At 64.3% G+C, this 57,671-nt stretch carries 49 protein-coding genes and 2 pseudogenes (1 of these 51 running past the window's edge); 31 read left to right on the top strand and 20 right to left on the bottom strand.

Annotation, left to right across the window (positions count from 1 at the left end):
* Nucleotides 1-312, bottom strand: partial view of a helix-turn-helix domain-containing protein gene (locus tag HAP54_RS45475; protein ID WP_094194089.1) — the 5' portion only. The gene continues 84 nt to the left of window position 1, outside the view; 312 of the gene's 396 nt are visible here — the first part of the coding sequence; the start codon lies at nt 310-312; its stop codon lies beyond the left edge, outside the window.
* Nucleotides 313-894: 582 nt separating this feature from the next.
* On the opposite strand from HAP54_RS45475, the gene HAP54_RS45470 reads away from it, so the two are divergent.
* Nucleotides 895-1,206, top strand: coding sequence for a hypothetical protein (locus tag HAP54_RS45470; protein ID WP_224496676.1), 312 nt, complete (start codon nt 895-897; stop codon nt 1,204-1,206).
* A gap of 52 nt (nt 1,207-1,258) precedes the next feature.
* Here the strand turns inward: HAP54_RS45470 and HAP54_RS45465 are convergent, their stop codons facing one another.
* From HAP54_RS45465 to HAP54_RS45455, 3 genes are all read right to left on the bottom strand, one after another.
* The gene (locus tag HAP54_RS45465) at nt 1,259-2,578 is read right to left on the bottom strand and encodes a dicarboxylate/amino acid:cation symporter (RefSeq protein ID WP_166297896.1); all 1,320 of its coding nucleotides are present in this window, start codon (nt 2,576-2,578) and stop codon (nt 1,259-1,261) included.
* Between the two features lie 89 nt (nt 2,579-2,667).
* Nucleotides 2,668-4,176: a sensor histidine kinase gene (locus HAP54_RS45460; RefSeq protein ID WP_166297895.1), complete on the bottom strand. Its 1,509-nt coding sequence runs from the start codon at nt 4,174-4,176 to the stop codon at nt 2,668-2,670.
* 182 nt (nt 4,177-4,358) lie between these two features.
* Nucleotides 4,359-5,633, bottom strand: a complete 1,275-nt coding sequence (locus HAP54_RS45455; RefSeq protein WP_166297894.1) for a serine hydrolase domain-containing protein — start codon at nt 5,631-5,633, stop codon at nt 4,359-4,361.
* A gap of 144 nt (nt 5,634-5,777) precedes the next feature.
* Here HAP54_RS45455 and HAP54_RS45450 point away from each other — a divergent pair, with 144 nt between their 5' ends.
* The 6 genes from HAP54_RS45450 (at nt 5,778) to HAP54_RS45425 (ending at nt 11,781) form a co-directional block, all read left to right on the top strand.
* Nucleotides 5,778-6,692: a dioxygenase gene (locus tag HAP54_RS45450; RefSeq protein ID WP_166297893.1), complete on the top strand. Its 915-nt coding sequence runs from the start codon at nt 5,778-5,780 to the stop codon at nt 6,690-6,692.
* A gap of 345 nt (nt 6,693-7,037) precedes the next feature.
* Entirely contained in the window at nt 7,038-8,354 is a 1,317-nt protein-coding gene (locus HAP54_RS45445) for a CmpA/NrtA family ABC transporter substrate-binding protein (protein WP_166297892.1), read from the top strand.
* 64 nt (nt 8,355-8,418) lie between these two features.
* A complete protein-coding gene (gene ntrB, locus HAP54_RS45440) occupies nt 8,419-9,321 on the top strand; it encodes a nitrate ABC transporter permease (RefSeq protein WP_166297891.1) in 903 nt (300 codons plus the stop codon).
* 11 nt (nt 9,322-9,332) lie between these two features.
* On the top strand, nt 9,333-10,127 hold the full coding sequence (locus HAP54_RS45435) for an ABC transporter ATP-binding protein (RefSeq protein ID WP_166297890.1): 795 nt from the start codon (nt 9,333-9,335) through the stop codon (nt 10,125-10,127).
* 102 nt (nt 10,128-10,229) lie between these two features.
* Nucleotides 10,230-10,652: a globin family protein gene (locus HAP54_RS45430; protein WP_166297889.1), complete on the top strand. Its 423-nt coding sequence runs from the start codon at nt 10,230-10,232 to the stop codon at nt 10,650-10,652.
* A 229-nt stretch (nt 10,653-10,881) separates the two neighbouring features.
* On the top strand, nt 10,882-11,781 hold the full coding sequence (locus HAP54_RS45425) for an SMP-30/gluconolactonase/LRE family protein (protein WP_175619323.1): 900 nt from the start codon (nt 10,882-10,884) through the stop codon (nt 11,779-11,781).
* 23 nt (nt 11,782-11,804) lie between these two features.
* On the opposite strand, the gene HAP54_RS45420 is transcribed toward HAP54_RS45425, so the two are convergent.
* Nucleotides 11,805-13,004, bottom strand: coding sequence for a 3-hydroxybenzoate 6-monooxygenase (locus tag HAP54_RS45420; RefSeq protein WP_166297888.1), 1,200 nt, complete (start codon nt 13,002-13,004; stop codon nt 11,805-11,807).
* A 21-nt stretch (nt 13,005-13,025) separates the two neighbouring features.
* Nucleotides 13,026-13,577 (bottom strand): MarR family winged helix-turn-helix transcriptional regulator, encoded by a 552-nt coding sequence (locus HAP54_RS45415; RefSeq protein WP_166297887.1) that lies wholly within the window; start codon nt 13,575-13,577, stop codon nt 13,026-13,028.
* Nucleotides 13,578-13,761: 184 nt separating this feature from the next.
* On the opposite strand from HAP54_RS45415, the gene HAP54_RS45410 reads away from it, so the two are divergent.
* Genes HAP54_RS45410 through HAP54_RS45400 form a run of 3 tightly spaced genes read left to right on the top strand, consistent with a single transcriptional unit; the run spans nt 13,762 to nt 16,662 of the window.
* Complete coding sequence (locus HAP54_RS45410; RefSeq protein WP_166297886.1) at nt 13,762-14,736, top strand: amidohydrolase family protein; 975 nt, start codon at nt 13,762-13,764, stop codon at nt 14,734-14,736.
* 58 nt (nt 14,737-14,794) lie between these two features.
* Complete coding sequence (locus HAP54_RS45405; protein ID WP_166297885.1) at nt 14,795-16,153, top strand: MFS transporter; 1,359 nt, start codon at nt 14,795-14,797, stop codon at nt 16,151-16,153.
* Between the two features lie 56 nt (nt 16,154-16,209).
* Nucleotides 16,210-16,662 carry a DoxX family protein gene (locus HAP54_RS45400; RefSeq protein WP_166297884.1) on the top strand — a complete coding sequence of 151 codons (453 nt, stop codon included), beginning with the start codon at nt 16,210-16,212 and terminating at the stop codon, nt 16,660-16,662.
* A 60-nt stretch (nt 16,663-16,722) separates the two neighbouring features.
* Here the strand turns inward: HAP54_RS45400 and HAP54_RS45395 are convergent, their stop codons facing one another.
* A complete protein-coding gene (locus HAP54_RS45395) occupies nt 16,723-17,808 on the bottom strand; it encodes a substrate-binding domain-containing protein (protein ID WP_166307101.1) in 1,086 nt (361 codons plus the stop codon).
* A 117-nt stretch (nt 17,809-17,925) separates the two neighbouring features.
* On the opposite strand from HAP54_RS45395, the gene HAP54_RS45390 reads away from it, so the two are divergent.
* From HAP54_RS45390 to HAP54_RS45350, 9 genes and pseudogenes are all read left to right on the top strand, one after another.
* On the top strand, nt 17,926-19,410 hold the full coding sequence (locus tag HAP54_RS45390) for an aldehyde dehydrogenase family protein (RefSeq protein ID WP_166297883.1): 1,485 nt from the start codon (nt 17,926-17,928) through the stop codon (nt 19,408-19,410).
* Between the two features lie 273 nt (nt 19,411-19,683).
* Nucleotides 19,684-20,523: an aldo/keto reductase gene (locus HAP54_RS45385; RefSeq protein ID WP_166297882.1), complete on the top strand. Its 840-nt coding sequence runs from the start codon at nt 19,684-19,686 to the stop codon at nt 20,521-20,523.
* Nucleotides 20,524-20,778: 255 nt separating this feature from the next.
* The gene (locus HAP54_RS45380; protein WP_166307098.1) at nt 20,779-21,732 is read left to right on the top strand and encodes a DMT family transporter; all 954 of its coding nucleotides are present in this window, start codon (nt 20,779-20,781) and stop codon (nt 21,730-21,732) included.
* Between the two features lie 203 nt (nt 21,733-21,935).
* Nucleotides 21,936-25,754: an autotransporter domain-containing protein gene (locus HAP54_RS45375; RefSeq protein ID WP_248114351.1), complete on the top strand. Its 3,819-nt coding sequence runs from the start codon at nt 21,936-21,938 to the stop codon at nt 25,752-25,754.
* 90 nt (nt 25,755-25,844) lie between these two features.
* The gene (locus tag HAP54_RS45370; protein ID WP_166297881.1) at nt 25,845-26,927 is read left to right on the top strand and encodes a zinc-binding dehydrogenase; all 1,083 of its coding nucleotides are present in this window, start codon (nt 25,845-25,847) and stop codon (nt 26,925-26,927) included.
* A gap of 92 nt (nt 26,928-27,019) precedes the next feature.
* On the top strand, nt 27,020-27,778 hold the full coding sequence (locus HAP54_RS45365) for an SDR family NAD(P)-dependent oxidoreductase (RefSeq protein ID WP_166297880.1): 759 nt from the start codon (nt 27,020-27,022) through the stop codon (nt 27,776-27,778).
* 4 nt (nt 27,779-27,782) lie between these two features.
* The gene (locus HAP54_RS45360; protein WP_166297879.1) at nt 27,783-29,042 is read left to right on the top strand and encodes an NAD(P)/FAD-dependent oxidoreductase; all 1,260 of its coding nucleotides are present in this window, start codon (nt 27,783-27,785) and stop codon (nt 29,040-29,042) included.
* Between the two features lie 111 nt (nt 29,043-29,153).
* Nucleotides 29,154-29,822 carry an amino acid ABC transporter permease gene (locus tag HAP54_RS45355; protein WP_166297878.1) on the top strand — a complete coding sequence of 223 codons (669 nt, stop codon included), beginning with the start codon at nt 29,154-29,156 and terminating at the stop codon, nt 29,820-29,822.
* 250 nt (nt 29,823-30,072) lie between these two features.
* Nucleotides 30,073-31,235: pseudogene (locus HAP54_RS45350) on the top strand (IS4 family transposase).
* A gap of 62 nt (nt 31,236-31,297) precedes the next feature.
* On the opposite strand, the gene HAP54_RS45345 reads toward HAP54_RS45350, so the two are convergent.
* The 3 genes from HAP54_RS45345 to ppk2 form a co-directional block, all read right to left on the bottom strand.
* Nucleotides 31,298-32,176: a transporter substrate-binding domain-containing protein gene (locus HAP54_RS45345; RefSeq protein WP_166297877.1), complete on the bottom strand. Its 879-nt coding sequence runs from the start codon at nt 32,174-32,176 to the stop codon at nt 31,298-31,300.
* Between the two features lie 173 nt (nt 32,177-32,349).
* A complete protein-coding gene (locus HAP54_RS45340) occupies nt 32,350-32,772 on the bottom strand; it encodes a DUF6294 family protein (protein WP_166297876.1) in 423 nt (140 codons plus the stop codon).
* A gap of 147 nt (nt 32,773-32,919) precedes the next feature.
* On the bottom strand, nt 32,920-33,867 hold the full coding sequence (ppk2, locus tag HAP54_RS45335; RefSeq protein ID WP_414646170.1) for a polyphosphate kinase 2: 948 nt from the start codon (nt 33,865-33,867) through the stop codon (nt 32,920-32,922).
* 142 nt (nt 33,868-34,009) lie between these two features.
* Here ppk2 and HAP54_RS45330 point away from each other — a divergent pair, with 142 nt between their 5' ends.
* The 3 genes from HAP54_RS45330 to HAP54_RS45320 all read left to right on the top strand — a co-directional run bounded on the left by HAP54_RS45330 (nt 34,010) and on the right by HAP54_RS45320 (nt 36,865).
* Nucleotides 34,010-35,182, top strand: coding sequence for a fumarylacetoacetate hydrolase family protein (locus tag HAP54_RS45330; protein WP_166297875.1), 1,173 nt, complete (start codon nt 34,010-34,012; stop codon nt 35,180-35,182).
* Nucleotides 35,183-35,290: 108 nt separating this feature from the next.
* Nucleotides 35,291-35,623, top strand: coding sequence for a hypothetical protein (locus HAP54_RS45325; RefSeq protein ID WP_248114353.1), 333 nt, complete (start codon nt 35,291-35,293; stop codon nt 35,621-35,623).
* A gap of 177 nt (nt 35,624-35,800) precedes the next feature.
* Nucleotides 35,801-36,865: an IS630 family transposase gene (locus HAP54_RS45320; RefSeq protein ID WP_166204319.1), complete on the top strand. Its 1,065-nt coding sequence runs from the start codon at nt 35,801-35,803 to the stop codon at nt 36,863-36,865.
* Nucleotides 36,866-36,896: 31 nt separating this feature from the next.
* Here HAP54_RS45320 and HAP54_RS45315 read toward each other — a convergent pair whose 3' ends face one another.
* Genes HAP54_RS45315 through HAP54_RS45305 form a run of 3 tightly spaced genes read right to left on the bottom strand, consistent with a single transcriptional unit; the run spans nt 36,897 to nt 38,417 of the window.
* Nucleotides 36,897-37,205, bottom strand: a complete 309-nt coding sequence (locus HAP54_RS45315; RefSeq protein ID WP_166297874.1) for a putative quinol monooxygenase — start codon at nt 37,203-37,205, stop codon at nt 36,897-36,899.
* A gap of 25 nt (nt 37,206-37,230) precedes the next feature.
* The gene (locus HAP54_RS45310) at nt 37,231-37,989 is read right to left on the bottom strand and encodes an SDR family NAD(P)-dependent oxidoreductase (RefSeq protein ID WP_166307086.1); all 759 of its coding nucleotides are present in this window, start codon (nt 37,987-37,989) and stop codon (nt 37,231-37,233) included.
* A 32-nt stretch (nt 37,990-38,021) separates the two neighbouring features.
* Nucleotides 38,022-38,417: a (R)-mandelonitrile lyase gene (locus HAP54_RS45305; protein WP_166297873.1), complete on the bottom strand. Its 396-nt coding sequence runs from the start codon at nt 38,415-38,417 to the stop codon at nt 38,022-38,024.
* 283 nt (nt 38,418-38,700) lie between these two features.
* On the opposite strand from HAP54_RS45305, the pseudogene HAP54_RS45300 reads away from it, so the two are divergent.
* Nucleotides 38,701-39,595: pseudogene (locus HAP54_RS45300) on the top strand (LysR family transcriptional regulator).
* A gap of 69 nt (nt 39,596-39,664) precedes the next feature.
* Here HAP54_RS45300 and HAP54_RS45295 read toward each other — a convergent pair.
* The 3 genes from HAP54_RS45295 to HAP54_RS45285 form a co-directional block, all read right to left on the bottom strand.
* On the bottom strand, nt 39,665-40,426 hold the full coding sequence (locus tag HAP54_RS45295; RefSeq protein ID WP_166297872.1) for a glucose 1-dehydrogenase: 762 nt from the start codon (nt 40,424-40,426) through the stop codon (nt 39,665-39,667).
* A gap of 17 nt (nt 40,427-40,443) precedes the next feature.
* Nucleotides 40,444-41,184: a carboxymuconolactone decarboxylase family protein gene (locus HAP54_RS45290; RefSeq protein WP_166307083.1), complete on the bottom strand. Its 741-nt coding sequence runs from the start codon at nt 41,182-41,184 to the stop codon at nt 40,444-40,446.
* 1,138 nt (nt 41,185-42,322) lie between these two features.
* Nucleotides 42,323-42,784, bottom strand: a complete 462-nt coding sequence (locus HAP54_RS45285; RefSeq protein ID WP_029078130.1) for an Lrp/AsnC family transcriptional regulator — start codon at nt 42,782-42,784, stop codon at nt 42,323-42,325.
* 142 nt (nt 42,785-42,926) lie between these two features.
* Between HAP54_RS45285 and HAP54_RS45280 the strand changes: the two genes are divergently transcribed.
* Nucleotides 42,927-45,293, top strand: a complete 2,367-nt coding sequence (locus HAP54_RS45280; protein WP_166297871.1) for a transketolase — start codon at nt 42,927-42,929, stop codon at nt 45,291-45,293.
* Nucleotides 45,294-45,594: 301 nt separating this feature from the next.
* Nucleotides 45,595-47,028: an aldehyde dehydrogenase family protein gene (locus tag HAP54_RS45275; protein ID WP_166297870.1), complete on the top strand. Its 1,434-nt coding sequence runs from the start codon at nt 45,595-45,597 to the stop codon at nt 47,026-47,028.
* 229 nt (nt 47,029-47,257) lie between these two features.
* Here the strand turns inward: HAP54_RS45275 and HAP54_RS45270 are convergent, their stop codons facing one another.
* On the bottom strand, nt 47,258-48,220 hold the full coding sequence (locus HAP54_RS45270; protein ID WP_166297869.1) for an SMP-30/gluconolactonase/LRE family protein: 963 nt from the start codon (nt 48,218-48,220) through the stop codon (nt 47,258-47,260).
* A 124-nt stretch (nt 48,221-48,344) separates the two neighbouring features.
* Between HAP54_RS45270 and HAP54_RS45265 the strand changes: the two genes are divergently transcribed.
* A complete protein-coding gene (locus tag HAP54_RS45265; RefSeq protein ID WP_166297868.1) occupies nt 48,345-49,166 on the top strand; it encodes an NAD-dependent epimerase/dehydratase family protein in 822 nt (273 codons plus the stop codon).
* Here HAP54_RS45265 and HAP54_RS45260 read toward each other — a convergent pair whose 3' ends face one another.
* Nucleotides 49,167-49,736, bottom strand: coding sequence for an invasion associated locus B family protein (locus tag HAP54_RS45260; protein WP_166297867.1), 570 nt, complete (start codon nt 49,734-49,736; stop codon nt 49,167-49,169).
* A gap of 34 nt (nt 49,737-49,770) precedes the next feature.
* A complete protein-coding gene (locus HAP54_RS45255) occupies nt 49,771-50,463 on the bottom strand; it encodes a GntR family transcriptional regulator (RefSeq protein ID WP_166297866.1) in 693 nt (230 codons plus the stop codon).
* Between the two features lie 171 nt (nt 50,464-50,634).
* On the opposite strand from HAP54_RS45255, the gene HAP54_RS45250 reads away from it, so the two are divergent.
* From HAP54_RS45250 to HAP54_RS45230, 5 genes are all read left to right on the top strand, one after another.
* Complete coding sequence (locus HAP54_RS45250) at nt 50,635-52,338, top strand: IlvD/Edd family dehydratase (protein ID WP_166297865.1); 1,704 nt, start codon at nt 50,635-50,637, stop codon at nt 52,336-52,338.
* A 164-nt stretch (nt 52,339-52,502) separates the two neighbouring features.
* Complete coding sequence (locus tag HAP54_RS45245; RefSeq protein ID WP_166307080.1) at nt 52,503-53,504, top strand: TRAP transporter substrate-binding protein; 1,002 nt, start codon at nt 52,503-52,505, stop codon at nt 53,502-53,504.
* 227 nt (nt 53,505-53,731) lie between these two features.
* A protein-coding gene (locus tag HAP54_RS45240; protein WP_166293531.1) for an IS630 family transposase occupies nt 53,732-54,678 on the top strand; the annotation gives its coding sequence in 2 pieces (ribosomal slippage) (nt 53,732-54,071 and nt 54,071-54,678; 948 coding nt in all).
* 42 nt (nt 54,679-54,720) lie between these two features.
* Nucleotides 54,721-55,305, top strand: coding sequence for a TRAP transporter small permease (locus HAP54_RS45235; protein ID WP_166297864.1), 585 nt, complete (start codon nt 54,721-54,723; stop codon nt 55,303-55,305).
* Nucleotides 55,302-56,642 (top strand): TRAP transporter large permease, encoded by a 1,341-nt coding sequence (locus HAP54_RS45230; protein ID WP_166203448.1) that lies wholly within the window; start codon nt 55,302-55,304, stop codon nt 56,640-56,642. Before HAP54_RS45235 ends, HAP54_RS45230 begins: the two co-directional genes overlap by 4 nt.
* A 7-nt stretch (nt 56,643-56,649) precedes the next feature.
* Here the strand turns inward: HAP54_RS45230 and HAP54_RS45225 are convergent, their stop codons facing one another.
* Complete coding sequence (locus HAP54_RS45225; protein ID WP_166307077.1) at nt 56,650-57,441, bottom strand: enoyl-CoA hydratase/isomerase family protein; 792 nt, start codon at nt 57,439-57,441, stop codon at nt 56,650-56,652.
* Nucleotides 57,442-57,671 lie beyond the last annotated feature (230 nt).

The following is a 57,671-nucleotide window of genomic DNA, read 5'->3' as shown; positions in this document are numbered from 1 at the left end:
CAGCAACCGGAGGCTGAACGCGCTGTCGAGGAACAGCAGGCTCTCGACTTCGCGGGCCTTGTTGTCGCCGTCGTAGAAGAAGGTGACCGGCACGTCCAGCGCGCTCGCGATCTGCTGAAGACGGGCGGCGCCGACGCGGTTGACGCCCTTCTCGTACTTCTGGACCTGCTGGAAGCTGACGCCGAGCTTGTCGCCGAGTTCAGCCTGCGAGATCTTCTGCTCGACACGGCGCAGGCGGATCCGCTTGCCCAACTCGATGTCCGGCTTGCCGGCACTGCGCTGCTTCATCTTCTTTGCTGCTGATCTGTTCATTCTTGTGACCCGTCCTTCAATCGGGAATCCCTGGCCCGGCTGGGTCAGGGACACGTTCATGATGTACCGCGTTAAGCTCGAGTGGATCGTCAGTTCGTCGTGAACCACGAAAATCCAAGAAGATCGCGGGATGGTATCCAAACGCACATCCTTGTTGGAAGCATGCGTATTGGAAGCACCCTTACCGACACAGCCAACTACCTGAAGTCGACCGCGCCTAGGTGTCTCTCGACACCCCGCCCTCTACATTTGGCAAAATATTGACCAAACCACAACTAGCGCGAGTTTGATCGCCACAGATTTTGCACGCATGCTTACCGGGCGGCCGTGCACTGCGCCCGTAGTTCTACGGGCAACTATATTGTACGGGCGTCTTTGCGTGGATGCAACCCCAGCTGGTGCATCCTGAGGTCGCGCAGACGCGTCGGCGGTTGCTTGACGGAGCGGCCCGCTAGGCGAAAAGTTTGACCTAAGTCCAAGTCGGGCTTTCGGAATGTTGCTGGACAATTGCCTGAAAGTTCTCGATCATCGGGAACCAATGTGCGCCTACGACAAGCCGGCGAACTCTGGCGGGAGAGGCCAATGAAGCGGAAGAGGGGAACGCCTCGACTCTACCTCGCGGCTTCGGGAGTGGAAGATATGCCGGTCGCAAATACGGAAGAACGGTTGCTGGCGCTGCTCGCAACCCTGGAAGAGTGTCAGGCCTTCCTGACCGACCGGACCAATACGGAGACGGCGCGGCTTTTGTCCCTTGCCATCCTCGAACTCCGGATGGAGCTCCACAAGGTGACCGATTCCGAGTTGAAGGCCCTGTGTGACATGATCGCGTCGGACGGGCCGGCGCCGGAACCGGCGACCCGGCAGTTGCCGCCGTATCTGAGGCTGGTCAAATAGGTCAGCGCCCCGCGCCACGCGCGGGACGCTGCCGGTCCTGTGCCGTGCCGCTTCAGCCGGCGGTGACGTCGACTGCCTCTGCGCCTTCAAGCACGCGACGGGCCTTGTCACGGTCGAGGTCACCTTCCCATGCCGCGACCACGACGGTGGCGACGCAGTTGCCGATCAAATTGCCGACCGCGCGCGCCATGCCGATGAACCAGTCGACCGAGAGCACCAGCACGAGGCCGATCGCCGGGATGCTCGGCACCGCATTGAGCGTCGCCGCCAGGATAACAATCGCCGAGCCCGGCACGCCATGCGCGCCCTTCGAGGTGATCAGCGACACGCCGAGCACCAGCAGCAGGTCGCCGAACGACAGCGGCGTGTTGGTCGCCTGCGCGATGAACACCACCGCAAGCGTCAGATAGATCGAGAACGCATCGAGGTTGAAGGAATAGCCGGTCGGGATCACGAGGCCGACCACAGAGTCCTTGACGCCGAGGCGCTCCAGTTTGCGCATGATCTGCGGCAGCACCGCGTCGGAGGATGCGGTGGCGACCACGATCGTCAGCTCCTCGCGCAGGTAGCCGAGGAATTTGAGGATGTTGATCCCGGCGAGCGCCATCACGCCGCCGAGCACGCCGAGCACGAAGATCGCGACCGAGACGTAGAACAGCGCCACCAGCGACAGCAGCTGCTTCAGCGAGCCGACGCCGTATTTGCCGACCGTGTAGGCGACGGCGCCAAGCACGCCGATCGGCGCGATGCGCACGATCAGGCCCATGGCGCGGAACAGCACGGTCGAGACCGCGTCGATGAGAGAGGAGATCTTCTCGCCCTTCTCGCCGCCGACCAGCGCCAGGCTGACGCCGAAGATGATGGCGAAGAACAGGACCTGCAGCACGTCGTTGCGCGACAGCGCGTCGAACGAGGTGGTCGGGATGATGTTGAGCAGGAAGCTGCCGACGCCTTCGCCCTTCAGCTTCTGCGCGTTACTGGCATAGTTGCCGAGCGCCTTGGGATCCAGCGTCGAGGTGTCGATGTTCATGCCGTGACCGGGCCCGAACAGGTAGGCCAGGATCAACCCGACCACCAGCGCGACCGTCGTCATCACCTCGAAATAGACCAGCGCCTTGACGCCGACGCGGCCGACCTTCTTGAGGTCGCCGGCGCCCGCGATGCCGTGCACCACCACGCAGAACACGATCGGCGCCACGATCATCGAGATCAGCTTCAGGAAGGCATCGCTGAAGATCTTCAACCCGATCGCGAAATCGGGCGCGGCCATGCCGATGATGATGCCGAGCAACAGCGCGACGAGCACCTGCACGAACAGTGACGTGTAAAGCGGCTTTCGTGCCACACTGGCTTCCGCTGCGATGGTCGACATGAACTTCCCCCTGTTTCTGGCCGGCCGAACCCACCTTATCTTAGCAACTTGCGTGCCAAGATGTCGCAGGTTCGGCCGCCATTATCAGGTCAATCGCCGGGTTCGAGGGAGCTGGTCACGGTGTAGACGACGCCCTGGGGCAGGAAATCCACCGTGGCTTCGCCGCCGAGCTGGTCGCGGGCGCTGCGCTCGATCAGCCGGGAGCCGAAGCCGCGCTGCACCGGCGCGGTGACCGGCGGACCGCCGGCCTCGGTCCAGATCATCCGGAGCTTCGGTCCGGCGCCTTCCTCCAGGATCTCCCAGTCCAGCGTCACCGTGCCGGTGTCGTTGGACAGCGCGCCATATTTGGCAGCGTTGGTCGCCATTTCGTGCAGCAGCATCGACAGCACCAGGGCAAGCCGCGGCGACAGCGGCACGCGCGGTCCGAACATCTTGACCCGCTCGGAGGCGTTGAGCAGATAGGGCCGCAACACCCGGCTGACCACGTCCTGCAGGTCGGAGCCCTGCCATTTGTCGGTGGAGAGCAGGTTGTGCGCCTCGGCAAGCGCGCCGAGCCGCCCCTCGAACTTGTCGCGCTCGGCGCGGCTCGCGGTGCGAAAGGTCTGCGTGGCGATCGATTGCAGGATCGCCAGCGTGTTCTTGACGCGGTGGTTGAGCTCCTCGATCAGGAGGTCGTGCAGCATCTCGGCGCGCGCGATCGTGGTCGCCATCCGTACCGCGAAGCCGAGGCCGACCAGCAGCAGCACGCCGCCGATCACGCTGGTGATCGCAAGCGAGCGCCACAGCGGCGCTACAAGCGAGTTCTCGGCGATTCCCGCAGCGACGGTCCAGCCGGTGACGCGCGACCGCGTGAAGCCGGTGATCAGCGCCACGCCTTCGAGCGAGACGGTCGGCAGCGTCGCCTCGCTGCGGCGGAACATCTCGGCGAACAGCGACGGCGCGGCGCGCTGCCCGATGGTCGCCTGCGGATTTGGCACGCGGGCCAGGTTGACGCCGTCGCTGTCGAAGATCGAGATGGTCCAGTCCTGATTGAGGCGCTGCTTCTCGATGATGGCCTGGAAGACCTCGATCGGCGGGCTGAACGAGATGTCGTAGAGCACCTCGCCGTCGCGCATCACCGGCACCTCGACGGTGATGATCAGGCGTTGCTTCACCGCGCCGAAGAACAGGTTGGAATATTGCGGCTGCCTGGTCGCAAACACCTTGCCGAGGATCTCGAGATTGTTGCGCGGCGGCAGGCTCGCCGTATCCGCCGTCAGCGAGGAGAACACCTGGCGTCCGCTGCGGTCGGCCACCAGCACCACGCCGTCCTTGCCGTACTGGTCGATGAAGCCGGCCGCGACGCGGCGGAAATTGTCGAAGTCGCTGTTGCGCAGCGAATTGGTCAGCGCCAGCACCTGCAACCCGCCGGTCATGCGCTGCATTTCCGCATCGAGCAGCAGGCGGATGTTGCGCGCGGTCTCGAGCACGCGCTGCGTGGCGGCCTGGCGGTCCTGCTGGTAATTGTGGAACACTATGCCGACCGCGAAAACGATCAGCGGCAACATCGTTCCCGCGACCAGGAGCGCGAGACGCACTGGCAATGTCAGTTTCGGCACGAAATCCCCGGGTCGGTGCCCATCTGCTGGGAGCTTAGGGGAAGCGGGAAAAGTCCGCCAAACGAAATAGCTGGTGATTGGAAAGGTTCCGCGGCGCTTAGAGCATGATCCGGAAAGTGTGAAGCGGTTTTCCGAAAGGATCATGCTCAAACGAGGGGTGTGCGCCGCGGAATGGCGTCGTGTCAGAGATTGCTCTCGGTGATCGCGGCGTAGACCATGGTGCGCAGCTCGCGCCGCAGCGGATAGGCGCTCGATGGCAGCACCTGGGTCATGAAGATCGTGATCAGCTCCTCGGCCGGGTCGATGAAGAACGACGTCGTCGCGGCGCCGCCCCAGTTGAATTCGCCCGGGCTGCCCGCGATCAGCGTCTGCGCCGGATGCATCGTGACGGCGAAGCCGAGGCCGAAGCCGATGCCGTTATAGGCGGCTTCGGAGAACAGCGAGCGCGACATCGCCGGCAGGTCGACGCCGCCGGGCAGATGGTTGGAGGCCATCAGCTTCAGCGTCTTCGGGCCGAGCAGCCTGACGCCGCCGAGCTCGCCGCCGTTGAGCAGGGCGCGGCAGAAGGTGAGGTAGTCTGAGGCGGTCGAGCACAGACCGCCGCCGCCCGAGATCAGCGAGGGCGGTGACAGGAACGAGCTGGTCGTCGGGTCGTCCTGCAGCGTCAGCGTGCCCTTGCGCTCGGTGGCGAGCGGGTTGAAGCCGCCCTGCGGGTCGGCCGAGTAGCAGGCGGCGAAGCGATGCACCTTGTCGGCCGGCACGAAGAAGTCGGTGTCGTTCATGTCGAGCGGCTTAAGGATGCGCTCCTTCAGGAACTGCTCGAACGGCATCCCTGAGATCTTGCCGATGAGATAGCCGAGCACGTCGGTGGCGACCGAGTAATTCCAGGCTTCACCCGGCGAGAACTCCAGCGGGATTTTCGCCAGATCCTCGATCATGCTGTCGAGCGTTCCGGCCTTGATGACCTCGCCGATCTTCTTCTCGCGATAGGCTGCGTCCACATTGGAGCGCTGCTGGAAGCCGTAGGTGAGGCCCGAGGTGTGCCGCAACAGGTCGACGATCAGCATCGGCCGGCTCGGTGGGCGGGTCAGGAAGGCGGGCGCGGTGCCGGCGACGAACACGCCGAGGTTCTTCCACTCCGGAATGTATTTGGCGACCGGCTCGTCGAGCGCGACCTTGCCTTCTTCGACCAGCATCATGAAGGCGACCGACGTGATCGGCTTGGTCATCGAATAGATGCGGAAGATGGTGTCGTCCTTGACCGGCACCTTGCGCTCGAGATCGGCAAAGCCCTGCACCGTGGAATGCACGATCTTGCCGCGCCGGTAGATCAGGAGCTGGGTGCCGGGAAAGCGGCCGCCGTCGATGTAGCGGGCCTTCAGATGCGCTTCGAGGCGGTTGAGGGCAGTGGTCGACATTCCCGCGGATTCGGGCGAGGCAGGCGTGGGGGCTAACATCGGGCGTTTCTCCGGCTGGCAAGGCCGTCTTGATAGCCGAAAAGTGTCCGCTGCACCAAGTGGCTGGCGCTTACCGGCAACGGGCCGGTGGTGTACGGTCGCCGTTGCAATCGCGCCCTTCAGGGGCTCCAGGGAAACGCCGAGATGACCCAGTTCAACGAGACCGAGCTCACCACCGCCGTGATCCGCAGCTTCGACCAGACACCCGATCCGCGGGCCAAGTTCCTGTTGCAGGAATTGGTGAAGTCGCTGCACGATTATGTGCGCAGGACCGATCTCACCTTCGAGGAGTGGGACCACGCGATCGGCTTCCTGACCTGCACCGGGCAGAAGTGCACCGATATCCGCCAGGAGTTCATCCTGCTCTCAGACGTGCTCGGCGTGTCGATGCTGGTCGATGCGGTCAACCACCGCGATCGCGACGGCGCGACCGAGACCACCGTGCTCGGCCCGTTCTATGTCGGCGAGCACAAGGTGACGCCGCACGGCACCGACATCTCGGCAAGCCTGCCCGGCGAGCGCATGTTCGTGCAGAGTCGCGTCACCGATCTCACGGGCAAGCCGTTGGCCAATGTGCCGGTCGATGTCTGGCACGCGGACGACGACGGATTCTACGACTCTCAGAAGCCGAGCTATGCCACCGAAGGCCCGTCGTCGCGGGCGCGCTTCGTCACCGATGCCGACGGCCGCTTCTTCTTCCGCACCATCGTGCCGTGCAGCTATCCGATTCCGACCGACGGTCCGGTCGGGCAGATGATCACGCAGACCAACCGTCACCCGATGCGGCCGGCGCATGTGCACTTCCTGGTCAATGCCAAGGGCCATGAGCCGCTGATCACGCACGTCTTCATGGAAGGCGACAAATATATCTACTCCGACGTCGTGTTCGGCGTGAAGGACGAGCTGATCGCCAAGGTTGAACGGCGTACCGATCCTGACATGCCCGATGGCCAGCGCTCGGATGGTCCGTGGCATCTGATGAGCTACGAATTCCATGTGAAACCCGGCGGCGGAATGGCGCCCGCGCCGCTCGGCACCAAGGTCGCCGAGGACGCCTGATCGCTATCGTCGAAGTCGCCTGCTCAATTCTTGTGCGCCGCACAAGAATTGAGCGAATCGCAAATTTTGGGAGCGCGCGGAAAGTTTGCGCGCGCTGCGACATGTTGCGCAAGACTTTGCAACAAAATCAATTTTTGCACTGCGGTAGCTTGGCACAAGGCTTGAATAGTCAGGTGCCGACGCCATTGAAGCCGTCCCTCGAGGCCACCCCATCGGATTTCTGACGCCGCCAGACCGGGGCCTCCCCGGTGCATGCCCTTTTGCGCCCTGCGCGCGTCGCCATCCGAAGGAGGGCGCTCGACGCACAGCCGCATCACCGCAACGCAACGACGCAAAGGACGACCGATGACCAAGCCCACCAACAAGCCCTCAGGCCGTGGCCTCAGCCGCCGTCAGCTCCTGAAGGCAAGCAGTGGCGCCGCCGCGCTGCTCGCTACAGCCAGGCTCAACTTTCCCGCCGGTGCATTCGCGCAAGGTGCAGGCCCCGAGGTGAAGGGCGCCAAGCTCGGATTCATTGCCCTGAGCGACGCCGGTCCGCTGTTCGTCGCCAAGGACAAGGGCTTGTTCGCCAAGTATGGCGTGCCCGATGTCGATGTGCAGAAGCAGGCCTCATGGGGCACCACGCGCGACAATCTCGTGCTCGGCTCCGAAGGCAACGGCATCGACGGCGCGCATATCCTGACCCCGATGCCGTATCTGATTTCGGCCGGCAAGGTGACGCAGAACAACCAGCCGACGCCGATGTACATCATGGCGCGGCTCAATCTCGATGCGCAGTGCATCTCGGTCGCCAAGGAATATGCCGACCTCAAGCTCTCGACCGACGCATCGCCGTTCAAGACGGCGCTGGAAAAGAAGAAAGCGTCGGGCAAGGCGGTGAAGGCCGCGATGACCTTCCCGGGCGGCACCCACGATCTCTGGATTCGCTATTGGCTCGCCGCCGGCGGCATCGATCCCGACAAGGATATCGAGACGATCGTGGTGCCGCCGCCGCAGATGGTCGCCAACATGAAGGTCGGCACCATGGACTGCTTCTGTGTCGGCGAGCCCTGGAATCTGCAGCTGATCCACCAGGACATCGGCTACACCGCGGTCAACACCGGCGAGATCTGGAACAAGCATCCGGAGAAGTCGTTCGCGATGCGCGCCGCCTGGGTCGACAAATATCCGAACGCGGCGAAGGCCATTCTGATGGCGGTGATGGAAGCCCAGCAATGGGCCGACAAGGCCGAGAACAAACAGGAGCTCGCGGCCATCATGGCCAAGCGGCAGTGGATCAACTGCCCGGTGGAGGACGTTTATGACCGCACCGCAGGCAAGTTCGACTACGGCACCGGCAAGGTGGTCGAGAATTCGCCGCACATCATGAAGTACTGGCGCGACTTCGCGTCTTATCCGTTCCAGAGCCACGAGCTCTGGTTCCTCACCGAAGACATTCGCTGGGGCAAGTTCGAAGCGGGATTCGATACCAAGGGCCTGATCGGCAAGGTCAACCGCGAGGACATCTGGCGCGCGGCCGCCAAGGATCTCGGCGTGCCCGCATCCGAAATTCCAACCTCGACCTCGCGCGGCAAGGAGACCTTCTTCGACGGCAAGGTGTTCGATCCGGAAAATCCGGCCGCATACCTGAAGTCGCTGTCGATCAAGCGCGTGGACGTCTGATTTGAGCAGGGCTGCGCGCTCCTCGCGCGCGGCCCACCCATTTGACCCCGGAGATACTTTGTCGATGTCAATGCCTGCCATGAAGACCGAACTCACCGCAGCGATCGTTCCGGCTGCTGCAACCGCGGCGCCGGTCGTGACGATGACGCCGAAGCGGCCGCCGCGTGCCGAGAGATATGCCAAGATGGCGAAGGAGGCGGCGGTGCGCGTCGTGCCGCCGCTGATCGTACTCGCGCTGCTGCTGCTCGTCTGGGAGCTGGTGTGCCGTCGCGCCGGCTCGGCCCTGCCGCCGCCCTCGCGCGTGTTCAAGGATACCAAGGAGCTGATCCTCGATCCGTTCTTCGATCACGGCGGCATCGACAAGGGCCTGTTCTGGCACCTGTCGGCGAGCCTGCAGCGCGTCGCGCTGGGCTATTCGCTGGCGGCGATCGCGGGCATCGCGCTCGGCACGCTGGTCGGCCAGTCGGTCTGGGCGATGCGCGGGCTCGACCCGCTGTTCCAGGTGCTGCGCACGATCCCGCCGCTCGCGTGGCTGCCGTTGTCGCTCGCCGCATTCCGCGACGGCCAGCCTTCGGCGATCTTCGTCATCTTCATCACCTCGGTGTGGCCGATCATCATCAACACCGCGGTCGGCATCCGCAACATCCCGCAGGATTACCGCAACGTCGCCGCCGTGGTGCAGCTCAATCCGCTGGAGTTCTTCGCCAAGATCATGATCCCGGCGGCCGCGCCCTACATGTTCACCGGCCTGCGCATCGGCATCGGCCTGTCATGGCTCGCGATCGTCGCGGCCGAGATGCTGATCGGCGGCGTCGGCATCGGCTTCTTCATCTGGGATGCGTGGAATTCCTCGCACATCAGCGAAATCATCCTGGCGCTGTTCTATGTCGGCATCATCGGCTTCGTGCTCGACCGCCTGATCGCGGGATTGGGCAAGATCGTGACCCGCGGCACGGCTGCGAACTGAGGGGACAAGTCATGCAGGCCTATCTGAAGCTCGACCACATCGACAAGACTTTTACCCGCGGCAGTGCCACCACGGAGGTGCTGAAGGACATCAACCTGACGATCCAGAAGGGCGAATACGTCTCGATTATCGGCCATTCCGGCTGCGGCAAGTCGACCTTGCTCAACATCGTCGCGGGCCTCACCGGCACCACCAATGGCTGCGTGCTCTTGGAGAACCGCGAGGTCAATTCGCCGGGGCCCGACCGGGCCGTGGTGTTCCAGAACCACAGCCTGCTGCCGTGGCTGACCGTCTACGAGAACGTCAAGCTCGGCGTCGACAAGGTGTTTGCCAAAACCAAGAGCAGGGCGGAACGCGACGCCTGGGTGATGCACAATCTCAGCCTGGTGCAGATGGCGCACGCAAAGGACAAGCGGCCGAGCGAGATTTCGGGCGGCATGAAGCAGCGCGTCGGCATCGCGCGCGCGCTCGCGATGGAGCCGAAGGTGCTGCTGCTCGACGAGCCGTTCGGCGCGCTCGACGCGCTGACCCGGGCGCATCTGCAGGATTCGGTGATGGCGCTGCACCAGAAGCTCGGCAACACCATCCTGATGATCACCCACGACGTCGACGAAGCCGTGCTGCTGTCGGACCGCATCGTCATGATGACCAATGGTCCGAGCGCACGGATCGGCGAGGTGCTCGAGGTGCCCTTGGCGCGTCCGCGCAAGCGGCTCGAGCTCGCGAACAACCCCGGCTATCTGAAGTGCCGGCAGCGCGTGCTCGAATTCCTCTATGAGCGCCACAGCTTCGTCGAGGCGGCTTGAGGATCATGTCGACATCAGGCGTTTCGGTCTTGAACCGACACGCCGTGGTCCACGACCAATGCTGGCATTTTGCAAAGTCATTCAGAACCACGGAGAGTTGAAATGAATCCAGCCCAAATCAAGCTGGTTCAGGATAGCTTTGGCAGGGTCGCGCCGATTGCGGAGCAAGCCGCGGTCATTTTCTACGATCGCTTGTTCGAAGTCGCGCCCGCCGTGAAGGCGATGTTTCCGGCAGACATGAAAGAGCAGCGCAAGAAGTTGATGACGACGCTCGCCGTCGTCGTCAACGGGCTGAGCAATCTCGACGCGATCCTGCCCGCCGCGAGTGCACTCGCCAAGCGCCATGTCGGTTATGGCGCCAGGCCCGAGCACTATCCGGTGGTCGGCGGCGCATTGCTGTGGACGCTGGAGAAGGGCCTCGGTGATGGCTGGACGCCTGACGTCGCCGCCGCATGGACTGCGGCCTACGGCACGCTGTCCGGCTACATGATTTCGGAAGCCTATGGCGCGCAGGCAGCGGAGTAGGGAGGCTGCACAGGCACCGGCTGCTGCGGACCAGGCCGCATGGCGGCGGCGAACTGAAGCCTTCCATGTCGCTGCGAGGACCTGTCCGGTCCGGCCATCGCCCAAGCGGATAGGTGGATTGCTTCGCGGAGCCTGTCATCCGGCGGCGCTTTGCGCCGACCGGGTGGCTCGCAATGATGCAGGCAAGCAACTAAGGTTCGCCCGCTCCGCCAATGGGTGAACCAAAAAAATGATGTTCCTGGAAACGCCGCCGAAACTGATCCCGACCGAGATCTTCTCCGCAGTTCCCGCCGAGTTTCGCCGCAAGGTGGCGAGCGAATGGGCCGACGCCAACCGGCCGGGCGCGGTGACCGACTGCTTCATCGAGGGGCCGTCGTTCGATGCTGCGGGAAATCTCTACATCGTCGACATTCCGTTCGGCCGCATCTTCAGGATCGCGCCGGACAAGTCATGGTCGCAGGTCGCCGAATATGACGGCTGGCCGAACGGGCTGAAGATCGACGCCAAGGGCCGCATCCTGATTGCCGACTATCGGCACGGGCTGATGGAGCTCGATGCCGGATCGGGCAAAGTCACGCCGCTGCTGCGTTCGCGCAATTCGGAATCGTTCCGCGGCTGCAACGACCTGCACATTGCCTCCAACGGCGACATCTATTTCACCGACCAGGGCCAGACCGGCCTGCACGATCCGACCGGCCGCGTCTATCGCTTGAGGGCGAGCGGCGCGCTCGACTGCCTGATCGACACCGGCATCAGCCCGAACGGCCTGGTGCTCGATCCGCACGAAGCGGTGTTGTTCGTCGCGATGACGCGGGACAATGCGGTCTGGCGCGCGCCGTTCATGAAGGACGGCAGCGTGTCCAAGGTCGGCCGCTTCTGCTCGCTGTTCGGCCCGAGCGGGCCGGACGGTATGACGATGGATAGAGCCGGGCGGCTGTTCGTCGCGCACGCCTCGCTCGGCCATGTCTTCGTGTTTGCGCCGAACGGCGAGTGCATCGCCCGGATCAAGTCCTGCGCCGGGCAGAGCTGCACCAATGTCGCGATCGGCGGCGCCAACCGTGACCGGCTCTACATCACGGAATCGGTGACGGGCAGCGTGCTGGTCGCCGACATCAGCGGGCTCGGCTGATCCGTCTATCGGGCAATCATCGCTTATGCAGCGAGGTTCGGACGCTCAGGGAACGGCGAGTCGTACAACCAGGCCAGATTATCGCAGAATTGCTCGAGGCTGGTGTCGCGGATCAGCTGATTGCGCAGCAACGCGTGCACGCCGGCCGGATGATAGACATGGGTTCCGAGTTCGCGCGCCTGCAGCTGAACCCGCGCCGTTCGCATCAGCCGAACCTGCCGATACTTTTCCAGCGCATGCTCGAAGGCGTCAGGCGTTGCGCCGAGCAACTCGGCGAGCCAGACCGCGTCCTCCAGCGCCATGCAGGCGCCTTGCGCGAAATATTGCAGCATCGGATGCGCGGCGTCGCCGAGCAGGACCACGCGTCCGTCGACCCAGCGTTCGGTTGGATCGCGATCGCAGGTCACCCAGGCGTTCCAATCCTTGCCGTGGTGAATGATCGCTTTGGCGCGTGGATGAACGTCGCGAAAGCCCTCCAGCACCTCCTCATGGGTGACTGGCCTGGCGGCAAAGGCTTCCGCTGGGTCGTTGTGGCAGGTGATGGCGAGGTTGAACACCTTCCAGCCCGAGAGCGGGTAGTGCACCAGATGGCACTTGGCGCCGGCCCATAGGGTCGCGGCGTTCCAGCGCAGATCCTCCGGCATCTGCTTGGTCGGAATCACCGATCGATAGGTGGTATGGCCCGCGATCCGCGGCGGGCCGTCATCGACCATCTGCTGACGGATCCGGGACCTCAGCCCGTCGGCGCCGATCAGGAGGCAGCCTTTGACACGCTCGCCGGATTTCAGCCGCGCGACGACGGCCGCGCCGTCCTGGTCATATCCAACGACATCGCAATCGCTGCGCAGCGTGATGCCGGGATGCGCCTCGCAGGCGCGCAGGAAGATGCCGTGCAGATCGCCGCGATGCACCACCGCATAGGGATTGCCGAAGCGCCGGCGGAAATAGCTGGTCAGGTCGATGCTCGTGATCTCTTCCGCCGAGATCGCGTCCATCAGCCGCAACTGGTCGATGAATACGGCAATCGCGCGGGCGGCATCGCCGAGATCGAGATGGTCGAAGGCATGGAAGGCGTTCGGACCGAGCTGGATGCCGGCGCCGATCTCCTGATAGCGCGGCGCGCGTTCCAGCACGGTGACCTGAAATCCCTTGCGGGCCAGCGCGACCGCCGCGGCCAGTCCGCCAATGCCGCCGCCTGCAATGATGATCGGATCCCTGCGCATGTCCTCTCCCTGAAGTTGGTGCTATTTCCTCGGTATCTTGCGCCGACGGCCGGTCGTCCCCTTGGCGTCGGACTTCTGTTCGTGGGCATCTTTCAAGGCCGCGGGGTGGGGCACCTCGATGAGGCCGGCCTCGACCTCTTGCTCGAGCCGATCGAGATTCTTGTAGAGCTCGACCAGCACGTGCTTGAGCTCGGCGGCTTCCTTCGCCGACATCGCGCCGGTTGCGACCTCTTCATAATATTGCGCGATCGGCATCAGCCGGCCTGCGAGCTCGGCGCCCTTCGGCGTCAGCGCGACCTGCAGGCTGCGCTGGTCGTTCTCCGGCCGGTCGCGCGTCAGGAGGCCGGCGCGGCTCATCTCGGCAACGATGCGCGACAGGGTCGAGACGTCGGCCGACGTCAGTTCGGCGATTTCGCCGAGCCGCAGCGGCTGTCCTTGCTCCGACAGCGCGGCAAGCACGCGGTACATCGGCAGCGTCAACTTCTCGTGACGGATCACGCGAACGAACAGATCGCCCATCCGTACGCCGAGCCGGGCGAGCAGATAGGGCAGCGAATTCGAAAATCGGTACATGGGCTTAGGTCCGGGCTTCATTCCTGGTGGCAGACGTCCGCCCGGAATAGCCGTCGGTCCTCGCATCGACAACAGTTGCATATCAATCATTTGCAGTTGCAACGTTCTCATTGACAAATAATTGGACCGGATGTTTTGCTCTGTCAACACGGAAACGAGGGCACCAGCCCGAAGGGAGCAACCAATGCAGGGAAAGATCGCGCTGGAAGAGCACTTCGCCATCGAGGAGACGGTTCGCGACAGCGCGGGCTTCTCGCCGGCCGACGACTGGGTCGAGCTCAAGGCCCGGCTGCTCGACATCCAGGACCGCCGCCTTGCCGAGATGGACGCGCACGGCATCGAGCTGATGCTGCTGTCGCTCAACGCGCCGGCGATCCAGGCGATTCCCGACCGCAGCCGCGCGCTGGAGCTGTCGCGCCGCGCCAATGATTTCCTCGCCGAGCAGATGGCGCGGCGGCCGCAGCGCTTCCAGGGCCTGGCTGCGCTGCCGATGCAGGACCCGGAGGCAGCCGCGCGCGAGCTCGATCGCTGCGTGAGTGCGCTGAAATTCCGCGGCGCGCTCGTCAATGGCTTCAGCGAGGTCGAAGGCCACGACGGCGCCGTCTATTACGATCGCAAGGAGTTCTGGCCGTTCTGGTCGGAGGTCGAGCGCCTCGACGTGCCGTTCTATCTCCACCCGCGCAATCCGCTGGCGAAGGATGCCGCGATCTATGAGGGCCATCGCTGGCTGATGGGGCCGACCTGGGCCTTCGGCCAGGAAACCGCGGTGCACGCGCTGCGCCTGATGGGCTCGGGGCTGTTCGATGCTCATCCGCGGCTGCAGATCATCCTCGGCCACATGGGCGAAGGCCTGCCGTATTCGATGTGGCGCGTCGACAACCATAACAAGTGGATGCGCGCGCAGAACGTCTATCCCGCCAGGCGCAAGATCGCCGATTACTTCCGGGAGAATTTCTACATCACGACATCAGGCAATTTCCGCACCCAGGCGCTGATCGACGCGATACTCGAGATCGGCGCCGACCGCATCCTGTTCTCGGCCGATTGGCCGTTCGAGAACATCGACCACGCCGCCGAATGGTTCGACACCGCGACCATCGCCGAAGGCGACCGTCTCAAGATCGGCCGCGACAACGCGCGCAGGCTGTTCAAGTTCTAACGACACGCCGTGCCAACCTGCCGCAGAGCAGGGCGCATCATCAACAAGGGAGGAAACCGTGAGCACTTCGCCCGACATCGACGTGCACGAGGAATTGTCCGGTGCGGCCATCGGTCGGCTGCACATCGTGCTCGGCATCCTGATCACGCTGATCACGCTGTTCGACGGTTATGACACGTTCAATCCCGCCTATGTCATCCACTACGTGGCCAAGCCCTGGGGATTGTCGCCGAGCCAGGCGGGCTTCCTCGTGAGCTCGGGCCTGGTCGGATTCCTGTTCGGCGCGGTCGGACACGGCACGGTCGCCGACCGGCTCGGCCGGCGCGGCACGCTGCTGGCCGGGCTCTGGGTCGTCAACCTCTTCACGCTCTTGACTGCAACGGTCGCGAGCGACTTCTGGAGCTTCTGCGCGCTGCGCTTCGCGACCGGCCTCGGCCTCGGCGTGTTGTTGCCGCTGGGCACGACCTTCGTCAACGAACTGGCGCCGCGCCGCGTCAGCAACGCGTTCTCGCTGTGGGGCGTCACACTTGGCTGGTCGCTCGGCGGCGTCTGTGCCGGGCTCGTCGGCGTCTATCTGACGCCGCATTATGGCTGGCAGATCCTGTATTATCTCGGCGCGCTGTCGATCCCGCTGACGTTTGTGGCGCACGCAGTGCTGCCCGAAAGCCCGCAATTCCTGGCGGCGCGGCGCCGCACCGAGGAACTGCGCATGCTGCTCGCGCGGCTTCGCCCGGAGCGGGCCGCCGCCTATCGCAACGCGACCTTTGCATCAGTCGCCGCCGGCAGCGTGTCGAACCCGATCGCGGCGCTGCTGAGCCCGCGCTATCGCCGCGTCTCGCTGACGATCTGGATCACCGCATTCCTCAGCCTGTTCGCGATCTTCGGCCTCACCGGCTGGATCCCGACGGTGATGCAGAAGCGCGGCGAGACCTTTGCGGCGTCGTTCGGCTTCGGCGCGCTGATGCAGGCGATGTCGTTCGTCGGCGGGCTGACGCTCGCGATGCTGGCCGACCGCAATCTGTCGCTGACGCCGCGCTACCTCGCCACATGGTGGCTCGCCGGCGGCATTGCCGTGCTGGCGCTGGTGTTCGTCAGCGGTCACGGCGTCAATCTCGCGATCGTCGCCATCGCCGGCTTCTGCATCATCGGCGCGCAGCATGTGCTCAACAACTTCACCGCAGGCTCGTACGAGACGCTGCTGCGCGCCAGCGGCGTCGGTATGGAACTGGGCGTCGGCCGGATCGGCGCGATCCTGGGTCCCTACGTGATCGGACTGCTGCAGCAGATGACCGGCGGCCCCGACATCGTGTTCTGGGTGATCGGCGGTGCCGCGATCGTCGGCGCGTTTGCGATCGGCTCGCTTGGCCTCGCCGCCGCGCCCCGGCCCGCGGCCATCGATACTGCGCCCGCGGAGTGACGACGGATCCATATCAAACGCCGCATAGGCAAGTTCAGAACCAACGGAGACAACGCATGTCCACGACAACTCACATTGCGGCCGATGACAAAGCCGCGCGGCTTTCCCCATCCTGGGTCCTGCTGTTTGCGCGGCTCGCCATCGCGCCGCTGTTTCTCTACAGCGGCATCGGCAAGCTGATGGCCTTTTCCGCAACCGCCGGACGCCTCGGCGACGCCGACGGCATCGGTGCGTTCCTTGCGGCCGGTGCGACCGCGGCCGAGCTCGGCTGCGGTGCGGCGCTCGTGCTCGGCCTGTTCGCGCGCCAGGCGGCCATCGTCCTGTTTCTGTTCACGATCGCCGCGACGCTGATGTTTCACAATTTCTGGGCCGCGCCGGAGGCGCAGGTCGTGACCCAGACCATCAACTTCCTGAAGAATCTCGGCCTGCTCGGCGCGCTCGCGTTGATCGCGGTCTACAGGCCCGGGAGCTATGCGGTTGGTGCGGGGACCGGCGTGAAGTGCACCTAGCTTCGCCAGACGATCCGCTTTCGAGGCACGCCGAGTCCAGCCGCCACCGCGCGTGGCTGATCAGCGGTCGGAATGCATCTTCTCGAGAAACTCCTTCACGCCGCTGACGGCGCCGGTATTCGAGGCGACATAGCCGGGTAGGGCGCCCACCGCCTTGTGAAACTCGCTGCTCTTCATGATGTCGAGCACCCGCTGCATCGGCTCGGTCTCGAGGAACGCGCGCTTGCTGACGAAGAAGTAATCTTCCGTGAGCAGGCGGATGAAATCGAGGCCGAACTGCCGGGCGGCGGCCTCGACGCCAAAACTCGCATCCGCCATGCCGCTCGCGACATAGGCGGCGACCGCGGCATGGGTGAACTCCATATGCTGGGCGCCGTTGATCTTGCTCTCCGGGATCTTGTGCTGCGCCAGCAATTGATCGAACAGCATCCTGGTCCCGGAATCATGGTCGCGGTTGACGAAGCGGGCCTTGCGGTCGACCAGGTCCTTCAGCGAGGTGATCTTCAAGGGATTGCCGCGCTTGACCATCAGGCCCATCTCGCGCGTCACGAAATTGATCACGCGGTCCTCGCGCGGATCGAGCCATTCCCGGCAGGCCTTGATGCCCTGCGCCCGCAACTCGCCGCGCGGCAGATGCACGCCGGAGAGATCGCAGGCGCCCTGCGCCAGCGAGACCAGCGAGTTCTGGTTGCTGACGTAACGCAGATCGACGCCGACGCCGCCCTCGCGATCGAGGAATTCGCGCAGCTTGGAGACCGCGAAGCCGTGGCTGGCATGGACCCGAATCACCGACGGCCGCTGCTCCAGGAACGGCTTGATCTCGGTGACCAGTTCCTGCGCGAGGTTCTCGAGCTGCAGCCCGAGCCGCGCCTGCATGCGTTCGCCGGCCCACACCAGCTTCTCGCCGAACGGCGTCAGCTTCGAGCCCTTGCCGCGCTGGGTTTCCACCAGCGGCACGCCGAAGAATTCGGTCCACTGCTCGATCAGGTTCCAGACATGGCGATAGGACAGATGCGCGTCGCTGGCGGCGCTGGTGATCTTCCCGGTCTTCCGGATCTCGTTGAGGATGCCGAGCATCACGACCGCGGTCTGTGGTGAGTTCTCTTTGCGAAAGCGCCAGACGGTCTCGATCTCGATCTGCAGCATCGTGGTCACCACTTATGAAGTTGACTTCATATCCTGGTATACCAATAGGCACAAGATATCATATTTACTGCTGAGCAAAGCCTTCTAGGTTGAAGCACAAAACCAGGAGGAAATATGATGTCGGTTGCATATGACTATGAGCGCGACGCCCGCCACGCCCCGACCGTCCGGGACGAGTTGCTGCTGATCGACGGCGCCCGCGTCCGCTCGCTCTCAGGAAAAACCTTCAAATCGCTCAATCCCGCCACCGAGCAGGTGATCGCAACGATTGCCGAAGGCAATGAGGCCGATGTCGACCGCGCGGTCGCCGCCGCCCGCCGCGCTTTCGAGGGACCCTGGCGCACCATGCGCGCCGCCGAGCGCGGCCATATTCTCCTGCGGTGGGCCGAGCTCTTGAAGCAGCACGCCGACGAGATCGCAGCGCTCGAGAGCCTCGATGCCGGCAAGCCGATTGCAGCCGTGCTGCGCCAGGATCTTCCGGCCGCCATCGACACGCTGACCTATTATGCCGGCTGGGCCGACAAGATCAGCGGCGACGTCGTCTCGACGCGTGACGACGCGCTGACCTATACTGTGCGCGAGCCGGTCGGCGTGGTCGCCGCGATCGTGCCGTGGAATTTCCCGCTGATGATCGGCATGTGGAAGCTGGCGCCGGCGCTGGCCTGCGGCTGCACGGTGGTGATGAAGCCGGCCGAGCTGACCTCGCTGTCGGCGCTGCGGATCGGCGAGCTCGCGCTCGAGGCCGGGTTGCCGAACGGCGTGCTCAACATCGTGACCGGCCCCGGCCGCGTCGTCGGCGACGCGCTGGTCAATCATCCCGACGTCGACGAGGTGACGTTCACCGGCTCGCCCGGTGTCGGCCGCGGCATCATGAAGGGCGCCGCCGGCAACTTCAAACGCGTCTCGCTCGAGCTCGGCGGCAAGTCCGCCAATGTGATCTTCGACGATGCCAATCTCGAAGCCGCCGCCAAGGCCGCCGCCGCCGGCATCTTCTTCAACGCCGGTCAGGTCTGCTCGGCCGGCTCCCGCGTGCTGGTGCAGGAGAGGGCCTATGACGAGGTGTTGGAACGCCTGGTCGCCCGCGCCGAAAGCCTGCGCATCGGCGATCCCGCGGATCGCGCCACCGTGCTCGGACCCGTCATCTCCGAGAAGCAGATGCGCTCGATCCTCGATTATGTCGAGATCGGAAAGAATGAGGGCGCGCAGCTCGCGACCGGCGGCGAACGGGTGGGCGACCGCGGTTATTTCATCAGCCCTGCGGTGTTCGCCAATGTCGCGCACGAGATGCGCATCTCGCAGGAGGAGATATTTGGCCCCGTCGTCAGCGTGATCAAGTTCAAAGACGAGGCCGACGCGCTGCGCATCGCCAACGGCACCGCCTACAGCCTCGCCGCCGGGGTCTGGAGCGCCGATATGGGCCGCGTGCAACGCTTCGCCAAAAAGGCCCGCGCCGGCACGGTGTGGATCAACACCTACGGCTACACCGATGTGCGGTTGCCGTGGGGCGGCGAGCGCGACTCCGGCCTCGGCCGCGAGCACGGCACCGCAGCGCTCGACAATTTCACCGAGCCGAAGGCGGTGTGGATGAATCTCAACGTGTGACCGCGCGTAACGCGGGCATCACGGGCGCGGATCGGAGGATCCGCGCTGATGGGATTGTGCGAGAGCGCGCCACATATTCCGCTGTCGTCCCGGGCTTGACCCGGGACCCATAACCACGAATGCGGGTTGTGGCGCGATGCTGGGGCCGCAGCGTGGTCCGCATCGAACAGCGGTGGTTATGGGTCCCGGCCTTCGCCGGGACGACGCTGTGGCGACATCATCGCTCGTATGGTCTATGGTCCGTTCGCGGTTCCAAAGACAGACGAGGCGATCGTGCAGACAAAAAAATTCGGCAACAACGGCCCGCAGGTCTCGGTGATCGGGCAGGGCACCTGGTATCTCGATCGCGGTGACCGCAAGACAGCCGTCGCTGCGCTGAAGCGCGGCATCGATGCCGGCATGACGCATATCGACACCGCCGAGATGTATGGTGACGCCGAGCTCGTGATCGCGGACGCGATCGCTGGCCGGCGTGATGAGCTGTTCCTGGTCTCGAAGGTCTTGCCGAGCAACGCCTCGCGGCGCGGCACCATCACCGCCTGCGAGCGCTCGCTGAAGCGGCTGAAGACCGATCGGCTCGATTGCTATCTGCTGCACTGGCGCGGAACCTATCCATTTGCCGAGACGGTCGCCGCCTTCGACGAATTGATCGCCGCCGGCAAGATCCGTTCCTGGGGCGTCAGCAATTTCGACGCAGACGATCTCGATGAACTGCGCGATGTCGCGGGCGAGGGCAAGATCGCCTGCAACCAGGTGCTCTACCATCTGCGGGAGCGCGCCATCGAGCACGCCGTGATCCCGTGGTGCGAACAGCATGGCGTCGCCGTCGTCGCCTACTCGCCGTTCGGCCACAATGATTTTCCCGCGCCGTCGAGCAAGGGTGGAACGGTTCTGCAATCGATCGCGGAGGCGCATCAGGCGACGCCGCGCCAGGTCGCACTGAGCTTCCTGACGCGGTTGCCGTCGGTGCTCACGATCCCGAAGGCGTCGAATGCGGAGCATGCCGCGGAGAACGCAGCGGCAGGAACGCTCAAGCTCAGTGACAGCGAGATGTCAGCGCTCGACAAGGCGTTCCCGCGCGGGCCGAAGCCGCGCTCGCTGCCGATGCTCTGAACGGGATGCGCAAAATCAGAGGTTTGCGCCGCTTCGCTCCACACAGTTCTTAACAAACTGTTGCAGTTGCGGCCGCGCACCGGCTGCGGCAGGCCGTCGCGCACCCCGATGCATATCGGAGTCCCGTTTTCGGGCATTGTCCTTGCGGCGGAATTGGCGTTTTGTGACAGCAGCAGATTCCCCCTTGTTGCTTTCGAGATTGCCGTGACTCCGCCTCCCGCAGCCGCCGCCAGGCTGGACAGCGTTTCATTTCCATTGCCCGAGAAGACGGCGCCCGCAACGATAAGCATCGCGCGCAAGGCGCTTGCGCGCACCGACCGGCCGTTCAAGGGCATTGCGCTGATCCTGTTGTCGACGGTGTTTCTCGGCACCTCCGACGTGACAGCAAAATATCTGTCGAAGACGCTGCCCCCGATCGAGATCACCTGGATCCGCTTCGTGGTGTTCGCGCTGATCATGGTGCCGGCGATGCTGCCAGGCTCGCCGTTGTTCGCGCTGCGCAGCAACCGTCCCGGGCTGCATGTGTTGCGCGGCGCTGCGTTGCTCGGCTCGTCCCTGATCTTCATCACCGGCTTGAGCTTCCTGCCGATCGCCGAGGCCTCCGCCACCAGCTTCGTCTCGCCGCTGTTCGTCACCGCGCTGTCGATTGCATTCCTCGGCGAGCGGGTCGGCATGCGGCGCTGGATCGCGACCGCGGTCGGCCTCGTCGGCGTGTTCATCATCCTGCGGCCGGGCACCAGCGCTTTCCATCCCGCCGCGATCTTTCCGATCGTCTCGGCGCTGGCCTGGGCCGCCACGCTGATCCTGACGCGCATGATGAGCGGCAGCGAGCGCCCGATCACGGTGATGACCTATTCGTCGATTGTCGGCGTCGCCATCGTCAGCGCGCTGGTGCCGTTCGTCTGGGTCGCGCCGAGCTGGCACGACGTCATGTTCGGCATCCTGATCGGCGTCGCGTCCACTGTCGGACAGTGGATCGTGGTGCTGGCGTTCCGTTATGGCGATGCCTCGGTGCTCGCGCCGTTCTCCTACACGCAGCTGCTGTGGGTCAGCATCCTCGGCTTCCTGATCTTCGGCGAACTGCCGGACAGCTGGACCATCCTCGGCGCCGGCTTCATCGTCGCCTCGGGCCTCTACACCGCGCATCGCGAGCGAATCCGCCGCTCGCAATTGCTAACCGTGGCGAGCGAGCCGTCGCCCAACGCCTGACCGCGGTACCGCAAATCATGCGCTGGTTGCGAACGCAGCCTCCGCTAACGTTGCGCGGGTACAACAGCCGGGCCGAAACTTCGATTTCCGGAAGGCTCAATCGAAGGATTTTGGAAACAATCGGCAATCCCGCAGTTCGCCGCATGCTAACCTGACCCCAACAGCGCCGCAGAGCGCTTGGGGGCGGTGCAGTGCATTTTGGTTTGTTCTTTTTCTTGTTGGGTCGGTCGTCTCGTCGTGCGATAGCCTCGGCGGCCTTTGTCTCGGCGGCCGTCAGTCTGTTTCCGGTCAGCCCGGCACAGGCCCAGAGCTTCACCTGGGGCGGCAGCGGCAGCACGACGAGCAGCGCCGACTACCAGCTCCCGACCAACTGGTCGACGACTTCGCCCGGCGCGCCGCCGATCCTCCCGACCCAATCCGCCATTTTCGATTCGACGGGATCGGCGACGGTCACCATCGGCCCTGGTCCGATGCTGCCGGACTCCTGGACCTTCACCGCCAATTCGCAGTCGTACACGATCAGCGGCAACCCGGTTGGCTTCGCTGTGACGGGGCCGAGCGGCGGTCTGATCAACCGGGCCAACAGCGGCCAGACCATCACCATCAGCGCCAACATCAACGACGGCCTTGCACCCGGGGTGATGGTGCAGCAACTCGGCAACAGCACGCTGGTGCTCGCAGGCACCAATGGCTACACAGGCGGCACGCTGATCTCGGCCGGCACCGTGCAGGTGACCAACGCGGATTCGGTCGGCACAGGCACCATCACGCTCAACGGCGGCACCTTCCAGATGCAGTCGCTGACCGTCTCCAGCGTCGCGTTCTCCAACAACATTGCGGTCAACGCGGCCGGCGGCACGGTCGATGCGAACGGCGCCCAGGTCAATCTGCAGGGCGTGATCGCCGACGGCGGCGGCGGTCTGCGACTGATCGACTCCTCCGCGTCAGGATTCTCCAACATTCAGCTCTCCGGCGTGAACACCTACAGCGGCGGCACGCTGGTGGTCGATACGACCGTCGTCGTCACCAACAACAAGTCGGTCGGGTCAGGCACGGTCACGCTGGACAATGCGGCGTTCCAGGCCGACGGCCTGAGCAACCTGACCTTCAGCAACAATTTCAACATCAACACGTCGCCGATCGGCAGCGCGATCGACGCCAACGGCGCGATCCTTACGATCGCCGGCAACATCGCCGACGGCAACGGCCCCGGCAAGCTGACGGTGCTGGACAGCTCGGGCGGCCTCGGCCGTGTGGTGCTATCAGGCACCAACACCTATACCGGCGGCACCACGATCTGCGATTGCGCGACGCTGCAACTCGGCGACGCCACCCACACCGCCTCGATCGTCGGCGAGGTCACCGTCGACGGCAAGTTCGACATCGTCAACGCGAACACGTCTGGAATCACCAAGATCGTCAACGACGGTTTCAATGGAATTGCCACCACGACGTTCTACAATGCGACGTCGGCGTCGGCAGCGACGATCGTCAACCAGAATTTCGGCATCACGGAGTTTCGCGACAGCAGCACCGCGGGCAATGCCACCGTGAGCAACACCAACGGTGCGCTCGCGATCTTCCGCGACACGAGCTCCGCCGGCAGTGCCACGTTCACCAACAGCACTGGCGGCGCCGTGGTGTTCGGCGACGCGCTTGGTCCTCCTGGTGGCACCGACACCAGCACGGCCGCCAAGGCCGTGATCGACAACCATAGCGGTGGCAGCGCCGTGTTCCTGGGCCACACCAATGCGGGACAGGCGACCATCATCAATCGCGATAGCGGTTTGACCGAGTTCTTCGAATTCTCGTCGGCTGCGTCGGCAACGATTATTACGGAAGCCAATGGCGGTCTCGGCTTTGTCCAACACAGCACTGCGGCGAACGCGACGATCGACAACAGCGGCACTACGATTTTCGGTGGGTTCAGCGTTGGTGTGGATGCGCCGACCGCGGGCAATGCGAACATCACCAACCGTTCCGGCGGCGCGCTGATCTTTGAGGCCTATGCGACGGCCGGTAACGCCACCATTACGACCGAGAGCGGCGGCACGGTCACCTTCCTCGGCAACTCGACAGGCGGTACCGCGCAGTTCATGACCCAGGGAACCGGCTCTGTGGACTTCGGCGGCACCTTTGGTCCGAATGGCGACGGGCGTGTCACGGCCGGTTCGATCGCAGGGTCGGGCACCTACTACATCGGCGGTGGCAACACGCTGACCGTCGGCGGCAACAATCTGTCGACCACAGTCAGCGGCGTGATCGCCGATCACAGTTTTTGTTGCTTCACGGTCGGGCAAGGCAATCTGGAGAAGACCGGCAGCGGCACGCTGACCTTGTCCGGCTTCAACACCTATTCGGGCACCACCACGGTCAATGGCGGCATACTGCAAGTCGACGGCGGGATCGCTTCATCGTACCTCACCACCGTGAATGCCGGCGGCACGCTCTCGGGCATCGGCACCGTCAACAATACGACGATCGCAAGCGGCGGCATCCTGCTGCCCGGCAATGCGACGCCAGGCACTTACCTGACCGTGGGAGGCAATCTCGCGTTCCAGTCCGGTGCGCTGTACCTGGTGAGCATCGGCTCGACCGCATCGACATCAGCCAAGGTGACGGGCACCGCGACGCTGGCCGGTTCGGTCGGCGTCAGCGCCGCCGCCGGCAGCACGGTTGCCAAGCAATACACCATCCTGTCGGCGGCCGGCGGCCGCAGCGGAACGTTTGCAGGCGTCGATTCAACCGGGCTGCCGTCCAATCTCGTGGCGACGCTCGGCTACGACGCGAATAACGCCTATCTCAATTTCGCGCTCGATTACGGCGCGGCATCGAAGCTCAACATCAATCAGCAGAACGTCGCCACCACGCTGCAGAACTTCTTCAATGCCAATGGCGGCATCAGTGCGGTGCTCGCGGGGCTCTCGCCGAACGGCCTGACCCAGGCCTCGGGCGAGGGCGCGACCGGATCGCAGCAGACGACGTTCAATGCGATGAACCAGTTCCTCGGCCTGTTGACCGATCCGTTCGTCGCCGGACGCGACGGTAGCTTCGGTGGTGGCGCGGGCGCCATCCCGTTTGCCGAGGAGAGCGCGGCGCTGGCTTACGCGGCGCGCAAGACCGATCCGCGCGACGCGCTGGCCGCGATCTATGCCAAGGCGCCGCCGCAGCAGGTCGACTTCGCGCAGCGCTGGAGCGTGTGGGCGGCCGGCTATGGCGGCTCGCAGGTGACCAGCGGCAACGCGGTGCTCGGCTCTAACAACACCACGAGCAGCCTCTCAGGCACCGTCGGCGCCGACTACCGCTTGTCGCCGAACACCATTGCCGGCTTTGCGCTCGCCGGTGGCGGCACCAGTTTCAGCGTCAACGGCCTCGGCTGGGGCCGTTCGGATCTGTTCCAGGCCGGCGGCTTCGTCCGCCACAGCGTCGGCGCGGCGTATTTGAGTGCGGCGCTCGCCTATGGCTGGCAGGACATCACCACTGACCGCATCGTCACCGCCGCAGGCGCCGATCACCTGCGCGCCAACTTCAATGCCAATGCGTGGTCGGGCCGGCTCGAGGGCGGCTATCGATATGCGACGCCATGGATTGGGCTCACGCCTTACGCCGCCGCGCAGTTCACCAGCTTCGAGCTGCCGAACTATGCCGAGACCGTGGTCTCCGGCGGCGGCGCCTTCGCGCTGAATTATGCCGCAAAGAGCGTCACCGACACCCGCAGCGAGCTTGGCCTGCGCTCCGACAAATCCTTCGCGGTCGACGGAGGCATCGTGACGCTGCGCGGCCGCCTCGCCTGGGCGCATGACTTCAACCCGGACCGCAATGTTGGCGCCGTGTTCCAGACGCTGCCGGGCGCGGCCTTCGTGGTCAACGGCGCGGCGCAGGCCAGCGACTCCGCGCTGACCACGGCCTCGGCCGAGCTGAAGTGGCGCAACGGCTGGTCGGCGGCCGCGACCTTCGAAGGCGAATTCTCCAGCGTCACGCAATCCTATGCCGGCAAGGGTGTGGTGCGTTACGCCTGGTAAGACTCCTGCACTTGCGTTTTCGCCTGAAGCGGCTATCCCTTCCTGAAGAAAACGCAACGATGAGTGGGCCAAACCCACGCGGGAGGTACGATGCGCGCAGCGATCTTCAGGAACGGCGAGATTGTCGTAGGCACCATGCCGGAACCGAAACCGGGCGCCGGGCAAGTGCTGGTCAAATCGCTCGCCTGCGGCATCTGCGGTTCCGATCTGCACGCGCGCAAGCACGCCCACCGCATGGTGGAGCTGAGCAAGTTCCTTCCGGGACGTACGCCAATGGATTTGTCACGCGACGTCGTGTTCGGCCACGAGTTCTGCTGCGAGATCCTCGATTACGGCCCTGACACCACGCGCAAGCTGAAGACCGGCACACGCGTGTGCTCGCTGCCGGCGGTGCTGACGCCGGAGGGCCCCAAGGGCATCGGCTATTCCAACGATTATGTCGGCGCCTATGCCGAGCAGATGCTGCTCAGCGAGCCGCTGCTGCTCGAAGTGCCGAACGGGCTTGCCGCCGAGCACGCCGCGCTGACCGAGCCGCTTGCGGTCGGCGTCCATGCGGTGGCGATGGCCAACATCAGAGGCGGCGAGGTGCCGCTGGTGATCGGCTGCGGGCCGGTCGGCCTTGCGGTGATCGCGGCGCTGAAGATCAAGGGGATCGGCCCGATCATTGCCGCCGATTACTCGCCGGCGCGGCGCCTGCTCGCCGAGAAGATGGGCGCCGATGTCGTGGTCGATCCTGCCAGGACGCAGCCCTATGCGAGCTGGGCCGAGCACGCCCAGATGACGGAAGCGGAGAAGGCGGCGCGGCCGCCGATGCAGGCGCTGCTGCCGCCGCTGAAACCCGCGCTGATCTTCGAATGCGTCGGCGTGCCCGGCGTGTTGCAGCAGGTGTTCGAGGGCGCGCCGCGCAGCGCCCGCATCGTCGTGGTCGGCGTCTGCATGGAGACCGACAAGTCCGAGCCGATGCTCGGCATCATCAAGGAGCTCAACGTCCAATACGTGCTCGGCTATACGCCGGAGGAGTTTGCTTATTCGCTGCGCCTGATCGCGGAAGGCCAGGTTGATGCCGCCTCGCTGGTCACCGGCCGCGTCGGCATCGACGGCGTCGCGCAGGCCTTTGCCGACCTCGCCAATCCCGAGGCGCACACCAAGATCCTGGTCGAGCCGTGGCGGTAGTTAGCGGTGAGCGCATGGTGGCGCACGGTTTGCATTTCATGACACCGAACCTATAGTTCGTTGTCCCTGGAATACTGACAGCCCAGCACCTCATGCGCGTTTCAATCATCACGGGAGGCGGCTCCGGCATCGGCGCCGCGATTGCACGCCGGCTCGCCGGCCCCGATCAGTGCCTGATGCTGCACGGACAGGGCGCCGAGGCCGCCGGGCTGGCGCGGCTGAATTCGGTTGCGGAGGAATGCCGCAGCAAGGGCGCCAAGGTCGAGCTTCTCACCGGCGATCTCGCCAGGGCCCGCGCGGGCGCGGCACTGGTCGCGGCAGCGCGCACGGCGTTCGGGCCGATTGATGCGATCGTGCACGCTGCCGGCTTTGCCGACCGGCGCGACTTCGCCAGCCTGCCGCGCGAGGCGCTGGAGCGCGCGTTTGCGGTGATGGCGGCCGCGTTCCACGAGATCGCGGCGGCCGCGCTGGCCGACCTCGCGCGCAGCGCAACGGGCCGCGTCGTCGCGGTCTCGAGCTTCGGGCCGCATCGTTTCGTGCCCGGCGCCACCTATCCGGGATCGGCCGCGGCGAAGGCCGCGCTCGAGGTACTGGTGAAATCGCTGGCCATCGAGCTCGCCGCATCCGGCGCCACCGCCAACGCCGTGATGCCCGGCTACACCCGCAAGGACCCCGGCCTGTTCGGCGCGCTTGACACCGCGACCTGGGAGCGCGTGGCGAAAGCCAATCCGATGCAGCGCCTCGCCGAGCCCGACGAGGTTGCCGCCGTCGTCGCATTCCTGCTGTCGCCGGAAGCGGGCCACGTCACCGGCGCCACGCTGCCGGTCGATGGCGGCCTGACCTTGATGTGACGGCATGAGCGAGGGCGTTGCTGCGCAACAAGCTGACGTCGTCGCGCTCGGCGCCGGCATGGTCGGCGTCTCGGCAGGCCTCGCCGCGCGGCAGCGCGGGCTCTCCGTCATCATCGTCGACCGCCGCGAGCCGGGTAGTGAAACCTCCTACGGCAACGCCGGCATCATCTCGTCGGGCTCGATTCTGCCTCTCAACACGCCATCGCTGCTGAAGAACCTGCCGAAATATCTCACCAACACGCATCCGGCGCTGCGCTGGAATCTGCCGTGGGCGCTCGCCAATGCCGGCTGGGTGATCCGCTTCCTCGCCGCAGCCGTGCCGTCGCAGACCAAACCGCGCGCCGCCGCGCTGCACGGCCTGATCGGCACCTCGCTGCAACTGCATCGCGACTGGATCGTGCGGGCCGGCGCCGGGCATCGCATCCGCGAGACCGGCTGGCTCAAGGCCTGGCGCAGCGACGGGCTCGCGGCCGCCAGGGCCGAGCAGGCGGCGCTCGCCGAATTCGGCATCAAAAGCGAGGTGCTGGATCGCCAGGCGATCTCCGCGCTCGAGTCTGGCATCATCCCTGCCTACAGCACCGGCCTGCTGCACACCCAGACGGCATCGGTGGATTCCCCCGGCGCGGTGGTGAAGGCCTATGCGCAGATGCTCGCCGGTCACGGCGGCACAGTCAGGCAATCCGAAATCCGGCGGATCGAGCAGCAAGGCGACGGCTGGCGCGTGCAGCTTGCCGACGGCGAGATCGCCACGCGCCATGTCGTGGTCGCGCTCGGCCCGTGGTCGGCCGAATTGCTGCGGCCGCTCGGCTATCGGGTGCCGCTGGCGTTTGAGCGCGGTTATCACCAGCATTTCGTGCCGAACCAGGCACGCAAATTGCTGCGGCCGATCCATGATGCGGAGGGCGGTTTTCTGATGACGCCGATGGAGCAGGGCATTCGCGTGACCAGCGGCGTCGAGCTCACCGCGCGCGACGCGCCGTCGAATTATGCGCAGCTCGAGGCGGTGGTGCCGATGGCGCGCAGCGTGGCCGAATTCGGCGATGCCATCGGCGAGCGCTGGCGCGGCGCGCGGCCGACATTGCCCGACAGCCTGCCGATGATTGGCCCGGCGCCGCGGCATCGCGGCCTCTGGCTCGCCTTCGGCAACCAGCATATCGGCTTCACCACCGGCCCGGGAACAGGCGCCGCGGTTGCGGCGATGATCGCGGGCGATGCGCCGCCATTCGACGTGAAGGCGTTCTCGCCGGACCGGTATATCGCGTGACTCGCGTGAGGCCGCCTGCGATGCTGAGGCGTCCAAAGCGTTTTCGAGCGAAGTGGGCACCGGTTCGCGTGAAGAAAACGCGTCAAAACTAGAGTCAACCGAGGGGCAGGGATGAACTACGTTTGGGATTTCGCGATCCTTGGCAAGTACAGCCACCTGTTCTGGCTCGGGCTCGGCTGGACCATGGCCTACACGATCGGCACCATCATCTTAGGCACCTTGATCGGCCTGATCGTCGGCATGCTGCGGCTGCGGCGGATTCCCGTGATCGACTGGCTGCTGATCGCCTATATCGAATTGTTTCGCTGCACGCCGCTGCTGGTGCAGATCATCTGGTTCTACTACGCGTTTCCGGTCGTGATCGGCGTCAACATCCCGGCGCATGTCGCGGCCGTCAGCGTGCTCTCGCTCTATGGCGGCGCATTCTATGCCGAGATCGTGCGCGGCTCGATCGAGAGCGTGCCGGTCGGACAGTGGGACGCGGCGAAGGCGCTCGGCTTCCGCGGCTGGCGGCTGATGCGGCTCGTGATCCTGCCGCAGGCGCTGAAGCCGATGATGGCGCCCTACGTCAACCAGTCGGTGACGCAACTGAAGAACACCTCGCTGGTCTCGATCATCGCGGTGCCCGATCTCGTCTACAACGCGACCTTGATCAACGCCGACACCTACCGGCCGCTCGAGGTCTACACCATCGTGGCGCTGATCTATTTTGCGATCCTGTTCCCATCGACGCTGGTGGCGCGGCGGCTGGAGCGCGGGCTGACCTATGACAAGGTGTGAGTAGCTCGTAGCTGATGCGGCATCGGCGGTTTACCTCTCCCGCTTGCGGGGGAGGTCGCTGCGCGAAGCGCAGCGGGTGGGGGCTCTCTCCAAGGAACGAGCGTCGCTTGCGGCGATACCCCCACCCCACCCCGCCCCTCCCCCGCAAGCGCAGGGCTGTCCGGGGAATGATTCACTGTGTCGCGGTGCATGCTCGGCAAAACCGAGGCAAATCGGTCTTTTCTGGTTGTCGAGACACAGAAGGCCGAGCATGCGATTTCGCGATAGCATTTTTAGTAGGCTGCTTGAACCGATCAATCGGCGGCAGTTTCAGACGGCTGTGGATCGTCTGGACGGGGATGCCTACGACAAGTCGTTCAAGAGCTGGGATCACCTGGTAGCGCTGATCTATGCGCAGTTGAGCGGGAACAACAGCCTGCGCGCCGTGGTGACCGGCTTCAACGCCAATCCTCAGCATCACTATCATCTGGGCACCGGCAGGTTGTCCCGCTCGACGCTGTCGGATGCCAATACCCGCCGCCGTCCAGCATTTTTGCGCAAACCTTTGCACGATTGTCGGCGATGGCAAGCCGGCAGTTGCGGGGCGAAGGCAAGGAGATGGTGCGCCTGATCGACGCCAGTCCGATCCCGCTTGGCAAAGTTTGCACCTGGGCGGTGTGGAACGGCCGCATCCGCGGCATGAAGCTGCACGTGGTCTACGATCCCAAGGGCGATATCCCGAAGTGCGTCGAGGTGACGGCTGCCAACGTCAACGATATCGAGATCGGTCGCCAGACTCCGATCCAGGCCGGCACAACCTACGTGTTCGACAAGGGATATTGCCGTTTCGACTGGTGGCAGAAGATCAATGATAGCAAGGCTTTCTTCGTGACCCGGCCGAAGACGAGCATCCGGCTACGCGCGGTCAGGCATCGCACCATCCGCAACAGCAAGGGGGACGGCTTCAGGATCATCGTCGACGACGAGGTGAAGCTCACCAGTAAGGGCGACTCGCGTTTGCCGATACCGCTGCGGCGCATCAAGGTCAGGCGGGAGAACGGCGGCGTGATCACGCTTCTCACCAACGATACGACCCGAACGGCCGTCGAGATCGCCGCCCTCTACAAGAGCCGGTGGCAGATCGAACTGCTGTTCCGCTGGATCAAGCAGCACCTCGACATCCGCAAGTTCCTCGGCACCAACGACAATGCAATCCGCCTGCAAGTGCTTGCTGCGATGATTGCCTACCTACTGTTGCGCATTGCCGCGCGGACCAACTGCATCAAAATGCTGCCGCTCAGGCTCGCCGAACTCGTCAGCCAGTTCCTGTTCACCCGGCGAGCCTTCGCCAGCATCGACAAGCCTCCGCCAATCAACCCTAGCCGCCGCAAATGCAGAACGCCCCTCAACCAGATGGAACTCTGCTATGGTTGAACTTCCCCGGACAGCCCTGCCGCAAGCGGGAGAGGGGGAGGACTGCCGTCTAGGCGCTCACCTCAAATACTCAACTCCACCGGCACGTCCTCCGGCTTGACGCCGGCAAGCCCGAGGCCCTTGACGAACCATTCGCGCATCTGGCCGATGCCGCGGTTATAGTCGACCCACACCGAGAGGAAATCGCGCCAGCGCTTGTCGCCCTCGCGGCGCACCGCCATGCCGCTCGCGATCGTCACCGACGGCGAGGCCAGGATCTTGTAGCTGCCGAGATTCGGGTTCTTGGCGATCGCGGTCAGTCCGAGCACCAGCGCGTTGACCACGCAATCGACGCGGCCCGACGACATTTCCAGCATCACCTCGTCGCGCGACTTCAGCGATTTGATGGTGGCGTTCGGCGCAAACCGACGCGCCACCGCCTCGTTGGCCGAGCCGACGTCGACCGCGATCTTCACCTCCGGCTTGTTGATGTCGGCCCAGGTCTTGGCCTCCAGCCCCTTCTTCAGCATCGCGCCGAACGGATGCGGGAACACCAGATTGGTGAAATCGACCACCAGTGCCCTCTGCGGCGTCGGGTTGAGCGCGAAGCCGAGATCGATCTTGTTGGCCTGCAAATCAAGAATCGAATTGCCATAGGTCGATTCGACATACTCCAACTTGACGTCAAGCAGCTTTGCCAGGTCGTTGGCCATTTCGATCGAGAAGCCGGACCAGGTGCCGGAGGCGAGATCCTTGTTGAAATAGGGCAGCTCGCCCGGCAGCACGGCGATCCGCAGCACCTTGTTGGCGCGGATACGGTCCAGCGTGTTGTCGGCCGGCGTCTGCGCCGCGGCCGGGGTTGCCATCGCGGCGACCAGCGCGGCGCCGCTGCCGATCCCGAGCGCATAGCGCAGCGCGTCACGGCGATCTTCGGAAATTGTGATGTCGTCGGATTGAGTCAAGCGAGCCTCCCTGCACCAGATCGGGGAAGCCTAGCGTCGGGATTTGGCCGCAGCAATAGTGCGGGCCTGCGCCAATAGTAGGCGAGGCGAGGGCGCGGTTGCCTATGTTCTGAACTTCACCTCTCCCGCTTGTGGGGGAGGTCGAATAAGGCCGCGAACCGCGCCCTTAGGGCTTAGCAACGATAGGCCATGTTCGCCCCTGTGACCGAAGAAAAGAAAACGGCGGGGAAGCTTAGTTCGGCGACCCAATCGAGCACTTGGTTGTCGGTCTGGGTTTCGGGGCTTGAAAGGTGTGGAAACTGAAAAAGGACCGTCCCGTGAATATCCAAAAGAACGAGACGGTCGATAACCCAAACATCACCGTCGTCAGTTGAGAAAAATTTTGCCAACAATTCCGCTGTTCCGTCAGAACGAAGCCTGAGAGTTGGGCCGTTGTTCAGGGTGCCGTTCAAGAAGCCGGACAGCTTGCAATCGCCATAACGGATAGGCGCGCTCCAACTGAGGTCAAGGGTTTGGACAGCATGTGTCGCAACACCCTTATGAGCTTCTGGCTGGTCGGTCGATGAACTCTTGCTTTCGCGATGTTCCTTCAACATAGCCTAGGCCTCCTTTTAGCCCGCGAATTGCGGGCAACCTCTGGTTTAAGGGGGGGGTGCAAGAAGGCCAGTGAGATGCCTCACAATCTACAATCGCGATTTAGTGATCTTCCCCCGCAGCAGGGGCGGAGCGTGCATGTGGTTAGATCAATACCGTCCCGGCACGTACATCTCCGGCGGGATCGGGCCGCGGTGATAGTCGGGGTTGCGTACCCGGGGCGGCAGCACGACCGGCTGGTGTGCGACCTGCTGATACGGGATCTGGCCGAGCAGATGCGAGATGCAGTTGAGCCGGGCGCGCTTCTTGTCGACGGCGTCGACGATCCACCACGGCGAGTCCTGCAGATGGGGGCGCTCCAGCATCGTCTCCTTGGCCTTGGTGTACTGCTCCCAGCGGGTCCGCGCCTCGACGTCCATCGGGCTCAGCTTCCACTGCTTCAGCGGGTCATGGATCCGCATCGAGAAGCGGAACGCCTGTTCCTCGTCGGTGATCGAGAACCAGTATTTCAGGAGGATGGTGCCGGAGCGGATCAGCATGCGCTCGAATTCCGGCACCGACTTGAAGAATTCCTCGTACTGCTCGTCGGTGCAGAACCCCATCACCTTCTCGACGCCGGCGCGGTTGTACCAGCTGCGGTCGAACAGCACCATTTCGCCGCCGGCCGGCAGATGCGACACGTAGCGCTGAAAATACCATTGCGTGCGTTCGCGCTCGTTCGGTGCCGGCAGCGCCGCGACGCGGCAAATGCGCGGGTTGAGCCGCTGGGTGATGCGCTTGATGACGCCGCCCTTGCCGGCGGAATCGCGACCCTCGAACAGCACTACCACCTTCTTCTTCTCGTGCTGCACCCAGTCCTGCAGTTTCACCAGCTCGCCCTGCAGCCGCAGCAATTCGCGGAAATAGACCTTGCGGTCGATCGACGGATGTCCAGCGTCCCCGTCATGGTCGAGCCCGTCGAGCCTGGAATCGTCGAGCTCGAGCTCGAGTTCCTCATCGAGGCTGTCGGCCATCTCCTGGTGGATGCGGGCGCGCAAGGCTTCGTCGCGCAAGGCTTCATCTCGGGAGGCTTCGTCGGTGAGGTGGGGGGCGGTCATGCAGGTCCGTCTTTCAGTGTGTTAGATGGATCGACGGGAGCATTGACGGGCGATGTTACCCCTCTATGACAATGGCATGACCGCTGTTTCACGCAGTCGGCGGGACTGTGCTAACAAGCGATAACAACAATGGGAGACGCCGATGATTTCGCTCACGCCAAAAGACGTCCTGCCGGAGGACGCGACCGCCGGCACGCTGGTCGGACGGGTCTGGTTGCCGCAGGCCGGCGGCCCGGCCGTGGTCGCGGTGCGGGCGGACGGCGTGTTCGATGTCACGGCGCGGTTCCCGACGGTGAGCGCGCTGTGCGAGGAGAGCGATCCAGCTGCGGCGGTGCGCGCGACCAAAGGCGAGCGGCTCGGCGATTTCGACGCGATCCTCGCCAACACGCCGCCGGATCGCCGCGACGGCACAAAACCGCATCTGCTCGCGCCAGTCGATCTGCAGGTGCTGAAGGCCGCCGGCGTCACTTTCGCGATCTCGATGCTGGAGCGCGTGATCGAGGAGCGGGCGCGCGGCAATCCGTCCTCGGCGGAAGCGATCCGCACCGAGGTGGTGCGGCTGGTCGGCGACGATCTCTCCAAGCTGAAGCCCGGCTCCGAGCAGGCGATGAAGCTGAAGCAGGTGCTGATCGACCAGAACGCCTGGAGCCAGTATCTCGAGGTCGGCATCGGCCCGGACGCAGAAGTGTTCACCAAGGCGCCGACGCTGTCCTCGGTCGGCACCGGCATGGATGCCGGGCTGCATCCGAAGTCGACCTGGAACAATCCGGAGCCGGAGGTCGTGCTCATTGTTTCCGGCGCCGGCAAGATTGTCGGTGCCGCGCTCGGCAACGACGTCAATCTGCGCGATTTCGAGGGCCGCTCGGCACTGCTATTGTCGAAGGCCAAGGACAACAACGCCTCTTGCGCGATCGGCCCGCTGCTCCGCCTGTTCGACCAGACCTTCTCGCTCGACGACGTCAGGAAGATGGATGTCGGCCTGACCGTGAAGGGCGCGGACGGCTTCGTGCTGGAGGGCCATTCCTCGATCTCAAAGATCAGCCGCGACCCGACCGATCTGGTCGCCCAGACCATCGGCCCCGTGCATCAATATCCCGACGGGTTTGCGCTGTTCCTCGGCACGATGTTCGCACCCGTCAAGGACCGCGACGCCAAGGGTGAGGGCTTCACCCACAAGCGCGACGACATCGTCACCATCGAAGCTCCCCGGCTCGGCAAGCTCGTCAACCGCATGCGCAGCAGCGACGAATGCGAGCCCTGGACCTTCGGCGTCGGTGCGCTGATGAAGAATTTGGCGCGGCGCAAGGTGCTGTGAGGGCGCGGCCAGAGCGTGGGGGTGGGTTAGCCGACCACGTCCGCCGTAGCTCAACGAGCGAAGGCGGAAGGCGTAACCCACCATCTTCGCCGCGAGCGGCACGGTGGATTGGATTTCTTCTGCGTCTCCAGAGACGCGCGCAGTGCAAGCGCAGACAGCCCGAACATGTTTAGAAACCTGCGCGGCAGGTCGATCGGGTGCTGCAACTTGAGCGTGCTGCGTGCAGCGAAATTTGGATTGCCACTTTTTCCCGATTTATGTGATCTGCTTCACGCTCGCCGGCGCATGATCCGTGTCAGCATATCGGCCGGGACGCGAACAGAAGGAGTCGCGGACATGCGCGAATGGTCAAAGGGAATGCCCGATTGGCTCGCAACGGACATGCTGGTGATTGCCGTCGCACTGGCAATCATCGTGACCGGCGTGTGGATCGCGCCGTAGCTGGGTTGTTGCGCCGTCGTTCTGCCGATCTGGCGACCAGCTTCATGCCGACGGTCGGACGCCTGCTCAGTCGTAGCCCTGGACCTTCGGCGCCGGTGCGCTGATGAGGACCATGGCGCAGCGCAGCTGCTCTAGTACCTACTGTTCTTAAAGCGTGAGTCGTGATTCAAGGTCGGGATGATACCCGAAGCAAGAGAAGTCCACCTTTCGAGGAAAGATCGCAAGGTGCTTGAGGCGTGTTGCCGCTCCCCGGTGACGTTGCAGCGCGATTTGAAGCGGGCGCGGATAGTTCTGTTGGCGGCGGATGGACGCAGCACTCGGTCGATCGCCAAGGAAGTTGGGGTCCAGCCGCGGATTGTCAGCCTTTGGCGGCATCGCTATGCCGACCAAGGCCTTGAAGGGCTGCAAGACAAGCCGCGACCGGGCAAGCAGCCAATCTATACGAAGGCCACCGACAAGCGGATTCTGAAGCTGCTGGACAAGCCGCCGCCGGACGGGTTCGCACGCTGGACCGGGCCCCTGCTGGCCGGGGCGCTGGGCGATGTTGACGTCCAATATGTCTGGCGGTTCCTGCGCAGCCACAAGATTGACCTCGCGGCTCGTAAGTCCTGGTGTGAGAGCAACGACCCGAACTTTACGGCCAAAGCCGCCGATGTTGTCGGCCTCTATGTCGCCCCGCCCGCGAAGGCCATTGTGCTGTGCGTGGACGAGAAGCCCTCGATCCAGGCTTTGGAGCGAGCGCAGGGTTATCTGAAGTTGCCCAATGGCCGCGCCTTGACCGGCCAGAGCCACGATTACAAGCGGCATGGCACCACAACATTGTTTGCGGCGCTCGAAGTCGCCACCGGAAAGATCATCGCGGCGCATTCAAAACGCCGACGCCGCGTCGAGTTTCTCGACTTCATGAACAGCGTCACCGCGGCTTTTCCGAACCGGAAGCTTCACGTCATCCTCGACAACCTCAACACCCACAAGAAGAACGAGCATTGGCTCAAGGCCCACCCCAACGTGCAATTTCATTTCACGCCGACAAGTGCGTCTTGGCTCAATCAGGTCGAGGTATGGTTTTCGATCTTGCAGGGGCAGTCGCTCAGCGGCACCTCCTTCACAAGCCTCACGCAGCTTCAGGAGCACATCGATGCCTACGTCAACGCATACAACGACAGAGCCGAGCCCTTCGTCTGGACCAAGAAAAAGGTCCGTCAACGCCGTTTCAAAGGCCGCCGTATCACTCAGCTCTGATTCTGGGTACTAGCGAGCGCTGCCTTCGCCCTCAGCGAGACGGGGAAAGCTCGGTCAGCTTGAGCGACCGCACCATGTGCGCGGTCGCGGCCTTGTATGTCTGGAAGTGCGGCGTCACGAGATGCGCCTGGTAGGCTTCGGCATTGGCGTACATCTCGAAGATGACGATGCGGGCTGGATCGTTCCTGTCCGGCACCGCATGCAGCGTCAGAACGCCGGGCTCGACGCGCAGCGCGGTTTCGATCTCCTGGCTGAGCGCCGCCATGTAGGCGTCGCGATGCACAGGATCGATCTCGATCTCGGCGAGGCGGATGCAGGGGATATCGGGCGCCTCTCGCATGGCCGCGTCCGTCCGCGTTGGCCGGTCAGTGCGCAACGAAGCCGCCGTCGACGGGTAGCGCAACGCCAAGGATCAGGCTCGCGGCAGGACTGCATAGCCAGAGTACGGTGGCGGCAACCTCGTCGGGCTTGCCCATCCGGCCGATCGGCTGCTGCTTCAGAAATTCCTTCATCGCGTCGGGATCGATGGCGTCGCCCATCGGCGTCTCGATGCAGCCTGGGCAAATCGCGTTGACCCGGATGCCTTCGGCGGCGACATCAAGCGCGGCGCTCTTGGTCAGGCCGATCACACCGTGTTTGCTGGCGTGATAGGCCGCGCGGCCGGGCAAACCCACCAGCCCACCGAGCGACGAACAGTTCACGATGGCGCCGCTGCGCTGCCTCTTCATCTGAAGCAACTCGTGCTTCATGAAGGTCCAGACGCCGCGCAGGTTCACTTGCTGCACGTCGTCGTACCCGTCGCCGGTCTCCTCGCTCATCGGGCACATTGGGCCGAGAATGCCGGCATTGTTGTAGGCCATGTCGAGCCGGCCGAACTGCGCGACCGCGCGATCGACCGCAGTCTTGGCCAGCCTCTCGTCCGACACGTCACCAACGATGGCGATCGCTTTGGCACCGGCGGACGTCAGCTCTCCTGCGACGGCATTCAGTTTCTCCTCGCTGCGGTCGACCAGGACCACGGCAGCCCCGGCCTCGGCGAACGCCCTGGCGGTGGCGGCACCCATGCCGGAGCTCGCGCCGGTGACGAGGGCGACTTGGCCGGCGAAGTCGTAGGTGGGGTTCATGGTGGATTTCCTTTCATGCCGTCGCGCCCGGATCACTTGCCGTATTGCTCGTCGCTGACCTTTTCCAGCCAGTCGACATTCTTGCCATCGCGCGATTCCGTGATGGCGATATGCGTCATTGCAGTCGTTGCGGTCGCGCCATGCCAGTGCTTCTCGCCGGGCGGAAACCAGACGACGTCGCCGGGACGAACCTCCTCGACCGGTCCGCCCGCGCTTTGCACCCAACCGAGACCTGACGTGACGATCAGGGTCTGGCCGAGCGGATGGGTGTGCCACATGGTGCGGGCGCCGGGCTCGAAGGTGACGTGGCCGCCGTTGATGCGTGCGGGATCGCCGACCTGGAACAGCGGATCGACGCGGACCGCGCCGGTGAACCAGGCCTCAGGCCCCTTGCCTGAGGGGCGTGAGCCGCTGCGTTTGATTTCCATCACTCCGATCCTTTTCTCTGTCATGTCCGGTGCGGCCGCAGTGGCGGCAAGGCCGCGGCGTGAAGCCCCAACCAGGAGGCCACCCGCAACCGCCAGTACGTGCCTTCGCGTCACCGCAGCGCCTTTGCCGCGCGGGAGCCGCGCGTCCGATCGATCCATGGACCATGGTTCCGTCTGCTCACGCGGCGACACTGTCGAGGTCGCCGCCTGCGCTGGATTTAATGCATGCGGCTATGGCGACTAGCCGCTATAATCGGCATGGACTTAGAAACAGGCTAGATAAATGAAGCGCGGCCATCTCGATGATCTCTCGGCCTTCGTGATCGTCGCCCGCGAGCGCAGCTTCACCAAGGCCGCCGCCAAGCTCGGCGTTTCGCAATCCGCGCTCAGCTACACCATCAAGCAGCTCGAGGCGCGCCTGAAGCTGCGTCTCCTGACCCGCACCACGCGCAGTGTCTCGCCGACTGCGGCAGGCGAGCGGCTGCTGCGCAGCATCGGTCCGCGCCTCGCGGAAATCGAGGCCGAACTCGTGGCCCTGAGCGAACTGAGCGAAAAGCCCTCCGGCACCATCCGCATCACCGCCACCGAATACGCCACCAACGCCGTGCTGCTGCCGAAGCTTGCCAAGCTTCTGCGCTCGTATCCGGACATCAAGGTCGAGATCATCTGCGACTACGGCCTGACCGACATCGTCACTGAGCGCTTTGACGCCGGCGTGCGCGATGGCGAGCAGGTCGCCAAGGACATGATTGCCGTGCGCATCGGCCCCGACGCACGCATGGCGGTGGTCGGGTCTCCGTCCTATTTCCGGTCTCGACGCGAACCGAAGAAGCCGCAGGGAACTGGTCGAGCACAATTGCGTCAATCTGCGGCTGCCCACCCATGGCGGGCTCTACGCCTGGGAATTCGAGAAGGGGGCGCGGGAACTCAAGGTGCGGGTCGAGGGCCAGCTGTTCTTCAACGCCACGAGCCAGATGCTGGAAGCTGCGCTCGCGGGTCTCGGTTTGACCTACCTGCCGGAAGGCCTGGTTCAACCGTACATCAACAAGGGCCGCCTCAAGCGGGTGCTCGAGGACTGGTGCGCTCCCTATCCAGGCTACCATCTCTATTACCCGAGCCGGCGCCAGCCGTCTGCGGCATTCGCGCTGCTCGTCGAAGCGCTGCGACATCGCGACTAGCGCGATGGTTATTCGCTCGCTGCGGGCTTGGTTCACCTCAAGGGAGAGGTAAAGCTCCGATGGCTGCTCTCATCGGATCGTATACCCGCCATCCACCGTCAGCGCATGACCGACCATAAAGCTTGCGGCCGAGCTGCACAGCCAGAGCACGGCGTTCGCGATCTCCTCGGGACGGCCGAGCCGGCCGATCGGGACGTCCTTCAGCATCGCGCCAAGCGCGTCGGCCTGGGTTTGCATCATCCTGTCGAGCATCGCGGTATGGATGATGCCTGGGCAAACGGCGTTGATCCGGATGCCTCTTGCCGCATAGTCCAGCGCCGCGCTCTTGGTCAGGCCAAGCACGCCGTGCTTGGAGGCCTGGTAGCTTCCGCGTTTCGCGCCGCCGACCAATCCTCCGATCGACGAGCAGTTGACGATGGCGCCATTGCCTTGCCTCAGCATCTGGCGCAGCTCGAACTTCATGCAGCTCCAGACACCGCGGAGATTGACACCCACGACGCGGTCAAAATCCTCCCGCGAGGCCTCCGCGGCTTCCGCGATCACGTTTTGAACGCCGGCGTTGTTGTAGGCGGCATCGAGCCGCCCGAAGGTGGCGACCGTCTGCTCCACCGTTGCTTCGACCTCCGCATCGTCGGCGACGTCGCATCGAATGGCGAGAGTTTTGTGCCCCCGGGCGGATAATTCCGCGGCGGCGGACGCCACCGCCATTTCGTTGGTGTCGGCCAGCACCACCGCTGCGCCCGACTCGGCAAAGGCCTTCGCCGTCGCAAGGCCGAGCCCCGATCCCGCGCCGGTGACAAGGACAACCTGGTTGTCGAACGATATGTTCATGACGGGTTCCTTTGGCCTCAGCGGGGACGTTTTGCGAACACATCTTTCGCGACGGGCATCGCCGAAAACACATTCGGCCAGCCGACATAGAACGCCAGTTGCGTGATCGCCTCCGAAGCCTCGGTCTGGGTCAGGCCGTTGTCCAAGGCACGGTTGAGGTGCGGCGTCAGCTGCGCGGTCTGCCCGTTGGCGATCAGGGCGCTGACGGTGACCAGGCTGCGATCTCTCGGTGCGAGATCCGGTCGCAGCCACAGATCGCGGAACAGTACGTCGGTGGTGTATTGCACGACCCCCGGAAACGTCGCGCCGAACTGCTCCTCGACGAATGTGGCGCGTTGTGCTTCGGCCGCTTCGTTGATCGGCAGCAGGGTCACGGCAACGGCGGGCAGCTCTTCGGCGCCGATGTTGCGGGCGGCGAAGACGTCCTTTGCAACAGCGACCGCCGACATCGCATTCGCCCAACCGGCATAGAAGGCGAGGTGCGTGATGATCTCCGAAATCTCGCGAGGTTTGACGCCGTTATCGAGCGCCAAGTTGAGATGATACGGCAGCTCGATGGTCTGGTTGCGCGCGATCAGGGCCGCCAGCGTGACGATGCTGCTGTCGCGCGGCGCGAGCCCGGGGCGTTTCCAGACATCGCCGAGCACGCGGTTATGAGTGTAAGCGTCGAGCGCGGGAGCGACCTTGCGCACATCGTCGGAGGTCAGCATCGGCTTCGATCCGGTCATGACGGTCTCCGTTGTGGTCGCTGGTGCCATTGACGCCAGCGACAGCAATGCGATGGCGGCGATGTGAAGCTTCACGGGGAATCTCCTGTGATGGACATCCCGGGTAACGGTCAGCTCGGGTGGACTTTCGGCGAACCACGTCCCCGCCGTCGCGAGAGGAATTGTCCTGCGAACCGATCGAGGCGGTCGTTGTCTGTCGGAGCTGTTATATGGAACGGCCCGCCATGCGATTAGATGGGTGAATTCGTATGGACTTATGAAAACGGCTTATGAATTGCCGTGGAGACCGCGAGATTGAATATCGGATTCCCGGCACGCGATTGGATTTCGGCCAAGCAAATGAGCCTTGCGCCCGTGCCGATGCTGCAGCGGATGTGTTGCCGAATGCCAATCACTGAGTTGCCCGACGGCGCAAGCCCCCACTGCAAAAATATTTCGCGTTATCAGAAGCGCAGCTCGGTGGTATAGATTGCCTCGTCTCACCCGATCGAGGGGCGCTTCGCGATCGTCACGAACGCGGTGTGGGATGCGGTGGACGCCGATCATGCAGGCGACGAACGCATGTGAGGCGGACGGTGAAGTCGTGCAGGCCTGACGCCCTAGTGGTAGGTGTCTTATTAGCGGGAAGCGAAGTCTCTCGCTGATGACGGTGACAACCAAGCCAAGTCTCGCCGGGGCGAGCACGTATAAACCGTAACCCATCGCGCAGGGAAAGCCGGATTGCTCCGGTTACACCTGTGGTCCTACCCCCGAGCTTTCTACCTTTTGCTCGGGGCCCATGGGTGCAATCGGCACCCGGCTTTCCCTGCGCCCTCTTCGAGAGAGGGCGGAACGAGATGCAAAGCTCGGACAGATCATGTCGCGAGAATGCAAAGCTGCGTCCCACCTACACCGTCATCGCCCGGCTCGACCGGGCAATCCAGTACGCCGCGGCCCCTCGGCTTAAGCGCAGGCGTCTCTGGAATACTGGATCACCTGCAAGCGCGGGTGATGACACTGAACAAGCTGTTTGACAGTTGAATCAGAACTCACTCCGTCATCCTGAGGAGCGGCCTCTTGGCCGCGTCTCGAAGGATCGACGGCCACCAGCGGGGCCGTGCACCCTTCGAGGCTCGCTGCGCTCGCACCTCAGGATGACGGGTTAACTGTGATGCGTGGGAAGCCAGCCCTACACCGGCAGTGCGGTCGAGTACTTCACCTGGCTCAGCGCAAAGCTCGACTCGATCGAAGCGATGCCGTCGAGCCTTGTCAGCTTGTTCTTCAGAAATGCTTCATAGGAGGAGAGGTCGGCGGCGACGACGCGCAGCAGATAGTCGCGGTTGCCGGTCATCAGATAGCACTCGAGCACCTCGTCCCATTTCGAGATCGCGCGCGCGAAGCGGTTGAGGTCTTCCTCCTTCTGCCGCGCCAGCTTGATCGAGATGAAGACGGAGACATGCAGCCCGATCGATTTCTGATCGACGGTTGCGATGTAGCGAGAGATCACGCCGCGTTGCTCGAGCAGCTTGACCCGGCGATGGCAGGGCGACACCGACAGCCCGACCTTGTCGGCCAATTCCTGCATGGTCATGCGGCTGTCGGTCTGGAGCAGACTCAGGATCTTGCGGTCGATGGCGTCGAGGGCAGGCATTGGGATGGACTCGTTGGTTGCGGCCGGATCGTGGGAATTTATCCCAATTTTTCCTGTGCTGTCGCGTAGAATTGAGATTTTCGTCGGCCCCCGCAGCAGTAACATCGCAGGTATCGCCCGGAGCATCGCCAGGAACATCGTCATGGGAATCGCGCCTGAACGCCTCGACACGCTGTCCGCCCTGGCCCGCAAGGTGCTGTGGCTGTCGTCGTGGACCATCCATCACGCCAACCATGTCAGGCAAAATAGCGACGGGTTGAAGGTCGGTGGCCACCAGGCCTCGTCGGCCTCGCTCGCCAACATCATGTCGGCGCTGTATTTCTCGGTGCTGCGGCCGCAGGACCGCGTCGCGGTGAAGCCGCATGCGAGCCCGGTGTTCCACGCCATCCAGTATCTGTTCGGCCACCAGACCCGCGACAAGCTGGAGAATTTCCGCGGCTACAAGGGCGCGCAGTCCTATCCGTCGCGCACCAAGGACGTCGACGATGTCGACTTCTCCACCGGCTCGGTCGGCCTCGGCGTGGCGCAGACTTTGTTCGCCTCGCTGGTGCAGGATTACGTCAAGGCGCATGGCTGGATGAAGGACCGGCCTGAGGGCCGCATGATCGCGCTGGTCGGCGACGCCGAGATGGACGAGGGCAATATCTTCGAGGCGCTGCTGGAAGGCTGGAAGCACGGCCTGCGCAACGCCTGGTGGGTGGTCGACTATAACCGCCAGTCGCTCGATGCCGTGGTGCGCGAAGGGCTGTGGGCCAAGTTCGAGACCATGTTCCGCAATTTCGGCTGGGACGTGGTGATCGTAAAGTACGGCAAGCTGATGCTGGAAGCGTTCGCCGAGCCCGGCGGCGAGGCCTTGCGGCGCTGGATCGACAATTGCCCGAACCAGATGTACGCGGCGCTCTGCTTCCAGGGCGGTGCGGCGTTCCGCAAGCACCTGCACGACGATATCGGCGACCAGGGCGAGGTGACGGCCCTGATCGATCGCCGCAGCGACGACCAGTTGCTGGCGCTGATGTCGAACCTCGGCGGGCACGACATGGCTAGCATGATCGAGGCCTTCGAGGCTGTCGATCACGACCGCCCAGTCTGCTTCATCGCCTACACCATCAAGGGCGTCGGCCTGCCGATGCAGGGCCACAAGGACAACCACGCCGGCCTGATGACGGTCGCGCAGATGGAGAAGTGGCGCGCCGCGCAGAACATCCGCACCGGCCATGAGTGGGACAAGTTCGAGGGCCTGTCGCAGGAGCCCGCGAAGCTCGAGGCGTTCCTGGCGGAAGCGCCGTTCAACCGCGAGGGACGCCGCCGGCTGTCGGCGCCCGAAATCGACGTACCAGAGCGGCTCGCCTTCAAGGCCTCGGCGCAGATGTCGACGCAACAGGGCTTTGGCCTCGTGCTGCACGAGCTGGCCCGCGGCGACAGCGAGCTGGCCTCGCGCATCGTCACCGCGTCGCCCGACGTCACGGTGTCGACCAATCTCGGCGGCTGGGTCAACCGCCGCGGCCTGTTCGCGAAGGCGGAGAACCACGACCTGTTCCGGCAGGAGAAGATCCCGTCCGCCTTCACCTGGGAATATTCGCCGAAGGGGCAGCACCTCGAGCTCGGCATCGCCGAGATGAATTTGTTCATCATGCTGTCGGCGCTCGGCCTGTCGCACCAGATCAACGGCGCGCGGCTATTGCCGGTCGGCACGCTGTACGATCCCTTCATCGAGCGCGGCCTCGATGCGTTGAACTATGCCTGCTACCAGGACGCCCGCTTCATGGTGGCGGCGACGCCGTCGGGCATCTCGCTGGCGCCGGAAGGCGGCGCGCATCAGTCGATCAAGACGCCGCTGATCGGTCTCGGGCAGGACGGGCTCGCCTCGTTCGATCCGGCCTTCGTCGATGAACTTGCCGTGATCATGGGCTGGGGTTTTGGCCACATGCAGCGCGAGGGCGCCGAGGGCGGTTCGGTTTACTTGCGACTCTCGACACGAACGCTGGAGCAGCCGCAACGGATCATGACGCCGGACCTGCAGCGCGACATCACTGATGGCGCCTACTGGATGCGCAAGCCGGGGCCGAACTGCGACATCGTCATTGCCTATACCGGCACCGTCGCGCCGGAGGCGATCGAGGCGGTCGGCCTGATCGGCGAGAGCCACCGCGACGTCGGTCTCCTGGCGGTAACCTCGGCCGACCGGCTCTATGCCGGATGGTCCGCCGCACGGAATTTGCGGCGTGACCGCCGCGGCGTGCAGCATTTGAGTCATATCGAGCGCATGCTGGCGCCGCTCGGCCGCGACTGCGGCATTGTGACCGTGATCGACGGCCATCCGGCCTCGCTCGGCTGGCTCGGCAGCGTGCGCGGCCACCGCCTCGAGGCGCTCGGCGTCGAGCATTTCGGCCAGACCGGCACGATCGGCGACCTCTATCGCCACTACGGCATCGATGCCAACGCCATCATCGACGCGGCGGAAAGCCTCTCCGTCGGCGCGCCGGTGCGGCATCGCAAGATGGCGGTGTGATTTGCAATGGGCCCCGGACCAGCGTCGCAACGCTTCGCGCTGCGCCGCATCCGGGGCACCAAAGCGGTCGGCCAGGGAGGTGTTTGTGTCCCGGACGCGTCGCGGCACGGAGTGACGCGACGCAGAGCCGGGACCCATTTGGCGCATGCCTTGCCACCACTCGGGCGGCTACCTTATATCCCGTGGGCGTGCACGAGCCGCGCCCCGCATATGGCGGGTTCAATTCGCCCTGCTTTCGTGCAAGGATGCCTGCCGAACGCTTCCGTTCCCCATTCCATACGCCCCGTACAAGAGGTTTCCGATGGTCAATCGCATGCAATTCTACATCGACGGCGCCTGGGTCGATCCGGTCGTCAAAGGCAAGTCCACCCCTGTCGTCAATCCGGCGACGGAAGAGGCGATGTACGAGATTGCGCTCGGCTCCAAGGCCGATGTCGACAAGGCAGTCGCCGCCGCCAAGCGCGCGTTTGAGACGTTTTCCCAGACCAGCCGCGAGGAGCGCGTCGCGCTGCTCACCAAAATCATCGAGGTCTACAAGGGCCGCATGAAGGAGATCGGCGCCGCCGTCTCCGACGAAATGGGCGCGCCGCTGCCGATGGCGGAGAAGCTGCAGGCCGGCGCCGGCCTCGGCCATCTCATGAACACCCTCGAAGTGCTCAAGAAGTACGAGTTCGAGGAGACCATGGGCACCGCCGTGATCGTGCGCGAGCCGGTCGGCGTGATCGGCATGATCACCCCCTGGAACTGGCCGCTCAACCAGATCGCCTGCAAGGTCGCGCCCGCGCTCGCCGCCGGCTGCACCATGATCCTGAAGCCGTCGGAGTTCACCCCGACCTCAGCGCTGATCTTCGCGGAAATCCTCCATGAAGCCGGCGTGCCGAAGGGCGTGTTCAACCTCCTCAACGGCCTCGGCCCGGAGGTTGGTGCTGCGATGAGCGAGCACCCGGACATCGACATGATCTCGTTCACCGGCTCGACCCGCGCCGGCGTCGACGTCGCCAAGCGTGCAGCGCCGACCGTGAAGCGGGTCAGCCAGGAGCTCGGCGGCAAGTCGCCGAACGTGATCCTCGAAGGCGCCGACCTTGCCAAGGCGGTGACCGGCGGCGTGATGCACATGTTCAACAACTCGGGCCAGTCCTGCAACGCGCCGTCGCGCATGATCGTGCCGCTCTCCAAGATGAAGGAAGTGGCCGCGATCGCGAAGGGCGTCGCAGACAAGACCAAGGCCGGCGATCCGCGCGCCGACGGCACCACGATCGGCCCGGTGGTCAACCGCGGCCAGTGGGACAAGATCCAGGCGCTGATCCAGAAGGGCATCGACGAGGGCGCAACGCTCGTCGCCGGCGGCCCGGGCCTGCCCGAGGGGGTCAACAAGGGCTTCTATGTCCGTCCGACCATCTTCGCCGACGTCACCAACGACATGACGATCGCCCGCGAAGAGATCTTCGGACCGGTGCTGACCATCCTCGGCGCCAAGGACGAGGCTGAGGCGGTGAAGATCGCCAACGACACGCCCTATGGTCTCGCCGGTTACGTCTCGGCCGACACCGTGGAAACCGCGCGCCGCGTCGGCCGCCAGATCCGCGCCGGCAACGTCAACCTGCAGGGCGTGCCGAACGAGCGCTCTGCGCCGTTCGGCGGCTACAAGCAGTCCGGCAACGGCCGCGAGTGGGGCCGCTACGGTCTGGAAGAATATCTCGAGGCCAAGGCCGTCGCCGGCTACAACGCCGCGTAGGCCGATCCACGAGAGACACGATTTCTGGCGCCGGGGCGGATCACCGCTCCGGCGTCAGATGTTTAGAGTGTGTAATTTTAACCGTCGTCCCGGCGAAGGCCGGGACCCATTACCACAGGCCCGCGTTTTGCGAATGATGCAGCCCCAGCCTACCAAGCCAAGATCGATCGGGGGCTATGGGTCCCGGCTCCGTGCGCAATCGCGCACTCGGCCGGGACGACGAAGAGACTTAACCGCCGAGCGCGCCTTGGGTGTTGACGTAGAGCGCATAGATCGACTGGCTCGCCGCCATGAACAGGCGGTTGCGCTTCACGCCGCCGAAGCAAAGGTTGGCGCAGCGTTCCGGCAGCGCGATGCGGCCGATCATGACGCCGTCGGGCGCGAACACGACGACGCCGTCGAGCTCGGGATCACCCATGCCCCAGCCGCACCACAGATTGCCGTCGATGTCGCAGCGCATGCCGTCGGGCGTGCCGGGGCCGGCATCGATGAAGACGCGCTTGTTGGAAATCGTCGTGCCGTCGGCGGAGACGTCATAGGCCAGGATCTTGCGGTTCGGCTCGCCGCGGGATTCCACGACGTAGAGGATCTTCTCGTCCGGCGAGAAGCACAGCCCGTTCGGGCCGAGCACTCCCTCGGCGACGATGCTGGCCTTGCCGGTCGCGGGATCGAGCCGGTAGACGTTGGGCGCGATCTCGGGATCGGCCTTGTAGCTCTCGTAATTGCCGAGCAGGCCGAAGATCGGATCGGTAAACCAGATCGCACCGTCGGATTTCACCACGACGTCGTTCGGCGAGTTCAGCCGGTTGCCGCCGAAGGAGTCGATCAGCACCGTAATCGATCCGTCATATTCGGTGCGCACCACGCGGCGGCCGCCATGCTCGCAGCTGATGAGACGGCCCTGGCGGTCGCGTGTGTTGCCGTTGGCGAAATTCGACGGTTTGCGGAAGATGCTGACCGCGCCGGTCTCTTCCTCCCATTTGAGGATGCGCTGGTTCGGGATGTCGCTGCACAACAAATAGCGGCCGTCGCCGAACCACACCGGACCTTCGGCCCAGCGCAGGCCGGTGGCGATGCGTTCAACGGCGGAGAGTTTCAGCCAGTATTTCTCGAAGCGCGGATCGAGCGCGTGGATCGCTGGATCGGGATAGTAGGTCGCGGGACGCCAGCCGGCGGAATGGACATCGGACATTTGCTGTTCTCGTTGTTGTGTTTCGATGGTGTTTCCTTGAGCGCATGGTTTGCTATCATTGTCGGCCTGCGACCGCAATTCGGTCCAATAAATCACTTGGCCAACAGGAAAGACGAGGGACGGAATGGCTCGCATATTGATGACCGGCGCATCCGGTGGAATCGGCACGAGCCTGCGCAAGCTGCTGCCGCCGATCTATCCGGACCTGCTGTTGAGCGACATCAAGCCGCCGGCCGATCTCGGCAACAACGAACAATTCAAGGCGGCCGATCTCGCCGACCTCGCAGAGGTCGAGGCGATCTGCGAGGGCGTCGACGGCATCCTGCATTTCGGCGGCTATTCGGTCGAAGGCCCCTGGGATGCGATCCTGCAGTCCAATATCATCGGCTGCTACAATCTGTTCGAGGCGGCGCGCAAGAAGGGGGTCAAGCGCGTGATCTTCGCCTCGTCCAATCACGCCGTCGGCTTCTACCCGCGCCATCACCGCATCGGCACCGAGGTTACCGCGCGGCCGGACAGCCGCTACGGGGTGAGCAAGGTGTTCGGCGAAGGCGTCGGTGCGCTCTATGCCGACAAGCACGGCATCAAGGTGACCTGCATCCGGATCGGAAATTTCGGCGAGGTGCCGCTCGATCACCGCAGGCTGTCGATCTGGCTCAAGCCGGAAGATCTGGTGCAGCTCTGCCGCATCGGGCTCGAGCATCCCGACATCCATTTCGAAGTGCTTTACGGCGCGTCCTACAATGAGCGCTCGTGGTGGGACAATCACCGCGCTTACGATCTCGGCTATCGCCCGAGCGGTCGTGGTGAAGATTTTCGCGAGCACGCGATGGCCGAGCAGGCCAAGCTGCCGCCGGATCCCGTCGGCGACTATTACCAGGGCGGCGCGTTCTGCAGCATGGAGTTCGACGGCGACAAAAGCAGGGTGATCGACTGGAAGAAGTGATCAGTCCTCGCATTGCGGCAGCTGCTTCACCGCTTCGGTGTGCTCCCGCTGCGGCTCCTTGGAGCCTTGCCCTGACGTCTCGGGCGGGCTCCCGGGCCCGTCGAAAGTCTCGGCGAAATGGGTGAGGGGGAAGTTGAGGCTGATGGTCTGCCCGGTCAGGCTCTTGGCCTCGACGGCGATGGTTTGTGCATGCTTCAGCCGTTCGATCATCTCGCCGTCGGCTTCGAGCGCGCCGCCGCAGCCGAGCGTGTAGCAATGCGGCCTGGCGATCTGGATCGGCTCGTCCTGGTCGATCCGCAGGCTGATCGTTCCCTCCAGCATGCTCCGCGTTCCGACATTGGCGCTGACGATCGCGCGCTTGCTGGTCTGCGGCGAAACGCTGATGCTGCCACCCGACGGCGAACATTGGCCGCGGGCGGCGGCGCCGACGAAGCAGCTTGCCTGGGTCAGGCAGGTCTTGGTCCAGGGCTCGTAGCTGAGCTGCGTCGCGCGCGGGTCGGCCGCTTCACCGACAGTGCCAAGCGCAAGCAGCGCGGCGAACGATCCAATCAACAAGGCCACATGACGCATCGCCGTCTCCTTCACGAGGAGGCCGGGTATCGCGCTATTGCGGCTTTTTGTCGTTGGAGATGCGGACGAGATAGTCCGCCTTGCTGTACTGCATGTGATCGACGCAGAGCTGCGCCAGCGCCCAGCTGTCGCGGCCCTTCAGCAGCTCGATCATCAATTCGTGCTGGCGGCGCGACAATGCGAGCCCCTCGCTGTCGGCGAGATTTTTTGCGCGCATCGGCAGTGTCAGGTTCATGTAGTCCTGCAGCGAGCGCACCAGATAGGGATTGCCGCAGGCGGAGAACAGTGCGAGGTGGAACGCATCGTTGGCCTCATGGATGCCGCGCATGTCCTGCGCGTCGGCCTTGAGGCAGTAATGCCGTTGCAGCTCGCTCAATTGGTCGATCAGGCTTTCCGGCGCGGGCAGCGCGATCATCAGCGCGGCCTGGCGCGTCAGCATCTCGCGCACCTGGTAGATCTGCCGCACTTCTTCGGCCGAATAGAACCGCACCGTGGCGCCGACATTCTTCTCGCGCAGCACGATGCCCTGGCGCTCGAGCTGGAACAGCGCCTGGCGGACGAAATGCCGGCTCGCGCCGTAGCGCTGCATCAGGGGATCCTCGACCAGCCGCAGGCCGGGCGCGAAGCGGCCGAAGATGATGTCCTCCTCCAGCCGGCGGATCACTTCCGCCTGCTCCTCCTCGCGCGAGGGGGCCTGGATTTCGGGCAATGTGGGCTGGGCTTTCATGTGCTCTGGGCTTCGGATCGATGCCTGAGGTCAGCATGGCGCAATGGTTATTGTCAATAATGGGGGTAATTTTGCCGCAGAGCAGCCACGCCGTCGCGCCGGATTATCTCATATTGACAATAATTCCTACCGCTCCTTAAGTGCGGGCGAACAACCACGGGACACAAGAAAATGGCCGACGGACTTCGCAAGGGACTGACAAGCTATGGTGACGCCGGCTTCTCGCTGTTCCTGCGCAAGGCCTTCATCAAGGCGATGGGCTACTCGGACGATGCGCTCAACCGCCCGATCGTCGGCATCACCAACACCTACAGCGACTACAATCCCTGCCACGGCAACGTGCCGCAGATCATCGAGGCCGTGAAACGCGGCGTGATGCTGTCGGGCGCGATGCCGTTCGTGTTCCCGACCATCTCGATCGCCGAGAGCTTTGCGCATCCGACCTCGATGTATCTGCGCAATCTGATGGCGATGGACACCGAGGAGATGATCCGCGCCCAGCCGATGGATGCGGTGATCGTGATCGGCGGCTGCGACAAGACCTTGCCGGCGCAGCTCATGGCCGCCATCAGCGCCGATCTGCCGACGGTGGTGATTCCGGTCGGGCCGATGGTGGTCGGCCATCACAAGGGCGAGGTGCTCGGCGCCTGCACCGACTGCCGCAGGCTGTGGGGCAAATATCGCGCCGGCGAGATCGACGATGCCGAGATCGAGCCGGTGAACGGCCGTCTCGCGCCGTCGGTCGGCACCTGCATGGTGATGGGCACCGCTTCCACCATGGCCTGCATCACCGAGGCGCTCGGCCTGTCGCTGCCGATGAGCGCGACGATCCCGGCACCGCATGCCGAACGCTTCCGCTCCGCCGAAGCCAGCGGCCGCGTCGCCGCCGAAATGGCGAAGACCAAAGGACCGAAGCCGAGCGAGATCCTGACGCCGTCGTCGTTCCGCAACGCCCAGGTCGTCATGCAGGCGATCGGGGGCTCGACCAACGGGCTGATTCACCTCACCGCGATTGCCAACCGCTCGCCCTACAAGATCGACCTCGAGGCGTTCGACAGACTCGGCCGCGAAGTGCCCGTGCTGGTCGACCTCAAGCCGTCGGGCGAGCACTACATGGAGCATTTCCATCACGCCGGCGGGGTGCCGAAGCTGATGGCGCAGCTCGGCGACCTCATCGACCTCGACGCCAGGACCATCACCGGCCAGACCTTGCGTGAGGTCGTCGCCGGCGCGGAAGAGGTCCCGGGGCAGGATGCGATCCGCTCCAAGGCGAACCCGATCAAGGCCGAAGGCGCGATGGCGATCCTGCACGGCAATCTCGCGCCGCGTGGCGCCGTGATCAAGCAGTCCGCGGCAAGCCCAAAGCTGCTGCAGCACACCGGTCGCGCCGTGGTGTTCGAGTCGGTCGAGGATATGACGCTGCGGGTCGACGATCCCGCGCTCGATGTGACCGCCGACGACGTGCTGGTGTTGCGCAATGCCGGCCCGAAGGGCGCCCCGGGCATGCCCGAGGCGGGCTACCTGCCGATCCCGAAGAAGCTCGCGCGCGCCGGCGTGAAGGACATGGTGCGCATCTCCGATGCGCGGATGAGCGGCACCGCGTTCGGCACCATCGTGCTGCACATCACGCCGGAGTCCGCCGTCGGCGGCCCGCTTGGCCTGGCGCGCAACGGCGACACGATCCGGCTCGACGTTGCCAAGCGCAGCATCGATCTCCTGGTCGACGAAGCCGAGCTGCAGAAGCGTCGCACGGCGCAGGCGCCGGCCGGCACGCCAGATTGGGCCAAGCGCGGCTACGCACATCTGTTCAATGAAACGATCCTGCAGGCCGACGAAGGCTGCGATTTCGACTTCATGCGCGCCAAGGGGAAGTAGCCGGCAAATAGCTGGCGTTGTTCGTCACAGCGGCCGTATTGTCGATAATTCCGGCGATGCGGCGCTCAATGGCGCCGGAAGCTGCCTGATTTCTCCTGTTTTATTGACAATCCCGCGGGACTGGTGGGATGATCGCGTCAATCAAGAACAGGGGGAACGTCACGATGGGCTATCCAGCCAGGATCGTCGGGATCGCCATGGCCGCGGCAGCGTTGCTGCTGCCGGCAAGCGCGGGCGCGCAGGAGGTCAAGCACTTCCGCTTCGCCTATGACCAGCCGCGCAACACCGGCTATTCGGTCGCCGGCGATCTGTTCGCCGACAAGCTCAAGGAATTGAGCAAGGGGACGCTGATCGTCGATCAATATCCCGGCGCGCAGCTCGGCCAGGAGCCGCAGCTGCTGCAACTCGTGAAATCAGGCGACATCGAGTTTGCCATCATCTCCTCCGCCAACACCGCGACGATCTCGCCGCAGGCCGGCGTGATGTCGCTGCACTTCCTGTTCCGCAACGACGCCCATGTGATCAAGGCGCTGGCGGACCCGCAGGTGTTCGACGCCATCAGGACGATGATCGATGAGACCGCCCAGGGCCTGCATGTGATCGGCACCGGCTCGCAGGGCGTGCGGCACATCTACAGCAAGAAGGAAATCCACAACGTCGGCGACCTCAAGGGCATGAAAGTCCGGGTGCAGGCCACCGCGACCGAGGACACCATGTTCCCGGCCTATGGCGCGCAGACCGTGCACATGCCGTTCGGCAGCGTCTATACCTCGCTGCAAACCGGCGTGGTCGAGGCCGCCGAGAACAGCATCAACGTCTATCTCGTCAACAAGCACTATGAGGTCGCGCCCGTGCTGTCGATCACCGAGCACGAGGCCAACAATGCCCTGCTGTTCGTCTCCGACAAGCTCTGGCAGAGCCTCTCCGCCGAGCAGAAGCAGTGGGTGCAGGCCGCTGCGAACGAGGTGAGTGCGAAGGAGCCGCAGAAGGCCTTCGAGCTGGAACGCAACGCGCTGACCAAGCTGAAATCGTTCGGCGTCAAGGTGGTCGAGGACGTGGACAAGAAGGGCTTCACCGCGATCGCCGATCCCTATCTCGACAAGCTCGCCAAGGAGCTCGGCCCGCATGCGGAGAAGATCAAGAATCTGATCCGCGCGATCAACTAGACAAGCGTCGTCCCGGCGAAGGCCGGGACCCATACGCCGCGGCCTTTCAGTTGAACGACTAAGGTCGCCGACTTTCTGCACGCAACTCGAGCCGGGGGTTATGGGTCCCGGCCCCCCGTGCGCAATTGCGCACTAGAGCATTTTCCGACCGGAATGAATCGGGTGGGGATTCCCAAAACGGCGCGAGTCAGATTCAAGCTGCATGCTGGCGAGGGAGGCCAGCATGTATGGCCAGGGCGCTTTCGGTTGATCTTCGTCAAAGGGTGATAGCCGCGATTGACGGTGGCATGTCCTGTCGACAGGCTGCTGAGCGCTTTGGTGTCAGCGCGGCCAGTGCGATCCGCTGGCGCGGTCGCCTCAAGGAAGTTGGCGACATCGTTCCTAAACGCCAGGGCGGTGACCGCAAATCGCAGCGCATCGAAGCGCATTCGCAATTGATTCTGGAGGCAGTGACAGCGAAGCCGGATATCACGCTCGCCGAGTTGCGAGAACTGTTGAAACGTCGTGGAATATCGACTGGCATCGCGTCGCTCTGGCGTTTTTTCCAGCGCAGAAAGATCACACTTAAAAAAAGACAGCGCACGCCGCCGAGCAACGGCGCGGCGATATAAATGCCGCGCGTGAGGAGTGGTTCGAAGGGCAAATCGATCTTGACCCTGAGCGTCTCGTCTTCATCGACGAAACCAGCGCCAACACCAAAATGGCGCGGCTTTACGGCCGCTCGCCACGCGGCGAGCGATGTCGTGCAGCTATCCCACACGGACATTGGAAGACGACGACATTCACCGCTGGATTGCGCTCCGACGGTCTGATCGCGCCGCTTGTTCTGGACGGTCCAATGGATGGCGACGCTTTCCTGGCCTACGTCGAGCAATTGCTCGCCCCATCGCTGCGGCCGGGCGATACCGTTATCATGGACAACTTGCCCGCTCACAAGGTCCATGGCGTTCGAGAGGCCATCCGGGCGGTCGGAGCAAGCCTGCTCTATCTTCCGCCCTACAGTCCAGACTTCAACCCGATCGAAATGGCCTTCTCTAAACTGAAAGCCCTGTTGCGGGCCGCCGCAGCGCGCACCATGCCCGATCTCTGGCAAGCAATCGCCAACGCTCTCAAGCGCTTCTCACCCGAGGAATGCCAAAATTATCTCGTCGCGGCTGGTTACGACGCAACGTGATCGGAAAATGCTCTAGGCCGGGACGACGAGGAATTTCGAGCCATGGCGATTGCCGACCGACTGGTGCTGCAACGGCAGCGGCATCTGAAATGGCGGGCGCTGGATCGGCTCGAGCTGATCCTGATGATGCTGTGCGGCCTGTTGTGCTTCGGCTTCTCGCTCTCGGTGACCGCCGATATCGTTACCCGCACCATCGGTCACCCCTGGCTGTGGCTGCAGGAGGTGACCTCGACGCTGTTCATCTATGCGATCTTCATCGGTGCCGCGGTCGCGACAAGGCGCAACGATCATCTGTATCTGACGGCGATCTCGGAGGCGATGCACGGGACGCCGCGGCTGATTGTCGAGATCGTCATCCGCCTTGTCGTTCTGGGCGTCGCCTTCTGCCTGGTCTGGTATGGGTACCAGAACTACCTCCGCGGCTTCGGCAGTTTCCGGCTGCCGTCGGGCACGCCGATCGCGTCGCTCTATGCGGTGATCCCGCTCTCCGGCATCCTGATCGGCCTGTTCACGATCGAGCAGCTCGTCAACGGCGTCCGCAACGGCTTCGATCATCCGGAACCGCCCGATGACGACCTTCCGATTCCGGCGATCAACACCGGCGCGACCACGGGAGCGCAGCCGTGAGCGCACCGGTCGTGCTTGTGCTGATGTCGTCCTGCTTCCTGTTCTTCGGCTATCTCGGCGTGCCGGTGCCGTTCTCGCTGATGGCCGGCGTGTTCGTCGGCGCGCTGCTGTCTGACGTCTCGCTGGCGGCGATCATCCAGAAGATCTTCGACGGCGTCGATTCCGAGGCGCTGCTTGCGATCCCGTTCTTCCTTTTGGTCGGCGAGCTCATGAGTTCGGCCAACGTCGTGGTCCGCATCGCCAACCTGTCGGTCTCGCTGGTCGGCCACATCAGGGGCGGGCTGTCGCAGGTCGTCGTCGTCTTCAGCATGTTCTTCTCGGAGATGTCCGGTTCGACCACCGCTGACGTCGCGGTGATGAGCCGGGCGCTGGGCGGGCCGATGAAGCGGGAAGGCTACGAGCCGGCGTTCATCGCCGCGATCATCGCCTCGGCGTCGACCATCGCGGCGCTGGTGCCGCCGAGCATCACGGCGGTGGTCTATGGCGCGGTCGGCAATGTCTCGATCGCCGGCCTGTTCATGGCGGGCGTGGTGCCGGGGCTGATGATCGGCTTCGGGTTGATGATCTATTGCTATTTCTTCGGACCCTCGGGCCTGCGCAAGCCGCGCGCGCCGCTGCGCCAGATCGCGTTCGCCGCCGGCGACGCCGCGCTGCCGTTGATGATCCCGGTGATCCTGCTGGGCGGCATCCTGACCGGCTGGTTCACGCCGACCGAGGCCGGCGTGGTCGCGGTCGTCTACATCATCGTGGTCGTGATCCCGGCGCTGAACCGCGGGCACTTGAAGAAGATCCCATATGACTTCTGCCTCGCCGGCCTGATCTTCTCGCTGCCGCTGATCACGATCGGGGCGGCGAACGCATTTGGCTGGATGCTGGCCTATCTCCGCGGCGCGATCTACATCGCTGACTGGATTACTTCCATCGCCGGCAACGATCCGCACCTCATCATGCTCTTGATGGTGCTGCTGTTCACCGTGGTCGGCGACTTCATCGAGCCGGTGCCGACCATCATCATCTTCATGCCGCTGGTCAACGCGCTGACGCAGGCCGGCGACATCAACGGCGTGCACATGGGCGTGGTGCTGATCGCAACCCTCGCCTTCGGCCTGATCACGCCGCCCTATGGGCTCGTGCTGCTGATGGCCTCGAAATTCGTCGGCATCAGCTTCGCAAAAGCGCTGCGGGCGGCGCTGCCGATCTACGTCGTGTTCCTGGTGACGATCTGCTTCACGATCTATTTCCCGAAGGTCGTGCTGTGGCTGCCCAAGCAGGTGATCCCGGAATCGGTCGGCTGCTTCAAGGCACCCGGCGGCACCGGCTACATCTGCCCGAACTAACCAACCTCTATTTCGATTTGCTGGTGAACCTCTTCACCGCGATGCGGAATTCGTCCGTGTTCATGCAGCCGATGATCGCGTCGCGCTCGGCGTCGAGTTGCGCCTCGATCGGCGTGGTCGGCGCCTGATGGACCAGCGCCTTGGTGGCGGCGAGCCCGGCCGGGGCGTTCTGCGCCAGCCGCAGCGCGAATTCGCGGGTCGCGGCCTTCAGCTCGGCCGCCGGCACCACCTTGGCGACGAGACCCCATTGCTGGGCCTGCTGCGCGGTAAAGCCGTCCTCGGCCAGGAAGATCTGCAGCGCGCGGCGCGGGCCGACGCTGGCGGCGAGGCCGACGGTGCCGCCGCCGTCGGGCGACACGCCGATCTTGGCGTAAGCCGGCGTGAAGCGGGCGTCCTCGGCGGCGATGCAGAGATCGGCGACGAAGGCCAGTGACAGGCCGGCGCCGGCCGCCGAGCCGTGCACGCTCGCCAGCACCAGCTTCGGCATCCGCCGCAGCGCGGTGATGAAGGCGTGGTAATGCGCGAGCATCTCGCCGACCACCGGGGCGATATTGTTGGCTTCGGCCGCGGCGCCGATGGTCTGCAAATCGCCGCCGGCGCAGAAGGCCCGGCCTTCGCCCTCGATGACCAGCACGCGGACGTCCTTGTTGGCCTCGACCTCGGCGCCGAGCTGTTCGAGCTTTTTGGCAATCGCCATGTCGATCGCATTGAACGCGGCCGGCCGGTTCAGCGTGATGGTTGCGATGGCGCCGTCGATCTGGAGCAGGGCGGGGTCGTTGGGGGAGGTGGGTTCTGGCATATTGAAGACCTTGGGCTTGTTCCCGGCATTTAAGGCCCTGCCGGGAGAGGTGGCAATCCATCCCCTGGCGCGAGGAACGTTTCTGCGCCCCGGATTCGCCCAGAGACCCCCTTGCATCGGCGCGAGCCATGAGGCCAAATAGCGCCGCCTTCGGTACGCAGACACGAGCGCTGTGGGGACGGAGGCAAGCAAGCTAACATCGACAAGAGGAAACGGCATGGGTCACTCCT

This window comes from Bradyrhizobium sp. 2S1 (assembly GCF_011516625.5).
Taxonomy (GTDB): Bacteria; Pseudomonadota; Alphaproteobacteria; order Rhizobiales; family Xanthobacteraceae; genus Bradyrhizobium; species Bradyrhizobium septentrionale.
This window is presented reverse-complemented; position numbering and strand designations above follow the sequence as displayed.

Excerpts from the sequence above, each read along its gene's own strand:
- HAP54_RS45360 (WP_166297879.1), top strand. The coding sequence starts at position 27,783 with ATGAGCGAGGGCGTTGCTGCGCAACAAGCTGACGTCGTCGCGCTCGGC.
- HAP54_RS45390 (WP_166297883.1), top strand. The coding sequence starts at position 17,926 with ATGTCGGTTGCATATGACTATGAGCGCGACGCCCGCCACGCCCCGACC.
- HAP54_RS45410 (WP_166297886.1), top strand. The coding sequence starts at position 13,762 with ATGCAGGGAAAGATCGCGCTGGAAGAGCACTTCGCCATCGAGGAGACG.
- HAP54_RS45310 (WP_166307086.1), bottom strand. The coding sequence starts at position 37,989 with ATGAACCCCACCTACGACTTCGCCGGCCAAGTCGCCCTCGTCACCGGC.
- HAP54_RS45445 (WP_166297892.1), top strand. The coding sequence starts at position 7,038 with ATGACCAAGCCCACCAACAAGCCCTCAGGCCGTGGCCTCAGCCGCCGT.
- HAP54_RS45270 (WP_166297869.1), bottom strand. The coding sequence starts at position 48,220 with ATGTCCGATGTCCATTCCGCCGGCTGGCGTCCCGCGACCTACTATCCC.
- HAP54_RS45455 (WP_166297894.1), bottom strand. The coding sequence starts at position 5,633 with ATGTTAGCCCCCACGCCTGCCTCGCCCGAATCCGCGGGAATGTCGACC.
- HAP54_RS45370 (WP_166297881.1), top strand. The coding sequence starts at position 25,845 with ATGCGCGCAGCGATCTTCAGGAACGGCGAGATTGTCGTAGGCACCATG.
- HAP54_RS45245 (WP_166307080.1), top strand. The coding sequence starts at position 52,503 with ATGGGCTATCCAGCCAGGATCGTCGGGATCGCCATGGCCGCGGCAGCG.
- HAP54_RS45420 (WP_166297888.1), bottom strand. The coding sequence starts at position 13,004 with ATGCGCAGGGATCCGATCATCATTGCAGGCGGCGGCATTGGCGGACTG.
- HAP54_RS45260 (WP_166297867.1), bottom strand. The coding sequence starts at position 49,736 with ATGCGTCATGTGGCCTTGTTGATTGGATCGTTCGCCGCGCTGCTTGCG.
- HAP54_RS45290 (WP_166307083.1), bottom strand. The coding sequence starts at position 41,184 with ATGGCACCAGCGACCACAACGGAGACCGTCATGACCGGATCGAAGCCG.
- HAP54_RS45295 (WP_166297872.1), bottom strand. The coding sequence starts at position 40,426 with ATGAACATATCGTTCGACAACCAGGTTGTCCTTGTCACCGGCGCGGGA.
- HAP54_RS45400 (WP_166297884.1), top strand. The coding sequence starts at position 16,210 with ATGTCCACGACAACTCACATTGCGGCCGATGACAAAGCCGCGCGGCTT.
- HAP54_RS45320 (WP_166204319.1), top strand. The coding sequence starts at position 35,801 with ATGATACCCGAAGCAAGAGAAGTCCACCTTTCGAGGAAAGATCGCAAG.
- ntrB (WP_166297891.1), top strand. The coding sequence starts at position 8,419 with ATGTCAATGCCTGCCATGAAGACCGAACTCACCGCAGCGATCGTTCCG.
- HAP54_RS45415 (WP_166297887.1), bottom strand. The coding sequence starts at position 13,577 with ATGTACCGATTTTCGAATTCGCTGCCCTATCTGCTCGCCCGGCTCGGC.
- HAP54_RS45265 (WP_166297868.1), top strand. The coding sequence starts at position 48,345 with ATGGCTCGCATATTGATGACCGGCGCATCCGGTGGAATCGGCACGAGC.
- HAP54_RS45235 (WP_166297864.1), top strand. The coding sequence starts at position 54,721 with ATGGCGATTGCCGACCGACTGGTGCTGCAACGGCAGCGGCATCTGAAA.
- HAP54_RS45465 (WP_166297896.1), bottom strand. The coding sequence starts at position 2,578 with ATGTCGACCATCGCAGCGGAAGCCAGTGTGGCACGAAAGCCGCTTTAC.
- HAP54_RS45450 (WP_166297893.1), top strand. The coding sequence starts at position 5,778 with ATGACCCAGTTCAACGAGACCGAGCTCACCACCGCCGTGATCCGCAGC.
- HAP54_RS45395 (WP_166307101.1), bottom strand. The coding sequence starts at position 17,808 with ATGCTGCAGATCGAGATCGAGACCGTCTGGCGCTTTCGCAAAGAGAAC.
- HAP54_RS45225 (WP_166307077.1), bottom strand. The coding sequence starts at position 57,441 with ATGCCAGAACCCACCTCCCCCAACGACCCCGCCCTGCTCCAGATCGAC.
- HAP54_RS45355 (WP_166297878.1), top strand. The coding sequence starts at position 29,154 with ATGAACTACGTTTGGGATTTCGCGATCCTTGGCAAGTACAGCCACCTG.
- HAP54_RS45330 (WP_166297875.1), top strand. The coding sequence starts at position 34,010 with ATGATTTCGCTCACGCCAAAAGACGTCCTGCCGGAGGACGCGACCGCC.
- HAP54_RS45470 (WP_224496676.1), top strand. The coding sequence starts at position 895 with ATGAAGCGGAAGAGGGGAACGCCTCGACTCTACCTCGCGGCTTCGGGA.
- HAP54_RS45430 (WP_166297889.1), top strand. The coding sequence starts at position 10,230 with ATGAATCCAGCCCAAATCAAGCTGGTTCAGGATAGCTTTGGCAGGGTC.
- HAP54_RS45285 (WP_029078130.1), bottom strand. The coding sequence starts at position 42,784 with ATGCCTGCCCTCGACGCCATCGACCGCAAGATCCTGAGTCTGCTCCAG.
- HAP54_RS45315 (WP_166297874.1), bottom strand. The coding sequence starts at position 37,205 with ATGCGAGAGGCGCCCGATATCCCCTGCATCCGCCTCGCCGAGATCGAG.
- ppk2 (WP_414646170.1), bottom strand. The coding sequence starts at position 33,867 with ATGACCGCCCCCCACCTCACCGACGAAGCCTCCCGAGATGAAGCCTTG.
- HAP54_RS45255 (WP_166297866.1), bottom strand. The coding sequence starts at position 50,463 with ATGAAAGCCCAGCCCACATTGCCCGAAATCCAGGCCCCCTCGCGCGAG.
- HAP54_RS45435 (WP_166297890.1), top strand. The coding sequence starts at position 9,333 with ATGCAGGCCTATCTGAAGCTCGACCACATCGACAAGACTTTTACCCGC.
- HAP54_RS45340 (WP_166297876.1), bottom strand. The coding sequence starts at position 32,772 with ATGTTGAAGGAACATCGCGAAAGCAAGAGTTCATCGACCGACCAGCCA.
- HAP54_RS45275 (WP_166297870.1), top strand. The coding sequence starts at position 45,595 with ATGGTCAATCGCATGCAATTCTACATCGACGGCGCCTGGGTCGATCCG.
- HAP54_RS45425 (WP_175619323.1), top strand. The coding sequence starts at position 10,882 with ATGATGTTCCTGGAAACGCCGCCGAAACTGATCCCGACCGAGATCTTC.
- HAP54_RS45280 (WP_166297871.1), top strand. The coding sequence starts at position 42,927 with ATGGGAATCGCGCCTGAACGCCTCGACACGCTGTCCGCCCTGGCCCGC.
- HAP54_RS45250 (WP_166297865.1), top strand. The coding sequence starts at position 50,635 with ATGGCCGACGGACTTCGCAAGGGACTGACAAGCTATGGTGACGCCGGC.
- HAP54_RS45305 (WP_166297873.1), bottom strand. The coding sequence starts at position 38,417 with ATGGAAATCAAACGCAGCGGCTCACGCCCCTCAGGCAAGGGGCCTGAG.
- HAP54_RS45365 (WP_166297880.1), top strand. The coding sequence starts at position 27,020 with ATGCGCGTTTCAATCATCACGGGAGGCGGCTCCGGCATCGGCGCCGCG.